General features: G+C 36.7%; 50 protein-coding genes, 2 tRNA genes, 3 pseudogenes and 1 riboswitch (1 of these 56 running past the window's edge). Of the genes and pseudogenes, 10 read left to right on the forward strand and 45 right to left on the reverse strand.

Going from position 1 to position 57,671, the window contains the following annotated elements:
- Window positions 1-109: 109 nt before the first annotated feature.
- From JCM6256_RS02905 to pth, 13 genes are all read right to left on the reverse strand, one after another.
- Window positions 110-184: transfer RNA gene (locus tag JCM6256_RS02905), tRNA-Gly, on the reverse strand.
- Window positions 185-304: 120 nt separating this feature from the next.
- A tRNA-Gly gene (locus JCM6256_RS02910) sits at window positions 305-379 on the reverse strand.
- 63 nt (window positions 380-442) lie between these two features.
- Window positions 443-1,369 carry a hypothetical protein gene (locus JCM6256_RS02915; protein WP_025080324.1) on the reverse strand — a complete coding sequence of 309 codons (927 nt, stop codon included), beginning with the start codon at window positions 1,367-1,369 and terminating at the stop codon, window positions 443-445.
- Between the two features lie 141 nt (window positions 1,370-1,510).
- Entirely contained in the window at window positions 1,511-3,052 is a 1,542-nt protein-coding gene (gene lysS, locus JCM6256_RS02920; RefSeq protein WP_025080325.1) for a lysine--tRNA ligase, read from the reverse strand.
- A 16-nt stretch (window positions 3,053-3,068) separates the two neighbouring features.
- Window positions 3,069-4,094 (reverse strand): tRNA dihydrouridine synthase DusB, encoded by a 1,026-nt coding sequence (gene dusB, locus JCM6256_RS02925; RefSeq protein WP_025080326.1) that lies wholly within the window; start codon window positions 4,092-4,094, stop codon window positions 3,069-3,071.
- Between the two features lie 93 nt (window positions 4,095-4,187).
- Window positions 4,188-5,078 carry an Hsp33 family molecular chaperone HslO gene (gene hslO, locus JCM6256_RS02930; RefSeq protein ID WP_025080327.1) on the reverse strand — a complete coding sequence of 297 codons (891 nt, stop codon included), beginning with the start codon at window positions 5,076-5,078 and terminating at the stop codon, window positions 4,188-4,190.
- A 45-nt stretch (window positions 5,079-5,123) separates the two neighbouring features.
- The gene (gene ftsH, locus JCM6256_RS02935) at window positions 5,124-7,277 is read right to left on the reverse strand and encodes an ATP-dependent zinc metalloprotease FtsH (protein WP_025080328.1); all 2,154 of its coding nucleotides are present in this window, start codon (window positions 7,275-7,277) and stop codon (window positions 5,124-5,126) included.
- Window positions 7,278-7,361: 84 nt separating this feature from the next.
- Window positions 7,362-8,639, reverse strand: coding sequence for a tRNA lysidine(34) synthetase TilS (tilS, locus tag JCM6256_RS02940; protein WP_025080329.1), 1,278 nt, complete (start codon window positions 8,637-8,639; stop codon window positions 7,362-7,364).
- A gap of 37 nt (window positions 8,640-8,676) precedes the next feature.
- Window positions 8,677-9,036, reverse strand: coding sequence for a S1 RNA-binding domain-containing protein (locus JCM6256_RS02945; protein WP_025080330.1), 360 nt, complete (start codon window positions 9,034-9,036; stop codon window positions 8,677-8,679).
- Entirely contained in the window at window positions 9,036-9,410 is a 375-nt protein-coding gene (locus JCM6256_RS02950) for an FtsB family cell division protein (RefSeq protein WP_025080331.1), read from the reverse strand. The genes JCM6256_RS02945 and JCM6256_RS02950 overlap by 1 nt, the downstream gene beginning before the upstream one ends.
- Window positions 9,411-9,478: 68 nt before the next feature.
- The gene (locus JCM6256_RS02955) at window positions 9,479-9,721 is read right to left on the reverse strand and encodes an RNA-binding S4 domain-containing protein (protein ID WP_025080332.1); all 243 of its coding nucleotides are present in this window, start codon (window positions 9,719-9,721) and stop codon (window positions 9,479-9,481) included.
- A 16-nt stretch (window positions 9,722-9,737) separates the two neighbouring features.
- Window positions 9,738-13,235, reverse strand: coding sequence for a transcription-repair coupling factor (mfd, locus tag JCM6256_RS02960; RefSeq protein ID WP_025080333.1), 3,498 nt, complete (start codon window positions 13,233-13,235; stop codon window positions 9,738-9,740).
- Between the two features lies 1 nt (window position 13,236).
- Window positions 13,237-13,794 carry an aminoacyl-tRNA hydrolase gene (gene pth, locus JCM6256_RS02965; protein ID WP_025080334.1) on the reverse strand — a complete coding sequence of 186 codons (558 nt, stop codon included), beginning with the start codon at window positions 13,792-13,794 and terminating at the stop codon, window positions 13,237-13,239.
- Between the two features lie 106 nt (window positions 13,795-13,900).
- Here pth and JCM6256_RS02970 point away from each other — a divergent pair, with 106 nt between their 5' ends.
- Window positions 13,901-14,872 (forward strand): L-lactate dehydrogenase, encoded by a 972-nt coding sequence (locus JCM6256_RS02970; protein WP_025080335.1) that lies wholly within the window; start codon window positions 13,901-13,903, stop codon window positions 14,870-14,872.
- 174 nt (window positions 14,873-15,046) lie between these two features.
- Entirely contained in the window at window positions 15,047-15,751 is a 705-nt protein-coding gene (cbpA, locus tag JCM6256_RS02975; protein ID WP_025080336.1) for a cyclic di-AMP binding protein CbpA, read from the forward strand.
- Between the two features lie 68 nt (window positions 15,752-15,819).
- Here cbpA and alr read toward each other — a convergent pair.
- From alr to glyA, 11 genes and pseudogenes are all read right to left on the reverse strand, one after another.
- A pseudogene (alr, locus tag JCM6256_RS09535) lies at window positions 15,820-16,949 on the reverse strand (alanine racemase).
- Complete coding sequence (gene acpS, locus JCM6256_RS02985) at window positions 16,946-17,305, reverse strand: holo-ACP synthase (protein WP_025080337.1); 360 nt, start codon at window positions 17,303-17,305, stop codon at window positions 16,946-16,948. The pseudogene alr and the gene acpS overlap by 4 nt, the downstream one beginning before the upstream one ends.
- A gap of 79 nt (window positions 17,306-17,384) precedes the next feature.
- The gene (cshA, locus tag JCM6256_RS02990) at window positions 17,385-18,881 is read right to left on the reverse strand and encodes a degradosome RNA helicase CshA (protein ID WP_025080338.1); all 1,497 of its coding nucleotides are present in this window, start codon (window positions 18,879-18,881) and stop codon (window positions 17,385-17,387) included.
- Window positions 18,882-18,893: 12 nt separating this feature from the next.
- Window positions 18,894-20,260, reverse strand: a pseudogene (locus tag JCM6256_RS09540) (UDP-N-acetylmuramoyl-tripeptide--D-alanyl-D-alanine ligase).
- 132 nt (window positions 20,261-20,392) lie between these two features.
- Window positions 20,393-20,638 (reverse strand): type B 50S ribosomal protein L31, encoded by a 246-nt coding sequence (locus JCM6256_RS03000; RefSeq protein ID WP_025080339.1) that lies wholly within the window; start codon window positions 20,636-20,638, stop codon window positions 20,393-20,395.
- 101 nt (window positions 20,639-20,739) lie between these two features.
- A complete protein-coding gene (locus JCM6256_RS03005) occupies window positions 20,740-21,603 on the reverse strand; it encodes a transporter substrate-binding domain-containing protein (protein ID WP_025080340.1) in 864 nt (287 codons plus the stop codon).
- Between the two features lie 12 nt (window positions 21,604-21,615).
- Window positions 21,616-22,356: an amino acid ABC transporter ATP-binding protein gene (locus JCM6256_RS03010; RefSeq protein ID WP_025080341.1), complete on the reverse strand. Its 741-nt coding sequence runs from the start codon at window positions 22,354-22,356 to the stop codon at window positions 21,616-21,618.
- 9 nt (window positions 22,357-22,365) lie between these two features.
- Window positions 22,366-23,040: an amino acid ABC transporter permease gene (locus JCM6256_RS03015; protein ID WP_025080342.1), complete on the reverse strand. Its 675-nt coding sequence runs from the start codon at window positions 23,038-23,040 to the stop codon at window positions 22,366-22,368.
- Complete coding sequence (locus JCM6256_RS03020) at window positions 23,021-23,680, reverse strand: amino acid ABC transporter permease (RefSeq protein WP_025080343.1); 660 nt, start codon at window positions 23,678-23,680, stop codon at window positions 23,021-23,023. The genes JCM6256_RS03015 and JCM6256_RS03020 overlap by 20 nt, the downstream gene beginning before the upstream one ends.
- Window positions 23,681-24,037: 357 nt before the next feature.
- Window positions 24,038-25,642, reverse strand: a complete 1,605-nt coding sequence (locus JCM6256_RS03025; protein WP_025080344.1) for an APC family permease — start codon at window positions 25,640-25,642, stop codon at window positions 24,038-24,040.
- A 44-nt stretch (window positions 25,643-25,686) separates the two neighbouring features.
- On the reverse strand, window positions 25,687-26,922 hold the full coding sequence (glyA, locus tag JCM6256_RS03030; protein WP_025080345.1) for a serine hydroxymethyltransferase: 1,236 nt from the start codon (window positions 26,920-26,922) through the stop codon (window positions 25,687-25,689).
- Between the two features lie 133 nt (window positions 26,923-27,055).
- On the opposite strand from glyA, the gene JCM6256_RS03035 reads away from it, so the two are divergent.
- Both JCM6256_RS03035 and JCM6256_RS03040 read left to right on the forward strand, forming a co-directional pair.
- Complete coding sequence (locus JCM6256_RS03035) at window positions 27,056-27,583, forward strand: TetR/AcrR family transcriptional regulator (RefSeq protein ID WP_025080346.1); 528 nt, start codon at window positions 27,056-27,058, stop codon at window positions 27,581-27,583.
- Window positions 27,584-27,621: 38 nt separating this feature from the next.
- Window positions 27,622-30,276 carry a cation-translocating P-type ATPase gene (locus tag JCM6256_RS03040; RefSeq protein ID WP_025080347.1) on the forward strand — a complete coding sequence of 885 codons (2,655 nt, stop codon included), beginning with the start codon at window positions 27,622-27,624 and terminating at the stop codon, window positions 30,274-30,276.
- Window positions 30,277-30,482: 206 nt separating this feature from the next.
- On the opposite strand, the gene JCM6256_RS09545 is transcribed toward JCM6256_RS03040, so the two are convergent.
- The 4 genes from JCM6256_RS09545 to JCM6256_RS03060 all read right to left on the reverse strand — a co-directional run bounded on the left by JCM6256_RS09545 (window position 30,483) and on the right by JCM6256_RS03060 (window position 33,010).
- Complete coding sequence (locus JCM6256_RS09545) at window positions 30,483-31,658, reverse strand: RNA-guided endonuclease TnpB family protein (protein WP_035438228.1); 1,176 nt, start codon at window positions 31,656-31,658, stop codon at window positions 30,483-30,485.
- A gap of 70 nt (window positions 31,659-31,728) precedes the next feature.
- On the reverse strand, window positions 31,729-31,950 hold the full coding sequence (locus JCM6256_RS03050; RefSeq protein WP_025080348.1) for a type II toxin-antitoxin system RelE/ParE family toxin: 222 nt from the start codon (window positions 31,948-31,950) through the stop codon (window positions 31,729-31,731).
- The gene (locus tag JCM6256_RS03055) at window positions 31,947-32,219 is read right to left on the reverse strand and encodes a type II toxin-antitoxin system RelB/DinJ family antitoxin (RefSeq protein WP_025080349.1); all 273 of its coding nucleotides are present in this window, start codon (window positions 32,217-32,219) and stop codon (window positions 31,947-31,949) included. The genes JCM6256_RS03050 and JCM6256_RS03055 overlap by 4 nt, the downstream gene beginning before the upstream one ends.
- 377 nt (window positions 32,220-32,596) lie before the next feature.
- Window positions 32,597-33,010 (reverse strand): YjdF family protein, encoded by a 414-nt coding sequence (locus JCM6256_RS03060; RefSeq protein ID WP_025080350.1) that lies wholly within the window; start codon window positions 33,008-33,010, stop codon window positions 32,597-32,599.
- Between the two features lie 296 nt (window positions 33,011-33,306).
- On the opposite strand from JCM6256_RS03060, the gene JCM6256_RS03065 reads away from it, so the two are divergent.
- A complete protein-coding gene (locus tag JCM6256_RS03065) occupies window positions 33,307-34,104 on the forward strand; it encodes an Abi family protein (RefSeq protein WP_238318566.1) in 798 nt (265 codons plus the stop codon).
- A 343-nt stretch (window positions 34,105-34,447) separates the two neighbouring features.
- Here the strand turns inward: JCM6256_RS03065 and guaA are convergent, their stop codons facing one another.
- Entirely contained in the window at window positions 34,448-36,001 is a 1,554-nt protein-coding gene (gene guaA / locus JCM6256_RS03070) for a glutamine-hydrolyzing GMP synthase (RefSeq protein WP_025080352.1), read from the reverse strand.
- A 256-nt stretch (window positions 36,002-36,257) separates the two neighbouring features.
- On the opposite strand from guaA, the gene JCM6256_RS09555 reads away from it, so the two are divergent.
- The 4 genes from JCM6256_RS09555 to JCM6256_RS09560 all read left to right on the forward strand — a co-directional run bounded on the left by JCM6256_RS09555 (window position 36,258) and on the right by JCM6256_RS09560 (window position 40,926).
- Window positions 36,258-37,244, forward strand: coding sequence for a helix-turn-helix domain-containing protein (locus JCM6256_RS09555; RefSeq protein WP_025080353.1), 987 nt, complete (start codon window positions 36,258-36,260; stop codon window positions 37,242-37,244).
- Between the two features lie 63 nt (window positions 37,245-37,307).
- Window positions 37,308-37,405: riboswitch (purine riboswitch) on the forward strand.
- A 70-nt stretch (window positions 37,406-37,475) separates the two neighbouring features.
- Entirely contained in the window at window positions 37,476-38,051 is a 576-nt protein-coding gene (locus tag JCM6256_RS03080; RefSeq protein ID WP_025080354.1) for a xanthine phosphoribosyltransferase, read from the forward strand.
- Complete coding sequence (locus JCM6256_RS03085; RefSeq protein ID WP_155833147.1) at window positions 38,048-39,322, forward strand: nucleobase:cation symporter-2 family protein; 1,275 nt, start codon at window positions 38,048-38,050, stop codon at window positions 39,320-39,322. Before JCM6256_RS03080 ends, JCM6256_RS03085 begins: the two co-directional genes overlap by 4 nt.
- 212 nt (window positions 39,323-39,534) lie before the next feature.
- Window positions 39,535-40,926, forward strand: coding sequence for a C69 family dipeptidase (locus tag JCM6256_RS09560; protein ID WP_238318567.1), 1,392 nt, complete (start codon window positions 39,535-39,537; stop codon window positions 40,924-40,926).
- 89 nt (window positions 40,927-41,015) lie between these two features.
- Here JCM6256_RS09560 and murA read toward each other — a convergent pair.
- The 4 genes and pseudogenes from murA to JCM6256_RS03110 all read right to left on the reverse strand — a co-directional run bounded on the left by murA (window position 41,016) and on the right by JCM6256_RS03110 (window position 45,193).
- Window positions 41,016-42,316: pseudogene (gene murA, locus JCM6256_RS09565) on the reverse strand (UDP-N-acetylglucosamine 1-carboxyvinyltransferase).
- Between the two features lie 125 nt (window positions 42,317-42,441).
- Complete coding sequence (gene pyrG, locus JCM6256_RS03100) at window positions 42,442-44,061, reverse strand: CTP synthase (RefSeq protein WP_025080356.1); 1,620 nt, start codon at window positions 44,059-44,061, stop codon at window positions 42,442-42,444.
- 126 nt (window positions 44,062-44,187) lie between these two features.
- Entirely contained in the window at window positions 44,188-44,742 is a 555-nt protein-coding gene (gene rpoE, locus JCM6256_RS03105) for a DNA-directed RNA polymerase subunit delta (protein ID WP_025080357.1), read from the reverse strand.
- Between the two features lie 46 nt (window positions 44,743-44,788).
- On the reverse strand, window positions 44,789-45,193 hold the full coding sequence (locus JCM6256_RS03110; protein WP_025080358.1) for a YwiB family protein: 405 nt from the start codon (window positions 45,191-45,193) through the stop codon (window positions 44,789-44,791).
- 94 nt (window positions 45,194-45,287) lie between these two features.
- On the opposite strand from JCM6256_RS03110, the gene JCM6256_RS03115 reads away from it, so the two are divergent.
- Window positions 45,288-46,652, forward strand: coding sequence for an HD domain-containing protein (locus tag JCM6256_RS03115; protein WP_025080359.1), 1,365 nt, complete (start codon window positions 45,288-45,290; stop codon window positions 46,650-46,652).
- Between the two features lie 70 nt (window positions 46,653-46,722).
- Here JCM6256_RS03115 and JCM6256_RS03120 read toward each other — a convergent pair whose 3' ends face one another.
- The 12 genes from JCM6256_RS03120 to metG all read right to left on the reverse strand — a co-directional run.
- Window positions 46,723-47,697 carry a ribose-phosphate diphosphokinase gene (locus JCM6256_RS03120; RefSeq protein ID WP_025080360.1) on the reverse strand — a complete coding sequence of 325 codons (975 nt, stop codon included), beginning with the start codon at window positions 47,695-47,697 and terminating at the stop codon, window positions 46,723-46,725.
- An 87-nt stretch (window positions 47,698-47,784) separates the two neighbouring features.
- Complete coding sequence (locus tag JCM6256_RS03125) at window positions 47,785-48,828, reverse strand: MupG family TIM beta-alpha barrel fold protein (protein WP_025080361.1); 1,044 nt, start codon at window positions 48,826-48,828, stop codon at window positions 47,785-47,787.
- Window positions 48,829-49,005: 177 nt separating this feature from the next.
- Window positions 49,006-50,670, reverse strand: coding sequence for an SLAP domain-containing protein (locus tag JCM6256_RS03130; RefSeq protein ID WP_025080362.1), 1,665 nt, complete (start codon window positions 50,668-50,670; stop codon window positions 49,006-49,008).
- Window positions 50,671-50,834: 164 nt separating this feature from the next.
- Complete coding sequence (locus JCM6256_RS03135) at window positions 50,835-51,506, reverse strand: hypothetical protein (RefSeq protein ID WP_025080363.1); 672 nt, start codon at window positions 51,504-51,506, stop codon at window positions 50,835-50,837.
- A gap of 101 nt (window positions 51,507-51,607) precedes the next feature.
- A complete protein-coding gene (locus JCM6256_RS03140; protein ID WP_025080364.1) occupies window positions 51,608-52,309 on the reverse strand; it encodes a hypothetical protein in 702 nt (233 codons plus the stop codon).
- A 100-nt stretch (window positions 52,310-52,409) separates the two neighbouring features.
- Window positions 52,410-53,795, reverse strand: a complete 1,386-nt coding sequence (glmU, locus tag JCM6256_RS03145) for a bifunctional UDP-N-acetylglucosamine diphosphorylase/glucosamine-1-phosphate N-acetyltransferase GlmU (protein ID WP_025080365.1) — start codon at window positions 53,793-53,795, stop codon at window positions 52,410-52,412.
- A gap of 43 nt (window positions 53,796-53,838) precedes the next feature.
- A complete protein-coding gene (purR, locus tag JCM6256_RS03150; RefSeq protein ID WP_025080366.1) occupies window positions 53,839-54,669 on the reverse strand; it encodes a pur operon repressor in 831 nt (276 codons plus the stop codon).
- Between the two features lie 103 nt (window positions 54,670-54,772).
- Window positions 54,773-55,033 (reverse strand): Veg family protein, encoded by a 261-nt coding sequence (locus JCM6256_RS03155; RefSeq protein WP_025080367.1) that lies wholly within the window; start codon window positions 55,031-55,033, stop codon window positions 54,773-54,775.
- Between the two features lie 74 nt (window positions 55,034-55,107).
- A complete protein-coding gene (gene rsmA / locus JCM6256_RS03160) occupies window positions 55,108-55,995 on the reverse strand; it encodes a 16S rRNA (adenine(1518)-N(6)/adenine(1519)-N(6))-dimethyltransferase RsmA (RefSeq protein ID WP_025080368.1) in 888 nt (295 codons plus the stop codon).
- Entirely contained in the window at window positions 55,985-56,554 is a 570-nt protein-coding gene (gene rnmV, locus JCM6256_RS03165; RefSeq protein ID WP_025080369.1) for a ribonuclease M5, read from the reverse strand. Before rnmV ends, rsmA begins: the two co-directional genes overlap by 11 nt.
- Window positions 56,541-57,308 carry a TatD family hydrolase gene (locus JCM6256_RS03170; RefSeq protein ID WP_025080370.1) on the reverse strand — a complete coding sequence of 256 codons (768 nt, stop codon included), beginning with the start codon at window positions 57,306-57,308 and terminating at the stop codon, window positions 56,541-56,543. The genes rnmV and JCM6256_RS03170 overlap by 14 nt, the downstream gene beginning before the upstream one ends.
- Window positions 57,308-57,671, reverse strand: the 3' end of a protein-coding gene (gene metG / locus JCM6256_RS03175; protein WP_025080371.1) for a methionine--tRNA ligase. Its footprint extends 1,613 nt past the window's final position; the window shows 364 of its 1,977 coding nt (coding positions 1,614-1,977); the start codon falls outside the window, past its right edge; it ends in the stop codon at window positions 57,308-57,310. Before metG ends, JCM6256_RS03170 begins: the two co-directional genes overlap by 1 nt.

Below are 57,671 nucleotides of genomic sequence, written 5' to 3' on the forward strand. Positions count from 1 at the left end.
ATAGCAGATGGATACAACTTTGCAATACCTTTTTTTGAAAAAAAGTTTAAAAATATATTTTCCAAAAAAGAGTAACAAAAAAGACTCACAAATGTGAGCCTTTATATTCTGGAGCGGAAGACGGGATTCGAACCCGCGACCCCCACCATGGCAAGGTGATGTTCTACCACTGAACTACTTCCGCAGAACAGTTATTATTATAGCAAATGGATACAACTTTGCAATACCTTTTTTAAAAAAATTAAAAATATATTTTCTAAAAAAGAACAACAAAAACGGCTCGCATATGTGAGCCGTTTTATTCTGGAGCGGAAGACGGGATTCGAACCCGCGACCCCCACCATGGCAAGGTGATGTTCTACCACTGAACTACTTCCGCAATACAAAAAGCATTATAACAAAGATCAATTTCTTTGCAAATACTTTTTAAAAAAACATTTAATTACTTAACATCAAAAAAATAATTATCAAAAGTCAAACTTAAGTCTACCTTAATATTGCCATTACCATTTCTGGAATTTTTTGGTACTTTAATTTCACCAACTGTATCTCCGTCTTTGTCTACAAGTTGATAATTTCTGTTTCTCTTACTTGGCTTAAAATTGTTAACCTTCATATGTGCTTTAAAGTCATATTCATTAACTGGTAACTTTCCCTTATGTGAAAGCCATGATCTAATTTTATTCTTTTGTTTTACATCAGACTTAGTTAAAGAAATTCTACTTGAAATAAATCTAGGCTTTCTGCCAATAAAACTTGATTTTGCTACATTTTTTCCTTTAGTCTTTAAAGTTAAATTCTTTAAGAAAATATTTTTAACCTGTTTTACTGAATATGGTGAAGCGGGATCATGGTCATAATCTTTATGTGATAAAATTTTTATTCCATTTTCATCACATTTAACCTTGATAACCCCAAAGCCATATCCGCTATTTTTACCTGCTGGGATATTCACAGTTCCTGTAGTAGCCGCATTAATTTCTGCATTTGTCTTAGGGTTATTAACAGTCGTATAGAAGGTAAGTTTCAAATTTTGATTATTTGGTTTCTTCCAATTGCAGGTATACATTTCATTCCCGATCGTATAAGTCCCATAAGGCATATGATTAAAATCATGATAATGCCTATTGTAAATAACGAAGGTACTTTCGTACCAATCAGCAACTTCTGATTCTTTAAGAATATCGGCTGGAGCATCATTTTTTAACAATCCACGTTGGTTAAACATATCATTTATCAATTTTGAAGATGATTCATGATAATCTTCTTCCTCACCATCAGCCTTAATGTTTTGATTAGTAATAACTCCAACAGCAATTAAACTAAAAAAGAAAACTGAAGCTAAAAAAGCTATCTTTTTAAATTTCATAATTTTACTCCTCCCAATCTCGTTTATTATATCACCATGCTATTTTGCGAAAAATATAGAATTACCTAATTTTCAAAACAAAAAAGACTCTTATCTATTTCACCATAGATAAGAGTCAACTATTATTTAAAAAATATTTTATTACTTATTCTTTTTAGCTAAATCAGCCTTAACTTCTGCATCAACGTCTTCAACCTTTTCAGGACGCATTGTTGGGAACAAAAGCACATCACGGATAGCTGGGGCATCAGTTAAAAGCATTACCAAACGGTCAATACCAATACCCAAACCACCTGTAGGAGGCATACCGAATTCCATTGCACGAAGGTAATCTTCGTCAATCATATCAGCTTCATCGTTACCTGCTTCACGTTCAGCCATTTGTGCTTCAAAACGTGCACGTTGGTCATCTGGATCGTTCAATTCTGAGAAGGCATTACCGTATTCGGTACCCATAATGAAGATTTCGAAACGATCAGTAAATCTTGGGTCATCTGCATTCTTCTTAGCAAGTGGTGAAACTTCTACAGGGTGACCATAAACAAATGTTGGATCAACAATAGTCTTTTCACCAAATTCTTCGAAGAAGGCATTGATAATGTGACCAACTTTCCAGAATGGTTCAACATGAATACCGTGTTCTTCGGCAACCTTCTTAGCTTCATCAAGAGTCATTGGCTTCCAGAAGTCTACGCCAGTCTTTTCCTTGATCAAATCTACCATGTGAACGCGACGGAATGGCTTGCCTAAGTCAATTTCAGTGCCTTGGTAATTTACTTTACCATCATCAGTTACAACCTTAGCTGCAGCCTTAATAATACCTTCTGCTTCATCCATTACATCGTGGAAGTCCCAGTATGCAGCATAAGTTTCAAGTTCAGTAAATTCTGGGTTGTGACGAGTGTCGACACCTTCATTTCTGAAAACACGACCGATTTCGTAAACACGTTCCATACCACCAACAATAAGACGCTTCAATGGAAGTTCCAAAGCAATTCTCATGTAAAGGTTAATATCCAAAGCATTGTGGTGAGTAATAAATGGACGAGCTTCGGCACCACCAGGAATGTTGTGAAGAACTGGAGTTTCAACTTCCAAGAAGTCACGATCATTTAAGTACTTACGAACAGCTTGAATAATTTGTGTACGGTGAACAAAACGCATGTAACTTTCACGGTTAGTGATCAAATCAAGGTAACGTTGACGGTAAATTTGTTCAACATCTTTCAAACCATGATATTTGTCTGGCAATGGACGAAGTGCCTTTGACAAGAATGTTACGTGAAGAGCACGAATGGTTAATTCACCAGTATCGGTCTTCATAACTTCACCATCAATACCTAAAAAGTCACCGATATCGGATTTCTTAAAGATCTTGTAGTTATCTTCACCAACAATATCTTTACGTACGTAAATTTGAATCTTACCAGTACGGTCGTAAAGGTCAGCAAAGCCTACCTTACCCTTACCACGTTTTGCAAGCATACGACCTGCAATCTTGGTCTTAGGCATATCGGCATTTAATTCTTCTTTATCTTCTTTACCATACTTTTCTTCCAAAGTACGAGCTAAATCTTGACGATCAAACTTTCTAGAACCAAATGGTTCAATGCCATTTTCACGTAATTCGTCCATCTTTTGACGACGAACGATCAATTGGTCATTCATTTCATTCTTTGCCAATTTATCTTTCCTCCATTTATTTGTTCACTATAGCACGTCTAGCTTCACGCTGAGCTTGATGTTTTTCATAATCATCTACAAAATTATCAAGCAAATCATATACTTCTTGACGTGTCCATACTTCATTTATTTTAGCACGAGTACGCGCTGAGCGGGGAATACCTTTTAAATAGTAAGCCGCTTGTTGACGAAATTCTGGGACAGCAATCTTTTCGCCCTTTAATTCTACCAAACCATTTAATTGGTGTTTAGCAGTTTCAACTTTTTCACGAACAGTTTGAGGTTTAAGCTTTTCGCCAGTTTCAAGATAATGAACCATGTCTTTTAAAATCCACGGATTCCCTAAAGCTGCACGACCTACCATTACAGCTGTTGAGCCAATTTCATCCAACGCTCTTTTAGCATCTTCAGGAGTTCTAATATCACCATTGGCAACAAAAGGCACATCAAGAACTTGGGCAACATCATGCAAGGTTTCCCAGTCAGCTTCGCCTTGATACATTTGCTTACGAGTTCTACCGTGCATGGCAATCATCGAAGCCCCTGCTTCTTGAGCTGCCAAAGCATTTTCAACAGCAAATATATGCTTACGATCCCAACCAATACGCATTTTAACTGTAACAGGTTTTGAAACATTCTGCACTACTGCATGAACCATTTGATAAATTTTATTAGAATCAAGAAGCCATTTTGAACCAGCATCAGTTTTAGTAACTTTAGGAACTGGACAGCCCATATTGATATCAATAATATCGGCATCAGTATGCTGATCAACGTATTGCGCAGCTTGAAGCAAAGTTTCTTCCGTACCACCAAAAATTTGAATGCTCATTGGGTGTTCACGTGGATCAACTTGCATCATCCGCAAAGTTTTCTTATTACGATAAATAATTCCATGATCAGAGATCATTTCACAAACTACTAATCCTGCACCGAATTCTTTGCAGACCACGCGAAAAGCGGAGTTAGAAACTCCAGCCATTGGTGCTACAACTACTCGATTAGGAATAGTAATGTCACGAATCTTCCAGCTATTCTCCACTCAAATCATCCTTTCAAATACTCCAATATTGTAACAAAAAAGCCTCTAGGGGCAAACCATAGAGACTTATTAAAAGCAAATTTCGGCTTTTTATTAATAATCTTTTTCAGCTTCCTTTTTAGCTAAAATATCTTTTAATTCATCTTCAGTGTAATGATACTTATCACCGCAGAAGCTGCAAGTAAGTTCAGCACCATGATCTTCATTGATCATATCTTCAAGTTGCTGAGTCTTCAATGTTTCCAAGATACCAGCATATTTTTCTTTAGAACAATCACATTTGTAAGCAACATCGTCTTTTTCAAGAATCTTGCAGTCAGTACCTAAAATCTTGCGTGCTAAATCTTCTGGAGTCATTCCTGCTAAAAATGAAGTTGATAATGCTGGTAAAGCCTTAATGCGCTTAATGGTACGATCAATTAATTCATCACTAGCACCAGGAAGAGCTTGAAGCATGAAGCCACCCGCTTCACCAATTGTGTTGTTAGGATTTACAAAAACAGACAAACCAACGGCCGAAGGAATTTGTTCAGACTTGGTTAAATAGTACGCAAAATCTTCCGCAATTTCACCAGAAACGATTGGCACTTCACCAGTGTAAGGTGACTTCAAACCCAAGTCCTTAGTTACTTCAAGCCAGCCTTGACCAACAGCTTTTTTAACATCAATGTGACCATCTTCTTTAGGTGGCAAAGCAATATGGGGATTCTTTACGTAGCCTTTCACTGTCAAATCAGACTTAGCAGTAACAATTGTAGGGCCAACAGGACCGTTGCCAAGAAGACGAACAGTTAATTCTTCTTTATCAGTTAATTCTGCACCTGCCAAAAGCAAGCTTCCAACTAAAGTACGGCCCAAAACTGCTGAAGAAGCTGACCACGTATCATGACGCTTTTGTGCTTCGCCTACTAAATTTTTTGCAGTAACAGTCAATAATCTTAAGTTTTTGGTTTTATCAATAGCTTTTACTAAATAATCATTCATAATTGTTCTCCCTAAAAAAATAGAGCCCGTTACAGGCCCTATTCTTTATTTATCTTCGTTATTATCAGAAGAATTATTTTCTGAAGTTTCAGGTTGATCAGCTTTTTCTTGATCATCTTTGTTATCTTCTTGATCAAGTTTCTTTTCTGATGGAGTATCTAATGCGTTCTTTACTTCTTCAGTTTTTTCCGCATCTTGATCCTTCTTTTCAGCCTTTAAAACTTCTTTCTTTTCGGCTGCGGCCTTAGCTTCTTCGTAAGTTGAAGCCTTAGATTCGCTTGGATATTCTTCATCACTTGCTTCAGGCATCTTACCGGTCTTATATAAAGCCATAATTTGCTTTTCGTTTAAAGTTTCGTACTTAAGCAAGGCTTCCGCAATAAGACGGTGTTTTTCACGATTTTTTTCAACAATTTCAAGAGCCTTAGCGTGTGCTTTATCCAAGATCTTCTTAACAGCTTCGTCAATTTTAGCAGAGGTTGCTTCACTGTAAGGCTTCATGCCATAAGGATTGGTTTCGCCTTCTTTTTCAAGCTCAACCATACCAAGTTCATCAGTCATACCGTAGTTAACAACCATGCTGTGAGCAATTTGAGTTGCTTGTTCAAAGTCATTAGAAGCACCTGTTGACTTATCGCCAATTGTTGCTTCTTCACCAGCACGACCACCCATTAAACCAACAATTTGTTCAAATAATTGATTCTTGGTCAAAATGAATTGATCATCCTTAGGAAGCATGATGTTGTATCCACCGGCACGACCACGAGGAACAATTGTAACCTTACGTACAGTTCTTGAATCGCTTAATACCAATCCACAGATTGAGTGACCAGCTTCGTGGAAAGCAACACGACGTCTTTCTTTTTCAGAAATAAGACGGTCTTTCTTAGCTGGACCAGCAATTACACGGTCTTCAGCTTCATCAATATCTGAAGCAGTAATTTCTGTACCATTGCGACGAGCAGCTACTAAAGCAGCTTCATTCAAAACGTTAGCAAGATCAGCACCAACGAAACCAGGAGTTTGACGAGCAACTTCCTTCAAATCAACATCTGGAGCTAAAGGCTTGTTACGAGCATGAACCTTCAAAATAGCTTCACGACCACGAACGTCAGGACGGCCAACCAAAACCTTACGGTCAAAACGCCCTGGACGAAGCAAGGCTGGATCCAAAACATCAGAACGGTTAGTAGCGGCAATAACGATTACACCTTCATCACCTTCGAAACCATCCATTTCAACCAACAATTGGTTTAATGTTTGTTCACGTTCATCGTTTCCGCCGCCCATGCCATTGCCACGACGACGACCAATAGCATCAATTTCATCGATAAAGATAATACTTGGAGCATTCTTCTTGGCATTGCTAAACAAATCACGTACACGACTTGCACCAACACCGACGAACATTTCCACGAAATCTGAACCAGAAATTGAATAGAATGGTACGTTAGCTTCACCCGCTACAGCACGAGCAAGCAAAGTTTTACCAGTACCAGGAGGGCCTTCGAGAAGAACCCCAGATGGAATTCTTGCACCCAACTTAGTGTATTTTGCAGGATTCTTTAAAAATTCTACAACTTCGACTAATTCTTGTTTTTCTTCTTCTTCACCGGCTACGTCAGAGAAACGGACCTTATTCTTAGAAGGATCTTCTGGTTTAACATGTGAACGGCCGAAGTTCATAATTCCACCTTGTCCACGACCAGCCCCACCTTGATTCATCATCATCCAAAGCATAACGATGAATAAAATGGTTGGCACAAGCATAACAATTGTTGAAATCCAATTGCCTGATTGTGATTCTCCTTGCGTAGTCATTCGAGCATTGCTCTTTTGTGCGAGATTTTGCACATTAGAAACACTAGAATCGTTTTGAAGCATTGTAGTTGAGAAGCGAGTAACTTTACTGCTTGAACTGCCACTAAAGAAGTCAAAACTATTATTTGATTTATTCTGTGTCTTTTGTGCTTGCTTGTAGCTACCTGAAACGCTGTAAACGCCATTTGCAGGTTGAACGCTAAAGTTTTTAACTTTGCCTTGACGCAAGTCCTTCACGAATTGTGAATAGCTAATATTTTCGGTGCTACCAGAATTGTTAGAACCGCCAAGTGCCCAGTTTATACCCCAAAGGAGCAGAAGGAACACTACTATATAGAAAAGGCCATTCGATAACAGCCGATTCCGGTTATTCTTCATATAAAACCTCCGCAAAGTTTCTAAAAGATATACGACTAAAAGTGTAACACAAATACACGTATAGCTCTAATGTTTTAACAGTTCTTACATAAATTTTAATCGATAAAGATAATAATGTATTTTGTTTTTATCCCAAGTTTGGTTTTCATAAGTTTTTTCAATAAAAATCGGCTGTTCTTCTTGTGTAAAGATGCTCAGACAATATTTTCTTAACGGAAGTGGAATACCTGCTTCTGCAAACATTTTCTTTGCCTTAGCATGGTGACCATTTTTCAAAAGAAGTTTACTCCCAGCAGGCAAAGTGCCTGCTTTAAACTCCTTTTCTGAAGACCAAAAATCACCTAATTTTTCATTATTCAAATCAGGATTTTTTGACAAAATTATTTTTTGACCATAAAAATCAAAAGGAATGTCCAATTTAATATCTTTAATTTTTTCTCCTGATAAATTATCAACATCCTTATTACGCCACAAATACCAATAGCTTTGATAATTCATCAAAGTAAATTGCTTAAACTCATTTCCTACACGGCGATGCCATTTTTTCCAAATAAAGCTTTGCCAAAAATATGCTTGTTCACTTTTACTTAAATTATTTAATTTTTCTAATCTGATTCGATAAAATTTACCCAAAATTTGTTCCGGCATCCCTACCTGCTCAATTTTTTGATCGGATAAATCAACCAATATATCTAAATTTTCACTAAAACGAAGCGCATTATGCACCAGATTAGGATTTTCTTCTTTTAAAAGCGGAACCACGTGATGGCGAAGACGATTACGCATTGTTTCATCTTCATTATTCGTTTCATCTTCAATGAAATCCAAGCCATGAATCCGATCATATTCTAAAAGCTCTTGCTTAGAAAAACTTAGTAACGGCCGCAAAAGCGGAATTCCTTCTCTCTCACCAATAGCCTTCAAACTATTCATTTCATTAGGATTTCCCGAACGAATAAATTTGAGCAAAATATTTTCTAACAGATCATCCCCATGATGGGCCGTAAGCAAATAATCAGCCTGAAATTTATGCACAGTTTTCACTAAAAAATCATACCGCGCTTCACGTGCGGCCGCCTCAACACCAGATGTCAAATTCTCTTCCCGCATCCAAATACCATTTTCAAAAGGCAAATCACGTTTCAGGCAATATTTTTTAAGCAAGTTAGTTTCTTCGCCACTATCCTTACGCAATTTATGATCAAAATGTGCAACTATAATTTCAAAATCATACTCATGCTTTAATTTATAAAGCATGTCAACCAAAGCTACAGAATCTGGCCCACCACTTGTTGCTATTACTAATCTTTTGCCAGCTAACGGCAAATGATTTTTATCAAAAAACTCAATAACCTTATTCATTTTTATCCACAAAAAAATGACCCTTTCGGGTCACCCATTAATTATCAACTAATACTTTCTTTAACTTTTCAATTTCATCTTTGGCATCTTTAGAAGTCTTATTCAATACTTCAGTAAAATCCTTTTCCGTCACTTTAGAAAAGCGATTATCCGGATCCACCAAATCAGGATCATTAACTCGGCTCAAAGAAAGTCCTAATTTTCCCTTATAAGTATGAATAACAACTACTCTCATTTCATCGCCAAGCTTATAACGATTCTTCTCACGTAGCCAATTATTGCCAAAATCACTATGATGAATTAATCCAGAACGATGTCCTGGTAAAGTTAAGAAAATACCCAAATCAGTAATATTATTGATCACACCGTTTACACGATTGCCAACTTTATATTTCATTAATTTTTCTTTCCTTCAGGTACACTATAAATTTTTTCATTTGGCTTTGAATAGTAAAATTTATAACGTACTAACTTTGCAATATAATTTGGATCCTTCAAGTCATCACGCTGATTAGTCAACTTATCATTTTCTTTTTTCTTTTCAGTTAAAGTTGACTTAGAAGCTTGGACCTCATCATTAATTCGATGAGTTTGAGAAATCTTACCTGCAATTTGAACTCCTAATATTATGAACAAAACTGCAAAAATACCCATAATAGTCTGCCGACGTTTACGGTGGATTTCTTTCTCCATTCTAGCTTGTTTTTTTATTAGCCGAGCCTCACGTTCTTGTGGACTCTCCGCATTATAAAGTCGTGGTCCGTTATTCATTTTTTATCCCCTATTGCTGAAAAAATACTGTTTTCATTATAACAGCGCCACAATTAAAAGTCATTGGCTTAATCAATTAGTTCATATAAATCGCTAGCTTCTGCTTTTTTAGTAGTTTCACGAATATCTAAAACTTTAGCCTTAACTTGACGCGTGCCGTAACCAACTTCAATAATATCACCAAGTTTTACATCATAACTTGATTTAACAACACGGCCATTTACTTTAATACGACCTTGATCTGCCATTTCTTTGGCTACGGTTCTTCTTTTAACTAAACGGGAAACTTTTAAAAATTTATCAATTCTCATTTTATTACCTCATAAATTATCTCTGCACAATATCACTTGCTGTCTCTAAGAAAGTTGCCAATTCATTAAAAAGCATGCGATTATTCATTTTATCTGGAAGCTGCAACAAAACAACTAGGTGCTTTTCAGGTGTCATATTAATTCGTGCCTTCAAGCTAACATGCTCTAATGCTCTAAAAATATTTGGCCCTTCCAATTCATGAGAAGCATTCGGTGCAAACTCCACTTTAACCTGATCTTTTTTGGTTTTAATTACATTTAACACTTCTGCCAAGTCAGCATCAACTTTAAGGCCTGCAATTGCCAATAAATTTTCTACGGCTACTGGATAATCACCAAAACGATCAATCAATTCATCTTCAATTTTATCAAGTTCGTCTTGACTATTAACGACTTTAATCTTCTTGTAAAATTCAATTTTTTCTTCCTGATCAGCAATATATTCGCTAGGAATATATGCTTCTAAGCCAAGATCAATTTCCGCATTGGATTTCTTGATTTTCTTTTTATTTTTACGAGCTTTAATAGCATCGCTAAGCATTTGTGAATAAAGATCATATCCAACACTATCGATAAAGCCATGTTGCTGTGAGCCAAGCATATTTCCGGCACCACGAATTGATAAATCGCGCATGGCAATCTTAAATCCCGATCCTAATTCAGTAAAGTCGCGAATTGCATCCAAACGTTTTTCACCAACTTCAGTCAAAACTTTATTTGGCTGGTAAAGGAAATATGCATACGCTAAACGCGCACTACGCCCAATCCGACCACGAAGTTGATAAAGCTGGCTTAAGCCATAATGATCAGCATCTTCAATAATCATTGTGTTAACGTTAGGCATATCAATTCCTGTTTCAATGATCGTTGTTGTGACCAAAATATCAAATTCTTTATTTAAGAAACGATATAAAATATCTTCCAATTGATTTTGACTCATTCGACCATGTACACTAGCAATTCGAGCTGTTGGCAAAAGCTTTTGCAACCTTTGAACCACTTCATCGATATCGCCAATCCGATTATGAAGATAAAAGACTTGCCCACCACGTTGCATTTCACGCAAACAAGCATCCTTAACAACGCTAGGAATCTGTTCCATGACATAAGTCTGAATAGGATAACGGTTTTGAGGTGGAGTTTCCATAACAGATAAATCACGCACTCCAACCATGGACATATGAAGCGTCCGCGGAATTGGGGTCGCTGTCAAAGTCAAAACATCAATATTTGCTTTTAGTTGCTTTAATTTTTCTTTATGTTTTACACCAAAACGTTGCTCTTCATCAACTATTAATAAGCCCAAGTTCTTAAAATGAACATCTTTAGACAAAATTCTATGTGTTCCTACTACAATGTCAATCTTGCCTTCTTCAAGTTCTTCCAAAATTTCCTTGGTTTCAGCTGGCGTTTGAAAACGTGATAGCATCGCTGAATTAACAGGGAAATCTTTAAAACGATCCTGAATGGTTTGGAAGTGTTGCTGGGCTAAAATTGTTGTCGGTACAAGAAATGCAACTTGCTTATTGTCTTGAACCGCCTTAAAAGCAGCTCGCATGGCCACTTCAGTTTTACCAAAACCAACATCCCCAACAACCAATCGATCCATTGGCTTCGGTTTTTCCATATCTTCTTTAATTTCCTTAGTTGAACGAAGCTGGTCAGGAGTTTCCACATATGGAAAAGCGTCTTCAAATTTCTTTTGCAATTCATCATCAGGTGAGAAAGCAAAACCTTTTTCTGATTCACGCTTGGCATAAAGTTCAATCAAATCATCGGCAATATCTTCAACCTTAGATTGAACCTTTCGCTTGGTTTTCGCCCATTCACTGCCACCTAACTTGTTAATATGCGGTGTTTTTCCTTCTGATCCTACATATTTTTGCACTAAGCTAAGCTGATCAGCTGGCACAAATAATTGATCGCCCTTTTGATAAGTAATAGTGATATAGTCGCGCTTAACACCATTATTTTCGAGCGTCTTAATTCCCTCAAAGCGTCCGATACCGTGGTTAACGTGAACTACGAAATCCCCCGGTTTAAGTTCAGTGTAATTCCGCAAACGTTGGGCATTTTCTAAAGTTTTGATGCGCTTTTTACGTTGTGGTCGTTTATTGAACAATTCCCGTTCGGTCAAATAAACTAAATCAACTTCTGGCAAGCTAAAGCCACTAACATAGCCATCAACCGTAATTTGCGTTCTACCTTCTAGCAATTCATCATTTTTTACAATTGGCACATTTAAATCAAAATCAAGCATTGTTTGAGCTATTTGGTCGGCCCTTTTTTCATTGTCAGCCTGCAAAATAACGGTTTGCTTTTTCTTTTGATATGATTCAATTTCTGTCTTAATTAACGGTATTTGACTGAAGAATTGTTCTGGTTCACGCGTAGTCCAATTTAAAATTTGACCTAAACGAATTCGGCCCATGCTTCTTTGAAAAAGCGAGAAATAAATTCTATTGTGCTTGTCCCTCGACAAAACTTGGTTAAAAGCAAAACGCAATTTCTGTCCTGGAAGCATTGCCCCTGTTTTTAATTCATCACTTATGAAATCTTCGTTTTGCTTATCAACATTATCTACAGCTTGCTTAATTAATGGCATATCATCTAAAAATACCAAGCCATTTTTTGCCAAATAATCGAGCAAATTGCCAGGTTTTGCAAGCAAATAATCAATCAAAAAAGCATAATTACGTGGCAAGCCGCCATCATTCAAAAGATCTAAAGTTTCAGTAAAATGATCCTTCACATCTTTATCAGCAGCGGGTGCATCAGCCATATCCTTTTTGATTTTTTCTGCAGCTTTTGCAATTTGCTCACTAGAAAAAATTCTATCTAAGGCAGAAGAAATAGTTAATTTATCGATTTCTTTTTGACTGCGCTGACTAGATAAATCGAATTCCTTAATCGTGTCGATTTCATCGCCAAAGAATTCCATTCTTACTGGATTTTCACGATCCAAAGGATAAATGTCCAAAATATCCCCACGAATTGCAAATTCACCCGGACGAGCAACTAAAGCTTCCTTATGATAACCAGAATTTATTAGCCATGAATTTAAATCATTTAATTCATACTCTTTTTCTGGTGCGAAATCCAACTTGGCATTTGCAAATTCACTCACTTGCGAAAGTTTATATTGCAATCCCTGTGGTGTTGTTACAACAATTCCGGCTTTACCTGAAAGCAAAAAATTCAAACTTTGAATTCGGCTGCTCAATTGATCTGGCGACGCTACTGCTGTTTGAGTTGCAATCGTCGCATCCACTGGAAAGCTTTGCACTGTATCATCTGGCATAATACTGCTAAGCTCGCCGTAAAGATTTTGAGCCTTATTTTCATTTTCTTCAACCAAAATAAGTGGCACGTCCGCTTCTTCAACAATTTGTTTTAAAAGCAGACTAAAAGCACCGGCATTGGCGCCAGTGACTAATGAGTTTTTTACTTTTTTGGTTTTTGCTATAAATTTACTTAATTCTTGATCTTTATTTAAAAAATCTGTTAAACGCATTTTAATTGTATTTATTCATCAAATACTGACTATCTTTTCCACTGATAAAGTCATCAATAATATCAGCGCTTGTCGCAAATGCATCATCCATTAACTTTTGTTGTTCATTATTAAATGGTGTTAAAACCCAAGATACAACTGAAGTTTTTTGCGGATGACGAATACCAATCTTTAAACGATTGAATTTTTCTGTACCTAAATCACGAATGATGCTTTTAATTCCATTATGACCACCAGATTTACCATTAGCGCGAATTCTAATTTTTCCAATTGGCATATCCATATCATCTTGGATAATCAAAACATCTGAAGGATCAACTTTAAAGAAATTTGCAACTTGCGCAACGCTTCGACCTGATTCATTCATGAAAGTTTGTGGTTCAAGCAAAATTACATCTTCACCATTAATTTTTTGCTTGGTCCATAAGCCTTCAAATTTATCTTTATCTAAACTTAAATTATTCTTTTCCAAGTAATGATCCATCGCCATAAAACCTGTATTATGCTTAGTGCGATCATACTTTTTACCTGGGTTGCCTAATCCTGCAATTATCTTCATTTTATTACTCCTCATTCATAATCCCATTAATGATAGCACAAGTTACAGCAAATTCATGATATAATGCTATTGTTAAAATTATCACTAATATAAGGAGATATTATTTATGGCAAGAGAAGAAAGACCTCATAAGGTTATTTTAGTTGGTGACGGTGCCGTAGGTTCAACCTTCGCATTCTCATTAGTTCAACAAGGTATCGCTCAAGAAGTTGGTATCGTTGACGTTGTTAAGGAAAAGACTGCTGGTGACGCTATCGACTTGGCAGATGCTACTCCTTGGACAGCACCAAAGCACATTTACTCAACTGATTACTCAGACGCTAAGGATGCTGACGTTGTAGTTATTACTGCTGGTGCTCCACAAAAGCCAGGTGAAACTCGTCTTGACCTTGTTAACAAGAACTTGAAGATTTTATCATCAATCGTTGAACCAATCGTTGAATCAGGCTTCGACGGTATCTTCGTAGTTGTTGCTAACCCTGTAGATATCTTGACTCACGCAACTTGGAGAATGTCAGGTTTCCCTAAGGATCGTGTTATCGGTTCAGGTACTTCACTTGATACTGGCCGTCTTCAAAAAGTTATCGGTGAAATGGAAAATGTTGACCCACGTTCAGTTAACGCATACATGCTTGGTGAACACGGTGATACTGAATTCCCAGTTTGGAGCTACAACAATGTTGGTGGCGTAAAGGTTGCTGACTGGGTAAAGGCTCACGGTATGGGCGAAGAAAAGCTTGAAGAAATCCACAAGGAAGTTGCTAACATGGCTTACGATATCATCAACAAGAAGGGTGCAACTTTCTACGGTATCGGTACTGCTTCTGCATTCATCGTTAAGGCTATTCTTAACAACGAACACAGAGTTCTTCCACTTTCAGTTCCAATGGATGGTCAATACGGTTTGCACGACCTTCACATCGGTACTCCAGCTGTTATCGGCCGTAAGGGTCTTGAACAAATTATTGAAATGCCACTTAGCGACCACGAACAAGAATTGATGACTGCTTCTGCAGATCAATTGAAGAAGGTTATGGACAAGGCCTTCAAGGAAACTGGCGTTAAGGTTCGTCAATAATTAACTAATAATTAATTCATAAAAAAGCATCTTCTTTTAAGAAGGTGCTTTTTTCTTATGTCATCAATGATAGAATAATAATGTCAAAATTAGTGACTATTTAATTATTATTTAATTATAGTTTTATGTATGCTATAATTGTTTAAATATTTTTCATACGATGGAGGCAGCCTAATGCTTATCAAATCTTTGGTTCTTAAAAAAGATTACCTAACTACAGTAAATGAAAAAGCTACTTTGGAAGAAGCTTTAAAGATACTTGAAGAATCAGGTTTCAGATGTGTTCCTATCCTAGACGATACTGGAACAATTTTCCGCGGTAACATTTACAAGATGCACATTTACCGTCATAAGTCACAAGGCGGAGATATGAATCTTCCTGTAACTTACTTGCTTAAAAACGCTACTAAAACTATTAAAGTTAATTCTCCTTTCTTTAAAGTCTTCTTCAACCTTAAAGACTTGCCATATATTTCTGTTCTTGACGAAGATAACAAGTTTTACGGTATTTTAACTCACGCTAGCTTGCTTAGAATGTTGTCAGATGCTTGGAATGTTAAACATGGTTCATACGTTTTAACTGTATTGTCAGACAACAGCCGTGGTAATCTTGTTAAAATGTCCAAAATCATTTCTAAGTACTCAAATATGACAAGTGTCATGACTTTGGATGCCGCTTCTGGTGAACTTGGCGGCAACTTTGTTCGTAGAACTTTATTTACTTTGCCAGCTGGTGTTTCTGACACAACTATGAAGACAATTGTGGATAAACTTCAAAAGAAGGGCTATGTAGTAGCCGAAATTGAAGATTTACAAGCTGGATTAACAATTATGAGTGATGAAAATCCAGGCGTCTTTATCGACAATCCTCAAGAATAATTGAATCAATAAAAAATAGCATTGAGCTAAAAACTCAATGCTATTTTTATGACCAAAATTTTTATTTTTTAGTTTTCGTAATATTCTCTTGGCAAACGATCACTAAGAAGACAAGCAACTTCATAGTGAATTGTATCCACATAATCAGCAGCTGCCTTAATATTGTTTGGATCATTAGGATTATCAGAAATCAAAACAACTTTAGTTCCCATTGGCATCTTTTCAGGCATTTCTACCATAAATTGGTCCATGCAAACACGGCCAACAATTGGACAATATTTATCGCCAACTTTTACCTTAAAACCGCTGAATTTGCGAATCCAACCATCGGCATAGCTACTGGGACAGTCCCAATGATAGTGTCTTTATCAGCAACAAAAGTTGAACCATAGCCAACACCATCACCCTTGTGAATAGTTTTAACATGGGTCAATTCACTAACAAATGACAAAGCTGGTTTCAATTCAATATCAGCCTTTAAATCAGGGCTATTTGGATTAGAAGATGGATTAAGGCCATAAATTCCAATTCCAAAACGAACAATATCACTATGGATATCTTTATCAAAAATACTTGCGGCAGTGTTATCTACATGAATCCACTTAGGATGAACAGTTAACAAACTCTTCATGTGTCTAAACTTTTCCACTTGATGCTTAAAGTAAGTATCATCCGCACTATCGGCAGAAGCAAAGTGCGCAAACATTCCTTCTACAAAGAACGAATCATTATTTTCCAAGAATTTATTAGCAGCAACAAATTCATCATCTTCGTTGAAACCAATTCTGCCCATTCCTGAATCGATACCCAAATGAATCTTTAATTGCAAATCTTCTTTTTGCAAATACTTTTCAGCTTCTTTAAGCCATTCTAAATTAGGAACAGTTAAAGAAACATCATTAGCTGCAGCAAGTGGCGCATATTCTGGAGAAACAACGCCTAAAACCAAAATTGGCTTAACGATATCTGCATTTCTAAGTTCCAATGCTTCATCTAAGATAGCTACACAAAAACCATCTGCTCCTGCTTTTAAAGCAGTTTTAGCTACTTGAACTGCACCATGACCATAACCATTTGCCTTAACTACGGCAAATAATTTTTGTCCTGGATTTAAATGCTTTTTTTCATTTTCAATGTTTTGTTTAATTGCGCCCAAATTTACACGTACAGTTGCTGGACGGTGAATACCTGTGATCATTCTGGATCCTCCAAAACTACAAAAGTAATAATTTCATGGTTATCATGTGTGATGCTTGAAAAAATATTTCCTGAATATTTGGTGGAGGTTGTGACTGGATGACCTAAGTCATCCCACAAAGTTTCCACATCCTGAAAGCCAATATACTTTCCAAGGCCAGTCCCCATTGCCTTAGAGAAAGATTCTTTTAATGAAAACCTTCCTCCTAAATATTCAACTTTGCGTTTCCCCTTCATTTTTTCATACTGGGCAAACTCATTAGGCGTTAAAACCTTTTTTGCAAAACTATCCCCTCGTTGAACAATCTCTTTAACGCGTTCAACTTCTACAGAATCAATTCCTACGCCTTTGATCATTTCTTTTACCTCACACAAGAAAATATTATAGTACAAAAAATGAGTTGCAAAATTACAACTCATTAATTAGTAAAAAATCTTAATCTTTTTTCTTAATTACGAAATCATGATTGCTTCCGCGTTTTTCGCCACGATTGCGACGACCATGATTGCCACCATGACGGTGATTATCATTTCCGCGACGATGATTATTGTAATTGCCACGTCTTCTGCCATGACCGCGGCCACCACGACCATGATGACGACCATTCCCCTTATATGGCAATGGTTTTTCTGGAGTAATTTTAACCTTGACGTCAGTTGAATCTTTAGAAAGATTCTTCAAAAAGGCAGCAACTAAGTCCAAAGCGCTGTAGTTTTCAAGAAGTTCATTAGCTTCATCTTCGTACTTGCTCAAATCTGCCTTAAGCAAATCTTCGATTTGTGATTCGGCTTGTTTAAGCTGTCCACGTAAGGCTTGATCATCTGTTGGCGGACGAAGTGGAGTCATTTTCTTCTTGGTTAATTGTTCAATGGTTCTCATGTAGCCAATTTCGTTTGGTGTAACAAAAGTAACTGAAATACCATTTTTACCAGCACGGCCAGTACGACCAATACGGTGAACATAAGAGTCTGGATCTTGAGGAATATCGTAATTATAAACGTGAGTAACACCAGAAATATCCAAACCACGAGCTGCTACATCAGTTGCAACCAAGATATCAAGTTTACCAGCACGGAAACGTTTCAAAACGCTCATTCTACGTGCTTGTGACAAATCACCATGAATTCCGGCAGCATTATATCCACGTGCTTGAAGACCACGTGTAAGTTCATCTACACGGCGTTTAGTACGACCAAAAACAAGAGCCAAATCTGGGCCTTGAACATCGATCAAACGGCACATGATATCAAATTTTTCTGATTCTTTTGCACGAACGAAATATTGCTCAATTAAGTCGGCAGTTAATTCTTTAGCCTTAATCTTAACGATTTCTGGATTGTGCATGAACTTTTCACCAATATGCAAAATTGGCTTAGGCATTGTAGCACTAAAGAGAAGAACTTGATTACGGTTTTTAGCGTAGCTAAGAATGCTTTCAATATCTTGAATAAAGCCCATATCAAGCATTTCATCGGCTTCATCCAAAACTACTGTATTAACATTTTCTAAATCGATAGTTTTACGCTTCAAGTGATCAAGAAGTCGACCTGGCGTACCAACTAAAATAGCTGGAACATGGTGCTTTAATGATTTAATTTGACGGCCAATGTCTGCACCACCATAAACTACTTGTACGCGAGCCTTTTCATCCCTACCTAAACGGAAAAGTTCTTCTTGAGTTTGAATAGCTAATTCACGCGTTGGTTCGATAATTACAGCTTGAATAGCTTTTTCTTTTTTATCTAAATTTTGCAAAATTGGCAAACCAAAAGCAGCAGTCTTACCTGTCCCTGTTTGAGCTTGGCCAATTACATCTTTGCCTTCCAAAGCAAGTGGAATTGTTTCTGCTTGAATAGGCGTTGCTTCTTCAAATCCTGATCTCTTAATTGCCTTAAGCAGTGCGTCATTTAATCCTAATTCCGAAAATTTCACTAAATTTTACTCCTATCTGAGTCGGTCTACGACCTTTTCAAGATGCATGCCGTGTGATCCCTTAAATACGACAATATCATCTGGCTTAATATCATTCTTCAAATCGTTAATCATATGATCCATTTGATCTTGTGGGTAGTAATGAAGGCTATTTTCATTATACTTATCTTGCAAAGCATCATATAAATGCTTCATTTCGCCACCAAATAAGTAAACTTCGTTAATCACTTGAGGATCAAGGCAATCATGTAAGCTTCATGGAGAGCAGCAGATTTTTCACCCAATTCAAGCATATCGCCAAGAACAGCAATTCTGCGTCCGCCTTGTACCATTTCAATTTGACCAAAACTAGTAATAACCGCACGAACAGCAGTTGGATTAGAGTTATAAACATCGCTCATAATATCTTCACCAACATCGCCTTTTTCCCATTCCATACGATTTGCAGTAGGGGTGAAGTTAGAAAGTGAGGCTGCAATTTCTTCATCGCTTTCGCCAAAGTGACGACCAACACTAAGTGCTGCCATAGCGTTAGACACGTTATGCTTACCGATCATTGGAATTGAGAATTTTTGTTCTGAATTATTTACTGTAAAAGTAGCATGATGCTTGTAACTTCTAAAGCTTGTAGCGTAAACAGTATCATTATCCTTGAAACCAAAAGTTGCTTTAGCTTGAGAAATATTCTTAGCTCTTTCAGCTAAAAGAGGTTCATCACCGTTGTAAATAAATTCACCGTCTTCACGCAAGAAGTCAGTGATTTCCATCTTAGCATCAGCAATCTTATCACGAGTACCAAAGAATTCAATGTGAGCTTCACCAATCATCGTGATTACTGTTACATCAGGGTGAGTCAATTCACTCAAATGATGCAATTGACCTGGACGGTCCATTCCCATTTCCAAAACCAAAATTTCAGTATTTGGCTTCATTTCCAAAATAGTCATTGGCACGCCAATTTCATTGTTAAAGTTGGCTTGTGTCTTATGAACATTAAAACGCTTTGACAAAACTGCAGCTACCATATCTTTAGTAGTTGTCTTGCCGTTTGAACCCGTAATTCCCACAACAGTTGGGTTAACTTTACGTAAATAATAGCGTGCTAAATCTTGCATAGCAGCGAGGGGATCATCAACTTCTAAAACCGCAAGTTTACTTGGCTTATTTGGATGACCCTTCTTCCATAAAGTGGCTGAAGCACCATTATCAATCGCACTTTCGATGAAATCGTGCCCGTCTCTTTCGCCAGCTATTGGCACAAAAAGTCCACCATCTGTGATCTTTCTAGAATCGAAGGCAACAGATGTAATTTCAGTCTTATCATTACCTTCACATGTCGTACCTAAAGCTTTGGCAATTTCAGCCAGTTGCATCTTCATTTATTCTTGCTCCCATAAAAAATATAATTTAATACAGCAACCATTATACGTTCTTTCAGCTAATCTGCCAAATGAACATTTATACAAAAAGAAGCAGCCCCAATGGGACTGCTTCCACTAGATCGTAAGTAATTACTTCTTCAAGCCATACTTCTTGTTGAACTTTTCGATTCGACCATCTGCTTGAGCAAACTTTTGCTTGCCAGTGTAGAATGGGTGAGAATCTGATGAAACTTCAACACGAATTAATGGGTAAGTATTACCTTCGTAATCTACAGTTTCCTTTGATTCCATAGTTGAACCTGCCAAGAACTTAGCACCAGTAGCTGAGTCCATGAATACAACTTTATGATAATCTGGATGGATACCTTGTTTCATAATTCATTTCTCCTTTTGCCATGATCATCTTTCAGATCATAGATTAATCGATTAACAGCACATAGGATACCATTTTCAATGCTTTATTTCAAGATCTTTTCCTATTTTCCTTGCTTTAAAATGTCGCTTGGCCTAATTTCTTTACCAAAGTAAGGCTTTAATTCCTTATTGTAATCATAGGTGAAGAAACTTTCGCGGTTTAATTTATCAATTTCATGATTCATCCAATTTTGAAGAGACTTGTTTCCTCTTTTTACAGCTGGGGAAATATATTGATTTGGTCCAATATTTTTAATACCTACCGTAAATTTAGGATTGCGTTTTACCCATGCATAAAGATATGAATTATCATCAGCAAGTGCCGCACCACGATCATTTTTAATTGCATTAAATTGTTGGGTCTTAGAATCAAATTTAAGCAAACCTACGCCTTTTTGGCTAGTAAAGTAATTTTCGGCCGTTGTCCCTTTAGTTACGATAACATTCTTGCCTTGCAATTGTTTTGCGCTAGTAATTGGTGCTCTTTTAGGCGAGATAACACCTACGGAGACCTTCATGTACGGCTTGGCCCAAGAAACAACTTTTTTACGTTCTGGCGTAACGGTAAAATTAGCCAAAATCATATCAGCTTTATTTGAATTCAAAGTATCCACACGATTGTTAGCATTAACTTGAACAAAGCGAACTTTAACGCCTAGATCTTTTGCAACTCTACGTGCCAAACGCACATCATACCCAACGCGTTTTCCTTGTGAGTTAACCCAACCGTACGGTGGCAAATCGCCAAAAACGGCAATGCGAATATAACCGCGACGCTTAATTGAAGAAACATTATTTTCATTATTCCATCTGCTTCCAGATGCCGATCCATTAAGTCCCGGCTGCGTAATTCCAAAGAAAGCCGCTGTCGCAATCACTAATACAGCCAGGATGCCCATTATCCAATTAAAAATCTTTTTCGTCATTTTATTTTTCCTCTAGAAATCCATACTGTCTAAAAATTCTTGCGCACGTTTAGTTTGAGGATGAGCAAAGAATTCTTTACCTGGCGTGTCTTCCACAATCTTGCCATCTTCTAGGAACAAAACTTCATCGGCAATCTTAGCGGCGAAATTCATTTCGTGAGTAACAATAATCATTGTCATATGCTCGTTATCGGACAATCTTTGAATAATTTCTAAAACGCCACGCACCATTTCTGGATCAAGAGAGGCTGTCACTTCGTCAAAAAGCATAATTTCGGGATGCATTGCTAAAGCCCGTACAATAGCAATTCGTTGTTTTTGACCACCAGAAAGTTCCCGAGGATATGCATCTGCATAATCGGCTAACTCTACTTGTCCTAGAAGCTTTTGCGCTTCCTTGCGAACTTCATCTTCATTTCTTTTTTGCACCTTAACTGGAGCCAAAAGAATATTTTCCATAACAGTTAAATTAGGAAACAAATCATAGCTTTGGAAAACCATGCCAATCTTTTGGCGAAGAGCTTGCCACTGCTTAGGACTAGGATTTATTTCTTTACCATGAAAATAAATTTTTCCATCTTCATAATCTTCAAGTCCATTCAAAGTTCTCAAAAGCGTACTCTTACCTGAGCCGGATGGACCAAGCAAAGTTAAGACTTCGCCTTTTTTCAAACTAAAATTAATATCATGAAGTGCTTGCCAGTTACCATAAAACTTATTTAAATGTTCAACTTTTAAAATTTCTTCTGTCATATTTCTCACCTATTTTTGCTTAGCTGTTAAACGTTTAGCCCATGCGGACAATGGATAATCCAAAATGAAATACAAAATAAAGATAAAACCGTAAACCCAGAAAACTCCGGTTGGGTATTGTTGGTTATTTGCTTCGATTATTTGCTGACCAACGTTGATAACTTCCATAATATTGATAATCATTAAAAGCGAAGTTGTTTTAATTACTCTTGTTGCTAAATTAATCGTTGCCGGAAGCTCTAATTTAAATGCCTGTGGAATCAGCACATAACGGAAAAGCTGCAAACGACTAAGTCCTAAAGCCATCCCCGATTCACGCTGATTTTTTGGCACAGATTCAATTGCCCCACGGACAATATCACTAAATTCTGCACCCACCCAAAGAGCAAATGCCAAAACCGACATCCAGGTTGCTGGCCAATTAACGTGAAGGCTTCTTGGCAAAATATAGTAAACCAGGTAAAGCAAAACTACAGTTGGCACTATTCTAAAAAATTCCAAATAGATGCGTAAAATAAAGCGAACAGGTCGATTCTTCAATGTTCTTAAAACACCAAAAATTGTTCCAATTGCCAAACCGATAATAAGTGCTAAAACTGCGATCCAAGTTGAAGTCCAAAGTCCTGCCATTAACCGAGCAAAGTTGCGTCCTTCGAATAAAACATTAATCCCCGAATGAAGCATAACGTACTCTCCTTTCAAGCCAATTTAAAACTAAAATTACCGGAATTAAGATGATTGCATAAGCAACCACAAGCATAAATAAATATTCGTTAGAACGGTAATACATTCCGATCAAATCCAAAGCAGTATTAGTCAACTCTGGAATCGCAATAACTGAAAAAATTGATGTTTCTTTTATTAAGAAAACAATATTGGCAGTCAAAGCCGGCATGCTTAAACTAAAGCCTTGTGGAAAAACGACGTATCTTGCCAGTTGCAAATTGTTCATTCCTAAGGCCTTGCCACTGCTGATTTGACTTGAGCTAACACCATTAAATCCGCCTGTAAATCCTTCGGCCATATAAGCTCCGCCTAAAAAAATCAGGCCCACAATACCGCAGACTTCTGCCGACATTTTTAATCCAAATACTGGAAAAGCGTAATACAAAAAGAATAATTGAATTAACAATGGAGTATTTCGCGCTACTTCTACGTAGGCCGTGAAAATTTGACTAAGTACCGGCACTTTAAAATATTGAATTAAACTTGTAATTATCCCCACAATTATCGAGCCAATGATTCCAATTAACGATAGCCATAAAGTCAGTTCAAAGCCTTTGGCAAAAACTGGCAAAGCTTGCTGGATGACTGTCCAACTCATGTTATGTCTCCTCTCAACAACAAACAAAAAAGGGACCTAATCATAGGTCCCTTTTATCAAAAGCATTAAAAAAGATCTACGAGATTTCAGCTCTCGCAGATCTTTTTGCTTTTTAGATCAATCTTAAATTAAACAGAAATACGAAAACTGAATTTTTGAGCATGTGAAATAAACTTGCAACAAGCACAAGTACAACAGTTAGTATTTACGTTCATCATGTTAACTAAATTCATTTTCCGTACTCCTTTCTAAAAATATAACTTATTTGAAGTAAGTTACTTATTAACTGTAACCAATATATAATTTTGCTTACTTATTGTCAATAATTTTTCAATAAACTATTTATATTGACCTTGATTACTTTTGCTTATCATTGATCCGACCATTTACTTTTTCCGCATATGCATCAATCTTCTTAAGACTGCTGTTAACGCCCCAGAAGTAGAAAATCAATGAAACGATAATGATTAAAACAAAATCAAATGGATATTTAATCCAGTTTTGCCCGCCGAAGCCATCGCTACCCATATAAGACATGAGTGAAATAAAAATCATATAAATAATTAGCCACCATGCATGTCTTAGTTGTTCTTTCAGATTAGAATGCTGATATTTTACTTCGTAATAAATATAAATCGGCAGCCCCAAAGCGATAACAAAGATAACTTGCACGGTTGTTGGCCACATTGACCAATAAATTGCTAAACTCGTTAAAACAAAAGCTGCAGGTGCAAGCCACTTCATATATCTTGGACCAAATGGTCTTTTTAAGTTTGGACTAATCTTGCGAAGTGCGATAACTGTTACGGGGCCAGTCAGATAGGCAATCAAAGTTGAAGCTGCAATAACTGTTGCCAGCAAATTCCAATTTCTAAACACACTAACCAAAATTACCGCTAAAACGAAATCAGTAATCATCGCAAAACGCGGAATCATATATTTACGGTTAAGTCTTCCCAGCCAGCTTGGCAAATGCTTAGTGTGCGTCATTGCTGCCAAAGCTCGTGAAGCTGTCGCAACAAAGGCCACACCTGTTCCAAATGGTGAAACAAAGGCATCAAGATAGAGTAAAATCACCAGCCAATTAATGCCTAAAATAATCGCAATATCCGCAAATGGTGATGTAAAGTTGATGCCATGCCAGCCTACTTTGGCTAAAGTTGCCGGCTCAATTGCTCCAATAAAAGTTACCTGCAACAAAATATAAATAATTGCAGTAATAATCATGGAAATCAAAACCCCACGCACAATATTTTTGCGTGGATTTTTTAATTCTCCACCCATATTGATAACTGTTTGAAAGGCATCGTACGACATGATAATCCCTGAAACCGAAGTTGCTTCAAAAATTGATCTTGATCCATATGGCATAAATTCATGCAAATTAGTTCCAAAGTTTTGAACATGGAAACCACTATAAACTAAAGTGATAATTGTTAAAGTTGGAAGCAAAATTTTGAAAACCGAGATCAAATTTGTGAAATGCGTCATCAATTTAACTGACCAATAATTAATCAGTGTAAAAACGAGCATGAAGACAAAAACAACAAACAAACCTTGGGTTGTTATATTGCCTTTTTCCATAAAATGTCTTGTCCAATTTGCCCAGGACCATGGCCATGACGACATATATTGAACAGCAGCCACAGCCTCCATTGGTACTAAAGTAATCAATGAAATCCAATTTGCCCAAGCCGCAATAAAACCTAAAAGCGGTCCATGACTGTATTGCGCATAGCGACTCATTCCGCCACTTTCCGGAAACATTGATCCTAATTCAATGTAGGTCATCGCAATCGCAATAATAATGACGGCACCTAAAATCCAAGAAAGAATCGCAGCTGGACCAGCAATCCGGGCAGCTGAGCCTGATCCAAACAGCCAGCCCGATCCAATTAATGAATTGAGGGCCAACATTACAGCAGAAAATAATCCTATTTTATGTACTTTTAATTTATCCAATATTCCTTATCCCATTCTAATATTCTCAATTTCAATCAAAAATATTAGTTAATGGGATATTCGGCCGTTAATTCATGAACAGAATTTTTAACATCATCAATAACGCTTTGATCGTCAGAATTGTTTAAAATTTTAGCAATTAAACGTGCAACTTCACGAGCGTCATCTTCTTTAAAACCGCGACTAGTAATTGCTGGCGTACCAATTCGCAAACCGCTAGTCACAAATGGACTGCGTTGATCGTTTGGAATTGATTCCTTATTGGTTGTGATATTGACAGAATCAAGCAAGCTTTGAGCATCTTTACCTGTTAAACCGGTCTTAGTAATATCAATAATCATTAAATGATTGTCTGTACCGCCAGAAACAACGCGAATATTTTCACTCTTATTAAATTCATCAGCCATTGCAGATGCATTCTTTACAACTTGTTTAATGTAATCTGTAAATTCTGGTTGTAAATCTTCATAAAAGGCTTGTGCCTTTCCTGCAATAACGTGTTCAAGCGGACCACCTTGCGTGCCTGGGAAAAGTGCAGAATTAATCTTCTTGCCAATTTCCAAATTGTTAGAAAGAATCATTCCGCCACGAGGACCACGTAAAGTCTTGTGTGTTGTAGTCGTTACAACATCGGCAACAGGAATTGGACTTGGATGAGCACCCGTTGCAACAAGACCGGCAATATGGGCCATATCAACCATTAAATAAGCACCAACATCATCGGCAATAGCACGAAATGCTTCCCAATCGATAATACGGCTGTAGGCAGATGCGCCAGCAACAATCAATTGTGGACGAACTTCTTCAGCGATCTTTTTAATTTCGTCAAAATCAAGTTCTTCAGTTTCAGGATTCAAATCATAACTGTATGACTTGTAAAATTTGCCTGAGAAATTAACTTTTGAACCGTGAGTAAGGTGGCCACCGGCATCCATACCCATTCCTAAAATCTTGTCGCCTGGCTTTAATAATGCGCCATATACAGCCATGTTAGCTTGTGAACCTGAGTGAGGCTGAACGTTAGCAAATTTACAATTAAACAATTTTTTAGCGTAATCAATTGCTAGTTGTTCAACTTCATCAATATATTGACACCCACCGTAATAACGCTTGCTAGGATAACCTTCGGCATATTTATTGGTTAAAACAGAACCTTGTGCTTCACGCACGGCATCAGAAACAATGTTTTCAGATGCGATAAGTTCAATAGTATCTTCTTGACGTTTTTCTTCTTTTTTTATTGCTTCCCAGAGTGCTGGGGATTTTTCTGCATATTTCAAGTAAAGAAGCCTCCTTTTAAAAAGCTAAAATATTAAGTTTTATTATACTACATTAAATTATATTGACACCGTGTCACTTTTACTAATAAAATTATTTCATAATAAAAATTCAATTTAGAAGGTGACTTGAATAATGACCGCTCAACAAAAAAAGATTATTAAAACAGCCTCCAAAATTATTGAAAAGGATGGCATTGAAAAATTAACAATGCGCAAGTTGGCCAAACAGGCTAAGCTTCATCCCAATTGCTTATATCAAAATTTTGAAAACAAAAATGAAATTCTCAAACATGTGGCTAAAAGCATGACTGATGATGTATTAAGCGAAACACGTTTTGAGAATAAAAATGCTAAGGAGCAATTAATCTTTGCTGTATCCGCATTTTTAAAAAGATTAAGCGAACAACCTCACGTAATTGATTTTGTTTTTTTCAATAAAGACATTGATCAAATTTTACCTGAAGACAGCATCAGCATCCCTAATCACTTCATTGGCAAAATTAATGCGGCAATTAATGAACGCCCAAGCAATAAACAAGTTGACACCCAAAACTTATTCATCAGAATTTTGTCAACAATTCATGGCTTGGCAATGATGATCAAACAAGGGATGCTCGCTTATCATCCACAGCTTGCCGAAGTTCGGCTTGCTTATATCTAATCATATTTTTTATTTAAGAAAGGAGTGATTTGTCCTTTATGGATAATCACAGGCAAAAGCCTTGGCATTCAGAAAGTATTTCTGAAACTTATAAAAATTTAAATACACAAGAAGATGGTTTAAGCTCTAATGAAGCACAAATTCGTCTTGAGAAAAATGGCCCTAATGAACTAGAGGGACAAGCACCTAAGACAATTTTGCAAATGCTTAAAGAGCAACTTTGGGATCCAATGATTTTTATTCTTTTGGGCGCTAGCGGCTTTTCCGCAATCTTAAAAGAATGGCCCGAAGCAATCGTCATTTTATTAATCGTTGTTTTAAACGCAATCATTGGTATCGTACAAGAAAAAAGAGCTCAAACTTCTTTAGCTGCTTTACGCAAAATGAGCGCGCCAAAAGCTAACGTGATTCGTGATGGTCAAATGAAAATTATTCCTGCCAAAGAGTTGGTAGTCGGCGACATCGTGAGCTTGCACGATGGTGACATGGTTCCTGCCGATTTGCGTTTAATTGAAACAGCTAACCTTAAAATTCAGGAATCCTCTTTAACAGGTGAATCCGTTCCTGTAGAAAAAAATGCAGATGAAATTCTTGTAAATGACTGTCCTATCGGTGATCGGACAAATATGGCCTTTTCTTCTTCAATCGTAACTTACGGCCGCGGAACGGGAATTGTCACAGCTACTGGCATGGCTACAGAAATGGGCGCAATCGCCGGCATGATCGAAAATGAAGATAACATAGAAACTCCTTTGAAGAGAAAACTTAATTCTGCCGGTAAAGTTTTAACTGTAGTTGGTTTGATTATCTGCGTAGTTATTTTTGCTATCGGAATTATGTATGGACGTCCGCTTGTTCCGCAATTTTTGGTAGCTATCTCACTTGCGATTTCCATTATTCCTGAAGGTTTGCCAGCAACAGCAAGTATCGTGATGGCTTTGGGCGTTAAGCGCATGGCTAAGAAAAATGCTTTAATCAAAAAATTGCCAGCTGTTGAAACTTTAGGCAATGCTACCGTAATTTGTTCTGATAAAACTGGTACTTTAACCTTAAATAAAATGACAGTCACTGAGGCTGCCTTCGCTGATAACTTAAAAAGCGGCAAGACTACTGAAGTTAAAGACATTAAATCAAATCAACTTTCAAATGAATTAGCTTTGGCTGGACTTCTCTGCAATGATGCGAGTTTTGATCCTGAAGACAAAGAAAAAATTATCGGTGACCCAACTGAAGGAGCTTTAATTCCGTTTGCGGAGCAATTTAAACTTCAATTAAATACTAGAAATAAATACCCACGCATTGGTGAACAGCCTTTTGATTCAGATAGAAAAATGATGACATCTGTTCATGAAATCAACAATGAAAAAGTTGCTTACACTAAAGGTGCTATCGATGAACTTTTAAATCGTTGCACAAATATCTCAACAAGAACAGGAATAAGAAAATTAACAGAAACCGACCGCGAACAGATTTTATCTTTGAACAAAAAAATGTCTGAAGATGCATTGCGCGTGTTAGGTTTTGCTAAGCGAAATGTTGACGCCGTTAACTTAAACAGCGATTTAGAAAATAATCTTACTTTTATCGGAATGGTGGGCATGATCGATCCGCCCCGTGAAGAAGTTGCGGAATCTGTTAAAACTTGCCGCGACGCAGGTATTCGCACAATTATGATTACGGGCGACCATAAAATTACTGCTTTAGCGATTGCTAAAAAACTTAATATCTTCAAGCCGGGTGATTTGGCAATTTCTGGTCAAGAATTAGATCAAATGAGCGATGCGGAACTAGACGTCGCAGTAAGAAAAGCCACTGTTTTTGCCCGCGTTTCCCCTGCTGACAAATTGCGGATTATTAAAAGCTTAAAACGTAATGGTGAAGTAACCGCCATGACAGGTGACGGTGTAAACGATTCGCCGGCTTTAAAGGCTGCAGATATCGGCGTGGCAATGGGAATTACCGGTACGGACGTTGCTAAAAATGTTTCAGATATGATCTTGCTTGATGATAGCTTCACTACAATTGCGACAGCGATTAAGGAAGGCCGCCGTGTTTACCGTAATATTCAAAAAATTATTCAATTCTTGCTTGTTGGTAATATCGCGGAAATTTCGACGCTTACGATTGCTACAATTTTCAATTGGGATGCCCCACTTTTGGCAATCCACATCTTATGGGTAAACTTGGCAACTGCTACTTTACCTGCCTTGGCATTAGGCGTTGATCCGGCAAGTCCAAACATTATGAAGCATAAGCCAGTTAAATCTGGAACTTTGTTTGAAAAAGACCTAGTATGGCGAGTTATTACTCAAGGACTTTTTGTAGCTGTTCTTACTTTGACAGCTTACTGGGTAGGTGCTCAAACTGATAATGCAATTACTGGTCAAACAATGGCCTTCGCAGTTTTAGCACTTTCTCAAATGATTCGTTCATTCAATCAACATTCCAATACTGATCCAATTTGGAAGCGCGGTTCCGGCTTCAATTTCTGGTTAGTTATCTCATTTGCGGTTTCCGCATTCTTCATGGGACTTATCTTGCTTGTTCCAAGTTTGCAAGAAGTGTTCTACGTAACTAACTTGAGTGCTGGCCAATGGATTGTGGTGATTGCCCTTGCTCTTCTTTCAATCGCACATGTTGAAATTAGCAAAGGCTTCAAAAAGATTCGTAAAGCTAAACCTATTTTTGGTTAATGAAAAACTCTCAGTTTTTATGCTGAGAGTTTTTTTACTTTTTCACAGGAATCCTAATCACTGTCTTCATATTTTCCGGTTTTGATCGTCTTGGATCAGACAAATGAACTACACCGGCACTAAAGTGCCGGGTTTCTGGGAACGCCGAGTAGTGTTTAGGATCTTATATTGATTGCTCAAATACCCAACTCACAGAACTCAGCTATTTACCATGCCAGTCCCTGACCATTTGGCTTTGCTTTATGCAAGATATTAACTGCCGCATTAATATCCCGATCATGCCTAGTTTGACACTTAGGACAAATCCATTCACGAATCTCTAATGGCTTAGCGCCACTATTATAGCCGCATTCTGAACAAATTCTGGAAGTGTTTTTGGGATCTACCGCAATTAGTCTTTTACCATACCACCTGCACTTATATTCCAGCATTTGTCTGAACGTCCGCCATGAAGCATTAGAGATAGCTTTAGCCAAATGATGATTTTGAAGAAGATTTTTGGTTTTCAAATCTTCGATAACAATCACATCATATTGCTTAACCAAATGCGTCGTTAGCTTATGAAGATAATCCTTACGCTGATTAGCTGCTTTAGCTTGATAGACAGCTTTCATCCGTTGGGCTTTTTGCCAATTGGCAAAGCTTTCCAAGCTTCTAGGACAAAGCACTTTTCTATTTTTATCCTGCAAAACTAATAGCTTGGCCAAGTGTCTGCGGCGGGAATATTTTCTTTGCCATGCTTTGGCTTTCTTTTCAAAATAAGAGCCATCAAAACTAGGGTACTTCAAGCCATTGGACAGAATTGCCAAATCAGCCACGCCGACATCAATGCCGATTTCTTTGCCAGTCAAGCAGGGCTTCTGGGGTTCAGGTGCTTCCGCCTGCAGAAACAGATAATATTTCCCCGTTGTTTCAAGCACAACCGTATAACGCTTGATTTTAATATTTTTCAAAACTCCGGTCTTGCTTGTCTTAATATATCCTAATTTAGGGATCTTTAAATACCGCTTGCCAGCAATTTTGATAATTGACTTGCCTGTATAAGACTTCTTCAAATACTTGCGCGAATGAAAACGAGGCTTGCCAATTCGGCCGCTTTTATCTTGGAAGAAGTTTTTCCAAGACTGAGTTAAAAATTCATTAACTAGCTGCAGACTTGAAGAATCGCTGTTTTTCAAAAAAGGATATTCTTTCTTAAGCGGCTTAAGCAGGTAATTCAGCTTAAACTTACCTAAAAAAGGCAAATCCTTATTATTCTGATAGCGCTCGTTCATCATAGCCAGCATCTGATTCCAGACAAAGCGATCATTGCCAAACATCTGCTCAAGCTGGTCTTGCTGGTTTTTATTAGGATAGAGCCTTAATTTAATTCCTTTCAGCACATTTGTTCCTCCCTTCTAGTAACATTGTATCAAACATACGTTCAAGAAAGAATGGGAACAAGCAAAAAAACTAAAGAAAAAGCCAATCATCATTATATGATCTATCAATATGTACATGATACAACAGTGGTTTAGTACCTTTAATTATTCCAAGTTTGTGTTTTTGTCGTAATTCATCTATTTTTCCATTTGCGATCAAATCAATTACATCATTTACCTTAGATAAATCATAATGTTTTTTCTTATATTTTTTTGCTGTCCTTAAAAAATATTTTTTAGGAATTACTTTCATTCATCTAAATCCTTAATCCAATTTTCTTTGAAATCAGAAACAGATGAATAAGTTTTTCCATTACTATTTTTATCTTGCATTTCTTTAACAACTTCCATCGCTGATTTATCAGCTCTTGGCGTAAAAGGTAATTTCTGTTGTTGAATTACGGCAGTGTAAAAAAGACGCGTTGCTGTTGCCATATCCATCCCCATAGCTTTAAAAGTAGCCTGTGCTTCTTCTTTCATACTTTTTGGTAATTTCATATTAAAACTAGTAGTTTCGTTCATTAGTATCACCTCTTAATCACTTATTATACATAATAGCAATTAAATAGATATATTTTAGCCTATGTCTTCATTAATCATTCCTCCTCTCTATTTATAAATGCGAAAAAAAGATACATATTTTCTTTAATTACACACATCTTTTAAATTTCTTAACAAAAAACTCCCAGTTCAAATTGAACTGAGAGTTTTATTTTTCTATTATTCCAATAGCAACAAAGAAGTGGCAACTCTTCTGAATGATATTTACTATTACAATCACAAGAGAATTAAGAGCACAATAAAAACCATACTTCGATAAAATATCGAAATATGGTTTTTAACAAAATTAATTAATAATATGTCCCTATTTTTGGGTTTATATCACTTAATTTTTTGCATTAATGACCGCGATGTTTTTTTCGGCGTTTAGCTTGTCTTTGTAAAAAACGTCTTTCTTGTTCTTTACGCTTCCTATTCTTTTTTGCCTTTTTCTTGGCTACCTTTGACTGCTCAAACTGCTTTTTTAAAGCTTGTTGAGCTTTGGTACCAATTGCTTTGTTTTGCGTAGCTTTATGAGCCAACCTTTGAGCTCTCTTAGGGTTAACATGGTGAAACTTTTCCTCTTTTACAGTTGATTGATAGAAATGCAACTGCGAGTAATGATCATTCACCAATCTAAGTATCTCTGGCATACTTGGCAGGGATGCTCCTAAATTTACTTGTGCTACTTCATAATTAATACCATCTATCCGTTCAAAAATTGCTTTATAAAACGGATCATCAAAGACAATAGTCAACTCACCTTTAATCATAATGCGTTCCTCCTAATAAAAATTATCAGGAAAGATGGACATCCTAGGAGGAAGGTTACTGATATAAAGTTAAGATTATATATCCGGACTACCAACCGAATCGTGTTTTTACTTTCCTTAGAGGAAATTATAGCATATTATACAAACTTATGTTTTGATATAATAATATTCATTAAATAAAGATGGGAGATATACTATGCCACGTAAAAAAAATGTGTACCACTACAGAACTTATACAGCATCTTAAGGCTAAAGGTATAACATTCAACCACATGAGTACGGCTGAAGCACAACGTATGTTAGATACAACAAATTACTATTTTAAGTTAACTTCTTATAGAAAAAATTTTGCTAAAGATAATGAAGACAAATATATCAATTTAGATTTTGCTTATTTAACAGATTTAGCTGCCATTGATGCACAGTTAAGAGAATATCTTTTAGAACTTACATTAGACATAGAGCATGGTATTAAAACATTTATCATTACCAATATTTCGAATAATCCCGAAGAAGATGGCTATTCAATAGTCCAAGAATTTAAAGACAAATATCCTGCACAATATGAACACACTTTAACTCAATTAAATAAAAATAGATATTTACATGATTTATACCAAAAATACCATTCAGATATGCCAATCTGGGTATTTATGGAAATTTCTTCATTTGGTGTTCTATCATTATTTACAGACTTTTATTACAAAAAATATAAAACTAAAAATCTTAGACAGATTCACTCTCATTTAAAGTTTTGTAAAAACATTAGAAATGCTTGTGCACACAGCGATCCCTTTTTAATAAATCTTTTTTCCGATAAAGAATTTCTACGACATCCTTCTGCCCCTGTAATGTCTGTTGGAGAAAATATGAATATTTCCAAAGAATATATTACAGATTTAAAAATAAATGATTTAATCTCTACATTTTATCTTCATCAAAAAATTCAAAGTGATAAATTAGCAGAACACAGGGTTAGAGAGGGAAAGAGACTTTTAGCTAGATTTAATCGGCACAATAAATGGTATTCAGAGAACCAAAAAATTAATACTTTTATATCAATACTTACTAAACTAATTGACTATCTAAAGTAAAAAGTCTAATATAGTGATCGAGGAAATAACGGTTAGACCGTTAGCTAATTAAGACAATAGTTAAGATTGGTTATAGAAAAAAGCTCCAACATTTGTTGGGGCTTTTTTGTTGTATTTAACTTGTAATAACTAGTGAGATTAAATTCCTTTGCAATACTATGTGTTGGTAGCCTATGGAATACCTTTTCTACTTGACAGGGAATGTATCATTTTACACTAAGAGCTTTTTCTATTTGGCATACATTTTGGCATACAACCTTATTATTTTTTATTCTTTTTGAGTTGGTATCATTCCTTAAAACGCTTTTAAATCAAGGTTTACCATTCAAATCACATTGTCCGCCTATTCCCACTCAATAGTGGAAGGTGGCTTACTCGTCACATCGTAAACTACACGGTTAATATGATCACATTCATCCACAATTCTTGTAGATATCTTGCCAAGCACATCCCACGGAATCTGTGCAAAGTCCGCAGTCATCCCATCAATTGAAGTTACAGCACGAATACCAATAGTGTAGTCATAAGTACGTCCATCACCCATAACGCCAACTGAACGGATTCCCGGTAAAACAGTAAAGTATTGCCAAATCTTTTCTTGAAGACCAGCCTTCTTAATTTCATCTCGTAAAATCGCATCAGATTCACGGACAATTTCAAGCTTGTCTTCAGTAACTTCTCCTAAAACACGGATACCCAAACCCGGACCTGGGAACGGTTGACGCCATACCAAATCATGAGGAATACCTAATTTTTCACCAAGAACACGTACTTCATCCTTAAAAAGCTTGCGAAGTGGTTCAATCAGCTTGAAGTGCATGTCCTTAGGGAGTCCACCAACATTATGGTGTGACTTAATAGTTTGCGCGGTGTTAGTTCCTGATTCAATCACATCTGTGTAAAGAGTACCTTGAGCCAAGAAATCAACATCCTTCAACTTCTTAGCTTCTTCATTGAAGACTTCGATAAATTCTTTACCGATAATCTTACGTTTCTTTTCAGGGTCAGTTACGCCTTTGAGCTTGTCCAAGAAGCGTTTTTGCGCATTAACGCGAATAATATTTACGCCCAAGTCTTTGTTCAAAGCTTTCATAACTTGGTCGCCTTCGTCTTTACGGAGCATGCCGTGATCAACAAAAATAGCCGTTAATTGATCGCCAATTGCCTTATGCAAAAGAGTGGCAGTAACGCTTGAATCTACCCCACCAGAAAGACCTAAGATAACCTTCTTATCGCCGACTTCTTCACGAATTTCATCGATTTTCATATCAATAAAATCGTCCATCGTCCAATTTGCTTTAGCACCGCAAACTTTAAATGCAAAATTCTTCAAAATATCCAAACCATATTCTGAGTTGCGCACTTCAGCGTGGAATTGAATACCATAGAATTTCTTTTCGTCGTTGGCAATCGCAGAAATTGGACAATTCTTGCTTTTAGCAGTTACTTTAAAGCCCTCTGGAGCCTTAGTTACCAAGTCGCCATGACTCATCCAAACAAATTGTTTTTCTGGCAAATCACTAAACATCACAGCATTTGGATCGGTTACTTCAATATCAGCACGGCCATATTCTGAATTATCAGCCTTCTCTACCTTGCCGCCCAAATCATAAGACATCAATTGCATCCCGTAACAAATTCCTAAAATTGGAATACCCAATTTAAAGATTTCAGGATCAACTTTAAGTGCGCCATCGTCATAAACACTATTTGGACCACCAGAGAAAATAATTCCTTTTGGAGCTATTTTCTTGATTTTTTCGATATCCAAATCATGTGGTAAAAGTTCGGAATATATACCGAAGTCACGGATTCGGCGAGTAATTAATTGATTGTATTGACTACCGAAGTCCAACACGATAATTTTGTCAAAGTCGCTAAGATTCTTCTTTGCCACTGTTTTTGCTCCCTCTTTTCGTATATGTTTTTATCTAACTCTACTAGGAAAAATTAAAAAGGTCAATCACAAAAAATATAAAAACGAATTTTTTACAGTTGCAAAGCTCATTAAATTCGACTTTTACAGCAATCCAAAAAGCAACTATTAGTTGCTCTTATTGCCTAGGCAAATAGATAGACCGCAACCATATCCTCACGTAAAATCATTTATATAAAATATACAAATCAGGATATAGATACGAAAGGAGCTTATCATGACTCTAGGAGAAAAAATTTTTAACCTCAGAACCAACCAAGAATGGTCGCAAGAACAACTTGCAGAAAAAATCAACGTCAGTAGACAAGCCGTCTCTAAATGGGAGAGCGATCAGTCACTTCCCGATGTTGATAAAATTGTCAGTCTAGCACAGCTTTTTAACGTTTCGACTGATTATTTATTAAAAAAGCAAACTGATGAAAGTGAAAATCACACTCTAAACTATTTAGGCGAAAATGTTGCTCAGCAATTTCTAACTGCTAGAAGAAAAGCAGCTCCTAAAATTGCTACTGGCGTAATGTTATGTATCTTATCGCCAATTTTGCTTTTAGGAACTATCGGCTTTAATAAATTAGGAATTTTCCATCTATCCGAAGATTCTGCCGCCGGTATTGGTGTTATCTGCTTACTAGCAATGATCGCTTTTGCTGTTTCATGGTTCATAATGGCTAAACAGCAGATCGAATATCATGAAGAGTTTGAAAAAGAAGAATGTCATCTCAATCTGCAATTACGGAAAAAAATTCAAAATGATCAACAAAAATTCCGTAAAACTTATACTAAAATGATGACAGCAGGCGTTGTTTTATGTATCCTTTCCGCAATTCCTGTTATATGCGGTGCGCTTTTTACGGGAGTGATGACGGGCAAGCAAATTGACAGTTTAATGCTTCTGCTTGTTTGCGGAACCCTAGCTTTAATTGCTACTGGCGTTTATTGCATCGTTCACGCTAATATCATCAAAGACAGCTACGATATTCTGTTACAAAATGGTGATTACACTCCTGCTAAAAAAGCCGGCAAACAAAAAATGGACCGTTTTTCCACAATTTACTGGCTTAGTGCCACTTTAATTTATTTTGTATACAGCTTTTTAACTCATTCTTTGGAAAATAGTTGGCTTATCTGGGTTGTAGCGGGAATCAGCTACGGTATCCTTGAAGCAATTTTTTCCACACGGAACGGCAAGATTGAGCCTCAATAACAAAATCGAACAATTTTAATTAAATTTATTCTTGTGTTCGGTAAATTTCTCTGTTAGAATCAAAGGCAACAAAATTAACAAATCTATATATCGTCGTAATAAGGTCGACAGTTTCTACCTAGAACCGTAAATTCTAGACTATAGTCAAAAAAGTTGCTGAAAATAACAGGACCTTTTTACTTAGTTTCTAGGTAGAAAGGTCCTTATTTGTTTTCAAAAAAGAGGGATAACGTGAAATTATTAGAAGATCGTATTAAAAAAGATGGTGAAGTTTTACCAGGCGATGTGCTCAAAATCAATTCATTCTTGAATCACCAAGTGGATCCGCAACTGATGATGGCCATCGGTGAAGAATTCAAGCGTTTATTCAAAGACTGTCACGTCACTAAAGTCCTTACCTGCGAAGCATCAGGGATTGCTCCTGCAGTAATGGCTGCGTATCAAATGAACGTGCCAATGGTCTTTGCAAGAAAGAAAAAGCCATCCACTTTGAATGATGCTGTCTATTGGGCAGAGGTATTTTCTTACACCAAGAAAGTTAATAACAAAATCTGTGTGGAAGAAAAATTCTTGTCCCAAGACGATACTCTTTTAATCATTGATGACTTCGTTGCTCATGGTGAAGCTGTTAAAGGCATGGTCAACATTGCTAATCAAGCAGGCTGTAAAATCGCCGGAATTGGTGCTGTTGTTGCTAAAACTTTCCAAGGTGGTAGCGAATGGATTCAAGATCACGGTTATCGCTTTGAAGCTCTAGCAAACATTGACAGTTTCCAAGACGGTCTTCACTTTTTAGGAGAAGAATAATGGCAAAAGAAGTTAGTCATAAAAAAGCCGCAATCTTAGGTCTACAGCATTTACTTGCCATGTATTCCGGTGCTATCGCTGTTCCGCTTTTGATCGGAAGCGCGTTAAAATTCAATAGCACTCACATGACTTACTTAGTTTCCATCGACATTTTCATGTGTGGCCTCGCCACATTGCTGCAACTATTTCGAAATCGTTACTTCGGCATCGGCCTTCCCGTTGTTCTAGGTTGTGCGATTCAAGCTGTCGCACCTCTTGAAATGATTGGTCAAAAGTTCACGATCAATACCATGTATGGTGCAATCATCGTCGCCGGAATTTTCGTATTCTATGTTGCAGGTTGGTTTTCTAAAATCAAAAAACTTTTTCCGCCAGTCGTTACAGGGACATTAATTACCGTTATTGGTTTAACTTTAATTCCTGTCGCCTTTCAAAATATGGGTGGCGGAACTGCTTCAGCTAAAGACTTCGGAGATCCTAAAAATTTAATCACCGCGTTTTTCACAATCTTAGTAATCATTTTAATCGAAGTTTTAGCTAAAGGATTTTTAAAATCAATCGCCGTTTTAATCGGTTTAGTTTTAGGAACACTGTTAGCCAGCGGTATGGGCATGGTTTCACTTACACCAGTTTCTCAAGCTTCATGGTTTCACTTGCCACAGTTATTCTACTTTGGCGTTCCTGAATTTGAATGGTCATCGTGCTTAACCATGATTATCATTGCCTTAGTTTCAATGGTCGAATCTACAGGCGTGTTCTTTGCCATTGGTGATTTGCTTAAAAAAGACGTTACTGAAGAAGATTTAAAGAAAGGTTATCGTGCGGAAGGAATTGCCCAAATCTTCGGCGGACTTTTCAACACTTTTCCTTATACAACCTTTTCACAAAATGTTGGTTTATTGCAATTATCAGGTATTAAAACTAAACGTCCAATTTTCTGGGCGGCTGGTTTATTAATGGGAATGGGACTTTTACCTAAAATCGGCGCAATTGTGACGATTATCCCCACTCCTGTTTTAGGCGGAGCAATGCTTGTCATGTTCACCATGATTGCCGTTCAAGGTATTAAAATGCTTGTCAAAGTAGACTTTAACGACAATCGCAATATCTTGATTGTCGCCCTTTCAATCGGCTTAGGCCTAGGAGTTACCGTTTATCCACAAATTTTTCAAAACTTGCCACAAACCGTTCAACTATTCTTAGGCAACGGAATTGTAGTGGCCAGTTTAAGTGCCACTTTACTCAACCTTATTTTAAAAGTAAGGAAGTGAGTGCTATTCAAAAAAGACCTCTTACACAAATTTACTCCAAAGTTTAATGTTACAATTCTATTTTTACCCTAACAAAAAAAGTTTGAACAAAATGTTCAAGCTTTTTCTTTTTGAGGAAAATTCTTAAAAAAGACAATTATTTGGCCTAATTTTTTCCTTTCTTACCTTTTTTCCCATACAATATACATAATGAATAAGAAAGGAATCAATCTATGAAACAAACAGAATGTACAACTATTTTAGTTGGTAAAAACGCAACTATTGATGGTTCAACCATGATCGCACGTAGTGAAGACGGCGGTCGAACTATTATCCCTGAAGGCTTTAAGGCTGTTAATCCCGAAGATCAACCTAAACACTACGAAAGTGTTATTAGTCACCAAGTAATTGACGATGAAGATTTAGCTGAAACTCCACTTCGCTACACTAGCGCTCCTGATGTTTCAGGCGAAAATGGTATTTGGGGTGCTGCCGGCATTAACTCTGAAAACGTAGCAATGACCGCTACTGAAACCATCACAACTAATTCACGCATCCAAGGTGTTGATCCACTTCTTGATCCTTCAGAAGGCGGACTTGGTGAAGAAGATTTCGTTACTTTGACTCTTCCTTACCTTCACTCAGCTAAAGACGGCGTTAAGCGCGTAGGTTACCTTCTTGAAAAATACGGAACTTACGAAATGAACGGTATGGCTTTTTCAGATAAAGACGAAATTTGGTATCTTGAAACTATCGGTGGTCATCACTGGGCAGCTCGTCGTATTCCTGACGATGCTTACGTAATTGCACCTAACCGTTTGAACATTGATGAATTCAAATTTGATGATCCTGACTTTGCTTGCTCAGAAGACTTGAAGGATTTAATTGAAGAATACCACTTGAACCCAGACCGTGAAGGTTACAACATGCGTCACATTTTTGGTTCTTCTACCATTAAAGATGCTCACTACAATAACCCTCGTGCGTGGTACATTCACAATTACTTCGATCCTGACTTTGGCGGCAAGCCAAGCGACCAAGACCAACCATTCATTTGCCACGCAAACCGTAAGATCAGCATTGAAGATATTAAATGGGCTGAAAGCTCACACTACCAAGACACTCCATACGATGCATATGGTGATCAAGGTACTGCTGAACAAAAGAAGACTTTCCGTCCAATTGGTATTAACAGAAACTTTGAAACTCACATTTTGCAAATTAGAAACGATGTTCCTGAAGAAATTGCTGGTGTTCAATGGTTAGCATTTGGTCCAAACACTTTCAATAGTATGGTCCCATTCTACACAAACGTAACTGATACTCCAGAATGTTTCCAAACAACTCCTAAGTTCAACTTGAACAAGATTTTCTGGCTTAACAAGTTAACTGCTCAACTCGGTGACACTAATTACCGTGTTTACGGCGAACTTGAAGATGCCTTTGAACAAAAGAGTTTAGCTCAATGCCACAATATCCAGCATGATACTGATAAAGCCGTTGAAGGCTCAGCGACAAGGACTTACAAGCTAAGCTTGAAGAAGCAAACAAGAAGATGGCTGACACTGTTTACAACAACACTGTTGAACTTCTTGGTCAAATGGTTGACGAAGGTCATGGTTTGATGACTTTGAAGTATGATTTATTAGATTAATCTATAAATAAATTTAACTAATACAAAAAGAGATTGGAAATTCCAATCTCTTTTTTATTATTAATTTTCAACTGAATCCATCACGCCAGGTACATCTGGATCATCAACGATTTTAACATCTGCACCAAGTTGACGTAATTTTTCTTGCACCCGATCGTAACCACGCAAGATATTACCTGCCTTATCAATGACGGTTGTACCATCTGCCATCAAACCTGCAATCATCAAACATGCGCCTGCACGAATTTCACCTGCAGTTACTTCTGCACCATGAAGTTCTTCAGTTGGGTGGGCCAAAATAATATTATCTTCAGCTTGATATTAGCACCCATCTTTTGAAGTTGGGCAATATGACCAATTCGCTTTGGATAGATATTGTCAATCACAACTCCTTCGCCCGTCTTAGCAGTTAAAAGAAGTGGCGTAATTGGTTGTTGCAAATCTGTCGCAAATCCTGGATAAACATCGGTCTTAACTTGAACCATCTTAAGTTCACCAGCAGGATAAACAAATAATGAATCTTCATCTGCATCAATAACAACACCCATTTCTTCAACCTTTGCAAGGTAGGAATCAAGGTGTTCTTCAATAATATTATGAATACGAATACCATTACCAATGCAGGCTGCTAAAGATACATAAGTTCCGGCTTCAATTCGATCAGGAATAATTGTATGAGGAATTTGAGCCTTAAGCTGCTCAACACCTTCAATTCTGATTGAATCAGTACCAGCACCACGAATAGTTGCCCCCATATTGTTTAAAAATGTAGCTAAATCAATAATTTCAGGTTCCTTAGCGGCATTTTCAATAATGGTTTGTCCCTTAGCGGTAACACTAGCCATGATAATATTCATTGTTGCTCCAACAGATGGCATTTTAAGATGAATCTTTGCACCCTTAAGTCCATCTTCAGGAGCAGTAATTATAATTTGGTCATTTTCATTCTTTACACTAGCGCCCAAGGCTTCAAAGCCTTTAATATGTTGGTCGATGGGACGCGGGCCGATATCGTCACCACCTGGAAAACCTACAATTGCTTTGCCAAACCGACCAAGAAGTGCTCCCATGAAATAATAAGAAGCACGCAAACTCTTAATTTTACCAGCTGGCAATGGGCTCATTTTAATATCTTCCGGATTGATTTTTAAAGTGGTTTCGTGAAAATCACAATGTACATCCATTTCAGCCAGCAAATCCATCAAGTTATCAACATCGGCAATCCTTGGAACACCTTCCAAAGTAACCGGGGTTCTAGACAAAATAGAAGCTGGAATTAGCGCAACAGTGGAATTCTTTGCGCCACCAATCCAAACATCACCCTGCAGGGGTTTTCCACCATGAATAATCATCTGCTTCATTGGCGAAAACAAATCCTTTTCTACTTTCAATAATCATTATAATGTTAAAGGATATTTGCAAAAAAAACAAGAGGTGAGCCTTGCTCATCTCCTGTAATTTTAAGCTTTTGTATGATCAAAGTCGATTAAATTTCTTTTGCTGGTAAATCACTAGCAGCACCAATGAATGACTTGAATAAACCTTCTGGACGTTGTGGACGACTCAAGAATTCTGGGTGATATTGAGCAGCGATAAAGAATTTCTTCTTTGGAAGTTCAATAATTTCAACTAAGTGATTATCTGGAGAAACACCACTGAAGACCATGCCAGCTTTTTCAAATGATTCACGGTATTTGTTGTTAAATTCGAAACGGTGACGGTGACGTTCTTGAATAACATCTTGGTCATCGTAAGCTGCACGAGTCTTGGTACCCTTCTTAAGAGTGGCTGGGTAAAGACCTAAACGTAAAGTACCACCGATATTTTCTTCATCACGCTTATCAGCCATAATATCGATAATGTTGTTCTTACAGTCTGGTTCAGCTTCAGCACTGTTAGCATCTTCAAGATTTAAAACATTACGAGCAAATTCAACGCTGGCCATTTGCATACCCAAACAAATTCCTAAGAATGGGATATCATTTTCACGAGCATATTTAATAGCAGTAATCATGCCCTCAAGACCACGCGTACCAAAACCACCAGGAACGATCAAACCATCTGAGCCTTCCATGATTTCAGCAATATTATCTTCAGTAATGTCTTCAGCTTGAACCTTATCTACATCAATCTTGGTATTGTAAAGGTAACCTGCGTGTTGCAAAGCATCAGTAACAGAAATGTATGCATCTTCAAGTTCTACATACTTACCTACTAAAGTAATCTTAGTATGGTGCTTCAAGTTCTTAGCACGTTCATCAAGTCTAGTCCAGGCCTTCATGTCAGCTTCTAGAAGTGGACTCTTAAGACCTAAAAAGTCACAAACTTTTTGATCCATGCCTTGCTTTTGGAATGACAAAGGAACATCAAATAATGATGGTTCGTCAATTGATTCAATAATTCTTTCAACTGGAACATCAGTAAATGTAGAAATCTTATCCTTATGTTCTTGATCAATTGGCTTTTCAGCACGAAGAACAAGCATGTTTGGTTGAATACCAATACTACGAAGTTCTGCAACTGAGTGTTGCGTTGGCTTAGTCTTCATTTCCTTAGCAGCATGAAGATATGGAACTAAAGTACAGTGAATGTACATTACGTTTTCTGCACCAACTTCACGACGCATTTGACGAATTGCTTCCATAAATGGAGTTGATTCAATATCACCAACAGTACCACCAATTTCAGAAATAATTACGTCTGAGTCAGTAGTAAGTGCAGCACGCATGATCTTCTTCTTAATCATATCAGTAATATGAGGAATTACTTGCACAGTTGCGCCATGGTAGTCTCCGCGACGTTCTTTTTCCAAAACTTCTTGGTAGATCTTACCGGTAGTTACGTTAGAATACTTGCTAGTTCTTACGTCAACGATTCTTTCATAGTGACCTAAGTCAAGGTCAGCTTCTGTACCATCATCGGTAACATAAACTTCACCGTGTTGGTATGGGTTCATTGTACCTGGATCAATGTTGATGTATGGATCGAACTTTTGCATAGTAACCTTTAAACCACGGTTCTTAAGCAAACGTCCTAAACTTGATGCTGTAATCCCCTTACCAAGTGAAGATACGACACCGCCAGTAACGAAGATATATTTTGTCATTTGATGCTTTCTCCTTTATCAACGATTCACTATTAAAACAAAAAAGCTCCCTTCATTCAGGGAGCTAAACGCACATAGGGTGCCCAAGAAAAATATTATCTGCTTTTTTGAATTAAGTCAAGCAAATTAATTTTCTTCGTCATCATCGTCGTCATTCAATTGTGACAATTGACCTTCGATACCATCTGGCAAGCTGTCATCAGTATCGTCATTGTCTTCATCGTATTCTGAATCATCATTGTAATCATCAGAATCTTCATCTTCAGCAGTTGCATCCAAATCATCATCTTCTGGATCGTCATTATCGTAGTCGATAATATCATCGCTACCAGTAGCTGAAGCTAAGAAGGCATTAACCTTCTTGTGGTGCTTTCTAACTGATTCTTCGTCTTCATCTTCTGGGTGGTTAACTTCTTCATCAACTGATTCGTATGGGAACCATGAACGAAGTGCCCAAACGTTTTCACCCATAGAAATGAATTCACCATCAGTGTTCATATCAGTATAAAATTGTGGCAAGCGTTCACGAATTTCTTCGTCACTCTTGTTCAAATATTTTTGTACTGCGTTAACAATATCAGCAAAAGCCATTCTCTTGCCGCTGTCTTCCAAAATTGCGCGAGCAACTTCGATCATTGACAATTCATCGCGATTTTTGTCTTTAAACTTGTCTAATCCCACAGTTGTACGTCCTCTCTTTTACAATCTTTACTATTTTACTAAGCGTTTAAGTAAAAATCAACGTGACTGTATAGTTACCTACTAAGTATAGACCACTAAACAGGTCATATTCAACATGAAGTTTTTGTGATCCGTCTTTTTGGTCTTCATATTCTAGTAAATTAGTAACACTAGTTAAATCCATTTGCCGACCTACTGCCACATAGCGGCAAGCCTGTTTTTCACCTGGGACAAAGCGCATTAGAGAATAATTATTGCTATCTACCCCACGCCTAATAATCAATTCATTGTCCTTCAGCAGCATTTTAACAGGGATTTCGCCATTTTCCAAGTAAGATATACGAGTAATTTCATCATCAAATTTTATCTCGCCTACTGCTTTTCTGTTAAAAGTTTCAGTTTCGTCTTCTTGTGTGATTTTGCTTGTTAAATCAATATTTATCTTAGTCATATCAATGCCTTGTTTGCTATAATTTAAATAGTTATACTATATTTTAATCTATATTTACTAAAAAATTAACAATTCAGCTTGAGGAAATTTTTCTATGGTAAGATTTCAAAGTGAAAAATTAGATCACGAAGTCGTATTGCGCGACCCCGTCCATGAATACATTCATATTGAAGATAAAGTTATTTTAGATATTTTAAAATCAAAAGAATTTCAACGAATGCGCCGAATTAAACAATTAGGTCCTATCAGCTATGTTTTTCCTGGTGCTACACATACGCGCTTTGAACACAATTTAGGCGTCTACGAATTAACAAGAAGAATTTGTGATATTTTCGCTAAAAAATATCCTTCTACACGCCCTGGAGATGGTCTCTGGGATGATAATAATCGTCTTTTAGTAGAATGTGCCGGCCTGTTGCATGATATTGGTCATGGTCCCTATTCTCATACCTTTGAGCACTTATTTGGCACTAATCATGAAAAAATTGGTCAACGGATTATCACCGACCCTAATACTGAAATCAACCAGGCACTAAAGCAAGTTGCTCCCAACTTTCCTGAACTAGTGGCAAGTGTGATTGCAAAAACTTATCCTAATGCTCAAGTGGTAAAAATGATTTCTAGCCAGGCTGACGCAGATCGAATGGATTACTTGCAGCGTGATGCTTATTTCACAGGCGTAAGCTATGGTCAATTTGATTTATCACGGATATTACGCGTGATCCGTCCATATAGCGATGGAATTTGTTTCACTAATAACGGGATGCATGCTGTCGAAGATTATATTGTGTCCCGTTATCAAATGTATCAACAAGTTTATTTCCATCGTGTTGGTCGTTCAATGGAAGTTATTTTGCATCATTTGCTTCAAAGAGCCAAAGACGTTTACGCGGACGGCAACTTACAGGTCACACCAAGTTTAGCTAAATTTCTTAAAGGCAACTGGAATTTAGAGGACTACTTAAAGCTCGATGATGGTGTCATGGAAACCAACTTCTCAATGTGGGCTGATTCTAATGATCCAATTCTTTCTGACTTGTGCAAACGCTACTTATTCAGAAAGCCTCTTGCAAGTGTAAAAATCAACGAAGAAACCAAGAATCTTTTGCCTAAGCTCAAAGATTTAATCAAGCAGGTTGGCTTTGATCCTCAATACTACACAGACACCAATTCAGCATTTGATGAACCTTATGATGCCTACAAACCAACTGGCAAAAATGCCAATAGCCAAATTGAAATCATGCAAGACGATGGTACGCTAATTGAATTATCCGAATTAAGCCCATTGGTTCGCGCCTTAAATGGAACTTTCCAAGGGGATGAAAGATTTTTCTTTCCTAAAGTCATGCTTTCTAATAGTGATGAACCACAAATTTTTGATCCTTTCTATCAAGATTTTCAAAAATATGTCCGCAATGGTGAACTTCGCTACTTACGCAAACCTAGAAAAAAGAATTAATTATTCAAGCTAACAAAAAAGCTTAGGAGAAGATCCTAAGCTTTTATTTTTTATCAAACAAAATTCAAAATTAAATTTCGTTCTTTTCTTCATATCTAGTGTTGAAGAGTGGTGATAATGGTTGATGTTGTTGAATAAGCTTAATAGCATCACCCATAAGTGGGCCAACAGAAACCAAAAGCATCTTATCAAGCTTCTTTTCAGCTGGTTGATTAATTGAATCAGTCAATACCAAGTTCTTGATTGGTGAATCATTCAATCTCTTAATAGCTGGACCTGATAAAACAGCATGAGTAGCAGAAGCGTAAACTTCAGTTGCGCCAGCATCAATTAAAGCTTGGGCAGCTAAAGTAATGGTTCCGGCAGTATCAATCATATCGTCGATAATGATTGCACGCTTGCCTTTAACATCACCGATAATGTTCATAACTTCGGCAACATTTGCTTTAGGACGACGCTTATCAACAATCGCAATACCTGTGCCTAAGAATTCAGCAAGCTTTCTTGCACGAGTAACACCACCGTGGTCTGGAGAAACAACAACTGCATCTTTTTCCAAATTATTACGCAAGAAGTAGTCAGCCAAAAGTGGTGCACCCATCAAGTTATCTACAGGGATATCGAAGAATCCTTGAATTTGTGGTGCATGCAAATCAAGTGAAAGAACACGATCGGCACCTGCAGTTTGAAGCATATCAGCAACAAGCTTAGCAGTAATTGGTTCACGTGCGCGAGTCTTACGGTCTTGACGAGCATAACCATAGTATGGCAACACAATGTTAATAGTACGTGCACTTGCACGACGAACAGCATCGATCATGATAAGAAGTTCCATCAAGTTGTCATTAACTGGTGCACTAGTTGATTGAACTAAGTAAACATCTTTACCACGAACAGATTCATCAATATTAATTTGGATTTCGCCATCACTAAAACGTTCTACACTTGATTTTGAAAGTGGAACGCCAACACGATCAGCAATCTTTTGTGCCAAAGGTACATTTGAATTAAGGGCAAAAATCATTAAATCGTCTTTATAAGACATAATTTCCTCCGTAAAAATATGCTAACAACTTCTATTTTAGCAAATGTTAAACAAAAATGAATCTATATAGCTTAAATTTTCGTCAATTTATGCTTTTAAAAAAAGAAGCTGCGTATTTGAGCCTACTTCATCAAGAAGTGCTAAATCATCTTTTACAACGTGTCCAATTACATTTACTTTATCATTAAGAGGTAAATCACGCTTAGTAATTTGGATCTCACCCTTATAGCGCAAATACTTGTCGTTATCGCAAGTAATGCTGCCTTTAGGGCGGTTTTCAGGCTCTTCAGGAGCTGTTTTTAAGAGTTGCAACTGTCTAGACTCTTTTAAGCGAATCACGTCACGAGCGGCGTCTGGACGATTATGCCATTCATTTTCAAAAAGCTCAAGTAAATCGTGGTCTACATGTAAGGTGATAACCCTCTTTTTTAAATAATTTTCAAAACTATCAATAGTTGAACGCTTTAACCCCGCATCCCCGATAAAAACATAATCACAAGATAATTTCTTCAGTTCAAGCATTGCTGCCAAAGGATTTTCATGACGTTGCTTTTCAAGCGTTGGCAGACTTTCACCTATTGGCCCTTCAAGCTTATCATTACCCGGTGCAAATGCCATTGTTTTGAACCCCCTGCTGTGCAGCCAATCGTTTTTTTCTTTAAGCCAATTGGCATCTAAGCCGGTTTCTGGATGGGGATAAAAGTTATGCCATGCCTGCAAATGATCAAAAGCTGCATTATATTCTTTTAAGGAAACAAGATCTTCTTCAGAAATCGTACTGGCATTAAGAGCTATCGGCATGGATTTAGATAATTTTGCAATTGTTTCCATCCTTACGCCATCATCAATTCTCAAGCCGGTTAAGTTTAGGCTTTGTACTTGACCAACATCATTAATATCTATTCCTAATTTTTTAAGTTCCTCGGCAGTAACATCTGCAATAATCTCAAGATCAAGATTTTTGCACCACTTAACTAATTCATTCAAACGATTTTTTATGCTTTCAGCATCTTTTTCATCAACATAAATCGATGTAAAAACAGTATTGAAGCCAGCATTGCGCATCGCAATTAAATAATTATAATCGTCCGCAGTAAGCATGCGGCTTAAATACATAGAAAAACCTAACATTCTATTCTTTATCCTCTAAATAAATCTACCCATTCTATAAAACGCTTTCTATTACTTTTATATTTTAATCTAAAAAGTTAATTCAAATCGTTATTAGGTATTTTTGTATAAAAAATGTAATCAAAACAAAAAAGCATTATCCGAATGGATAATGTTTTTTAAATATATTTTTTATACTTATTCTACCGAAGCATAATCAGATACGGGAACAGTCTTAGTATAATTATTTGCTCCTACAATAACTAATTGAGTATTGCCATTGGTAAACTGGATAGAACTTTGACTAACCCCTGTTACTGAAGCTACTAAATTAATGATTGCTGAAGCTTCATTTGAACTAATATTACTTAAACTAGACACCTTAATTTTGGCACCATTTAATGCATTTTGTGCTTTATTTAAGTCACTAAGTGCAGTGTTAACAGATAAAATAGTTGAAGTATTTGAATTTACGACACTCTTGGCATTTACTAAAGCCGTATCATATGCATCTCTTAAAGTAGTTGATGAAAGCTTGTACTTATCGCTATTTACAACAGCTGAAGAACCATTAATTGCAGTATTTAAAGCTGATTTATCATTATTATTTGCTACAACTCCTGCCTCTTGAGCTTCTTGATCAGTATTAGTTGTAATTAATTGCTTTCCGACAACAGTGTCAACATCCTCCATCTTAATATAACCAGAAGGATCACTAGTTAATCTATAAAATTCATAAGCTTGTTTTTGAGCAGGAACCCAAATCCAAGTTAATTCTGTTACACGTAATTTATGTCCTGCAGCAAATTTATTGCTTGTGCTTTGAATTCCTTTATTGTTGTAAGTATAAGTATCACGCTTCAAAGTAATTATAGTTGCATCTTCATTTACATCAGTACTTGGAGTATTAACACTTGGTTCAACGTAGTCTGGATCTTTAATTAAAGCTGGACCTTGAGATACCACAGCATTGACTGCCTTAATCCATTCTCCATCACCATCGTCATTACCAATTTGGTAATACCATTTTCCTGCTATTTGTTTAGCATTTAATGCAATATATTGACCGCCACGTGAATATTTCTGTTCTGGTGTATATGGATTGCCTTCACCATCGTAAACAATAGAGTTTTTAACCAAGGTAATTATTGTATCTTCTACCTTAGGTTCATCATCTTTTTCAACTTTCTTTGCATTAGCAGTTTTTACATATTGACCCTTGCCCAAGTAGAAGTAGCTCTTACCTTTAATCTTTTTAGTACTGTAGAATCTAATAGTTGAGTTTTTAGCTAATGTACCTGCTGACTTGATACGCTTGCCATTTTTATTATAAACATATGCGTTATGAGTTAATTTGATCTTTTTAGTATTAGAACTTGTTGAAGAAGTAGTAGTGTTAACTTTCTTGCCATTGAAAGTAGCAACATTAACAGCCTTAATGTAATTGTTGCCACCAATTGAGTAATAAAGTTTGCCATCAATAGTCTTGGTACCGTTAACTTTAAGAGAAGCACCTTTACCAATTACAGGCCAACTTTCACCATTAAATTTATAGTTCTTGTTACGCTTACTATTTTGATCGTAAACATAAGAATTACGAGCCAAAACAATTACGTCTGCCTTTGGAGCTGTTGAAGTCTTCTTTGATGAAGTTGTCTTCTTGCTACTCTTCTTAGTTGTTTTTGCGGAAGTTGTCTTTGTTGTCTTTTTAGTAGTCTTTTCAACTTTCTTTGTTGACTTATCTGCAGCCTTCTTTTTTGTTGTTGCAGCCATTACAGTTGTATTTTGTACTGCACCAATAACGGGACTAACACCCATCAATGCAGCTGCTGAAACCATAACTAATTTATGACTTAATTTCATATATACCTCAACCTCATATAAATTAAACTTGTTTATTAATAATTGTAAGACTTAACATAATTAAAGCAAGAATTGTTTATCTATTAGTTATTTTAACTTAAAGCAAAAGTCACTTCCAAATGAAGTGACTTTATAACTAATAATTAATATCTATGTAATATAGATTATCTTTCCTTTACATCGCTTGCCTTAACGTAAAAGCGGTTAGGTTCTAATGCTACATACTTAACACCCTTAATAGTCTTAGTACCTAAGCCATCAAATTTCACATTTTTACCAAGAATAGTGTACTTCTTACTACCCTTGTAGGTCTTAGCCAATTTACCATTTTGGTCATAAACTCTTGTAGCACGAATAGCAACCATTTTTACTGGCTTTAAACTTGTTACCTTCTTAGTTGAAGAAGTAGTTTTCTTAGATGTCTTTTTAGTTGTTGACTTCTTTGATGAAGTTGTCTTTTTGGTTGCTTTCTTTGAAGCAGAATCAGCCTTCTTGGTTGTCTTCTTAGTAGAATAGCTTACCTTACCCTTAGTAGCTGAAGCTGGAATCCAGTACTTGCCATCAGTTTGAATACCGTAGTAAGTCTTGCCATTAATCTTCTTTACAAGCCAGATAATGTACTTGCCACCTTCATATGCCTTCTTGCTAGTCTTCTTACCATTAGCATCAACAAAGTACATAGTCTTAGTAGCAGTAATCTTACTGTTTTTACCATAAGTCTTGTAAACAGTTGCTGCTTGAACAGCATTTGCATTATTAACAGCTACACCAACAACTGGGCTCATACCCATTAATGCAGCAACAGAAACCATAGCTAATTTATGACTTAACTTCATATTTTATCTTCCTCATATATAAAAAATTAAACCTATTAGTTCGACTAATATTGTAAGCCAAAATGAAAACTAAAGGAATTAAGAATTGGTAAAATTAATAATTATTTTTTAGATTTTTTTGAAGTATATTTCTCAACGTTATTAAACTTAATCCACCCATGATTAGTAATATAAAATTTTTTACCATTGATACTGCGAACTGAATATCCTTTTAGCTTTTTTCCTTTTTTCAAAAAAATAATGCTATTGTCTTTATTCCGTTCAAGCATCCCTTGATCATCGTAAACATATGAATTACGTTTTAAAATTAAATCAATGACATTTACAGCTTCATAAAGTTGATAAGATAGCTGCCCCTTCTTATTTGTCGACAAAATCATGGTATTATTATTGTCCTCTTTGTACCAAACCGTACCGTGAGTCACGGAAGCTGGCAACCACTTATTTTTGCTAACACCATAAAAAATCTTGCTTCCACTATAGCGAACATAATAAATTCGATAACCTTTTCCCTTTTTAGCGACAGATTTCGTCTTTTTATTTTGACTATTTATAAAATTAGTATTTTTATTTACAACCACATAGCTGAGTTTAGAATACGTTGTTAACGACTCTATACTTTTTTTATCATTTTTTGCCTGCTCTTGTGTTTTTTTCTTACTAGCAGTTTTCGCTCCTGTTTTCTTTTTATCTACTAGACTTGTTTTAGCTTTTTTAACATTAGTTGCTAAAACAGGAGATGAAGCAAAGGAAATCATTCCTAAAGAAACCATCATCCCCAATACTATATTTTTTCGTTTCATAATTAATCCTTACCCATATAACTTACTAACTTTAAACCTTATTATAGAGCAAAAAAGAGATAGTCCTAAGACTATCCCTTTTCATTTTAATTAAAATACTTTATTCCCATTCCTTATCCTTAGAAAGAGGAAGCTTGTGCCAGTAATCTGGCTTATTGACTTGACGGCCACGACCAATTGCCATTTCGTACTTGCCAACATCCTTAGTAGTTGTTGTATCCGCAGCAATAAAGGCATGGTCAGCCACATTAATAGGTGCAATCAATGTAGAACCAGCACCGATAAATGAATGATCGCCAACATTAGTATGGAACTTCTTAACACCATCATAGTTAGAAAAGATGGTACCACAACCGATATTAATGTCCTTACCCAAAGTTGCATCTCCAACATAAGTTAAATGACCAACCTTAGTATCTTCACCAATTTCAGCCTTCTTAATTTCAACAAAATTACCAATGTGGGCACCCTTACGGATAATTGCCTTTGGACGAAGGTGGGAGTTAGGACCGATATCAGTATTATCATCCATTTCAGATTCTTCAATAGTTGAAGAAGTAATGGTTACGCCATTACCAATCTTAGAGTCAATAATTCTTGAACCGTTAGTAATTACACAATCGCTACCGATTTCAGTGTTGCCTTTAATAACAACATTGCCTTCAATAACAGTATCATTGCCAATCTTAACATCACTATCAATGTAGGCAGTATCAGGATCAATAAATGAAACACCGTCACGCATATGAGCTTCATTAATTCTCTTTTGCATGATCTTAGTAGCTTGAGCTAACGCAATACGATCATTTACGCCTAAACTTTCGCTAAAGTCTGGCATCTTGTAGGCACCAACGCGTTCACCTTGATTACGCAAAATCTCAAGAACATCAGTTAAGTAATATTCGCCTTGAGCATTGTCATTACCAACATGCTTCAAAGCTTCAAAAAGCTTCTTATTATCAAAACAGAAGACACCAGTATTGATTTCCTTAACCTTTAATTCTTCTGCATTACCATCTTTTTGTTCAACAATACGCAAAACATTGCCTTGATCATCACGAATAATTCGACCATAGCCAAATGGATTTGGAGCTTCTGCAGTAAGAACTGTTGCAGCATTGCCTTTTTCTTGGTGATATGCAAACAAACTCTTAAAAGTATCAGCAGTAAACAGTGGAGTATCGCCAGTTACAACTAAAGTTGCGCCGTCTTTGCCAGCCAATTCATCCTTAGCTGTCATAACAGCATCACCAGTACCTAATTGCTTTTCTTGAAAGGCAAATTCAGACTTATCTGCTAAAACTTTTTCAACATCTTCAGCGCCTGTACCAACAATAGTTACGATCTTATCAGGTTCCACGCCTTGAGCCGCATCAACAACGTGTTCAACCATGGTTTTACCACAAACCTTGTGCAACACTTTGTAAAGCTTGGACTTCATGCGTGTACCCTTGCCTGCAGCAAGAACAACTACAAATTTTTTCATTATTTAACCCTCTTAATACTTAAACTTGCTACTAGTATACCATTTAAAAACGACTAAAATCAGTTTCAGTCAAGAAGTTGCCCGGTTCTGCCATAATAAGCTTCTTTTGGGTATCGATATTACTGATTTTAACTAATGATAAGTAGTCATCAACCAACTTATTCTTATCAAAATCTGCTTCACAAAGGACACAAATACCAGCAACAGTTGAATCAAATTCTTTAACTAATTCTTCCATACCAGTTAAGGTGCCTCCGCCTTTCATAAAGTCGTCGACTACTAAAACATTTGAGCCTTTCTTGAGAGCTCGAGTTGGAAGTTCCATTTTAGAAACTCTATCAAGTGAAGATGAAATATAATTTACTGAAACCGTTGCGCCTTCTGTTACTTTTGAACGCTTACGAGCTGTTACAAATGGAACGTCCAAGTAACGAGCTGTTGCTTGAGCTAAAGCAATACCCTTAGTTTCAACAGTCATTACTGCATCGATATTTGCATATGCATATTTTGTTGCAATTAATTCGCCAATTCTACGTAAATCTTGCGTATTACCCAAAATATCAGATAAATATACAAAGCCACCTGGCAAAATTCGACTTGAATCTTCAATTCTGGATGCTAAATCTGTCAAATATTCTTCTGCATGCTTTTTACCTAAGTATGGGATGTAACGTACGCCACCTGCAGCACCAGCAACTGTTTCCAAAATTCCATCTTGATTGCCAGCAAGTGTATGTTTCAAAATTGATAAATCTTCTGAAATAGATGATTTCGCTGCGTCATATCTCTTTGCAAAGAAAGGGAGTGAAATCAAAGTATGGGGGCGTTCCATGAGGTATTTGGTCATGTCTACCAATCTTTCTGAACGTTTCATGTTTTTTCCTTTCTAATGTTTGCTTTTATCTTTTACAAATATACTCTAAAAGGCAAAAAAAAGCACTAACATTTTAAACGTTAGTGCTAAAAATTATCATTTTTTAAGCTTCTGCTTCTTCAGCTTCTTCGTCATCAAATTCTAATTCGATGTTCTTAGTTAAAAGATCAGTGTAACTATAAGAAACATGTTCAAAATTATTTTTGTCTTGATCTAAATCTACTACAAATACTGCAGGGAATGTTTCTTTTAAAACGCCGTGTCTCTTTGTAATCTTCTTACGACCCGCTTGAGCTACTACTGTTAAGGTATCGCCTAAGTGAGAATCCAACTTGTGTTTAATCGTATTAATCGATGTTGGCACTAAAAAACAACTCCTTTGTAGCCATTTTAACATAATTTTAAAATTATATCAAGTTTTTCACAAAGTCGTTATTCCTAGTGTTTAGCGGGAATAGCACGTGCAATATCAATAAATTGTGAAATTGTTAAGTCTTCTGGTCGAACGCGGACATCTACGCCTAAAGATTTAATTAAATTTTCACGATCATTTTTATCAGGTACCAACGTCTTCAAATTATTATTCAAAGTTTTACGTCTTTGAGAAAAGCACATCTTTATTACATGATTGAAGTGCTTATAGTCATCAATATCATACTTATCAACTAAAGGCGTTAAAACGATAACGCTTGAATCAACTTTAGGCCGTGGCATAAAGCTTTCATGATTTACCTGCAAAGCAAGTTCAACATTCATTCTTGTTTGAACAGCAATTGTAAGTGGACCATAAGCCTTAGAACCTGGCTTAGCTTCCAAGCGCTCTGCTACTTCTTTTTGCATCATTAAAGTCAAACTAGCAAATTTCAAATCTGAATCAGCCAATGCAAAAATAATTGGAGTTGTAATGTAGTACGGCAAGTTAGCTACCACTTTAATAGGTTTAGAAAAATCAAAGAAATCGCCAATATCTTTTTGAAAATCAGCTTTCAAAACATCTTTTAAGAGAAGCTTGAAGCGATCATCTAAATCAGCGTCACCAATTTTAGCTGGCAACTCATTTTTTAGAATTTCTGGCAAACTTGAGTCAACTTCATAGGCAAAAACTTTCGCACCTGCTAAAAGAAGCTGTTCAGTCAAAGAACCAATTCCTGGTCCAATTTCAATTACTTGATCGTCAGCATGAATATCCGCTGCACTAACAATACCTAAAATTGCATTTTGATCAATTAAAAAGTTTTGTCCTAAATTCTTTTTAGCTTTCACAAAATAACGATTAACAATTGCCTGCGTTCTAACTGCTGAACCAATTGGAATTCTATTTGCCATTTTTAGCCTCCTCTAACGCGTCTTTCAATTCTGAAAGTGAAATACCGAAAGTTAACAAACGCTTATAAAAAGTTTTAGAATTGCCATATCCTACGCTAAGAATAGCTCCAACCTTTTCGCGCATTTTTTTAGCATCACTGCCACCAGCTAAACCTAATGAGCGATATGCTTCTTCAGTCAAATCACTTTGTTTTCTTTCAACTTCGTGCAAATCGCTTAAAGCCCGTTCTAAAGCTTCCTTAGATGCATGTTCAACACCAAGGCTATTACCGCGTTTTTCAGGTTCGCCTTCTTTACGAGTAATAAAAGCCTGCTTAGCAGTCGGAATTGCTTCTGTAACAATTCGACGAATTCTTTCACCATTAAAATCAGGGTCAGTAAAAACAATAATCTCACGACTTTGACTAAGTTTTTTCAATTCCTCTAAAACTTGCTTAGAAACAGCTGAGCCATTTGTTTCAACAGTTTCAATTCCAGGGAAAAATTGTTTCAAACGAATTGTGTCGTCTTTTCCCTCAACAACGACAACCGCATTAAAGTTCTTTTTATTTAAGACCATAAACTCTCACAGTATTTGCATAAGTTGCATCCGCAACCTTTTCTAAAGAAATTTCTTTTAAATCCGCAATAGCCTGAGCAACGTAACGAACATATCCAGTTTCATTCTGTCTGCCTCGATATGGTTTCGGCGTTAAATACGGAGCATCTGTCTCTACCATAAAGCGATCCATGGGTACAGCCTTAGCAGATTCATGAACTTCTGTAGCCTTAGTAAAGGACACAACACCTGAATATGAAAAGTAGACATTCAAATCTAAAAACTTGTTAAGCCAATCAATTCCGCCATTGAAGCTATGCAAAATTGCACCATACTCAAGATTGCTATCTTTTAAAATTTTGTAGCAATCATCAAAAGCATCCCTAGTATGAATATCAACCGGCATCTTCAAATCATGGGCAACTTCAATTTGACGAGCAAAAACTTCCCGTTGTTTATCTCTTGGTGATTCATCCCAATAATAATCAAGACCGATTTCACCCATAGCAACCACTTTAGGCATTTGCAATTGCTCGATCAATTTATCTTCAGCCTTTTGATCATAATCCTTAGCAACATCGGGACAATAGCCGACCATCGCATAGACATTATCAAAACGTTGCGCTAAATCAACTGCCCGATCATTAAATTCAGGATCTTGGCCTGCACAAATCACCTTGGTTACGTTTAATGCTTTGGCACGCTCAAGATAATATTGTTCTTTACCACGAAAAGGCTCATCATTCAAGTGCGTATGATTATCAATAATTTGCATTAACCTAATTGTGCTCCATTTGCATGTTCATCACTGACAATTGCCAACTTAACTTCGCCATTCTTTTCACTAGATAAAAGCATACCTTGACTTTCGTGACCAAGCATCTTACGTGGCTTCAAGTTAGTAACAGCCAAAACTTTCTTATCCAAAAGTTCGCTTGCATCTGGATAGAACTTGCGAATGCCACTCAAAATTTGTCTTTCTTGACCATCGCCAAAGTCTAACTTAAACATGAGAAGTTTGTTAGAACCCTTAACTGGTTCAACTGACAAAATTTGACCAACTTGAATCTTAACCTTGTCAAAGTCATCAATAGTGATGTGCTTTTCTTGCTTTTGTTCACTTCTAGTTTGCTTCTTT

This window comes from Lactobacillus hamsteri DSM 5661 = JCM 6256, from assembly GCF_000615445.1.
In the GTDB taxonomy this organism is placed as follows: Bacteria; Bacillota; Bacilli; order Lactobacillales; family Lactobacillaceae; genus Lactobacillus; species Lactobacillus hamsteri.

Bases quoted from the DNA above. Each gene is read 5' to 3' on its own strand.
- JCM6256_RS02915 (WP_025080324.1), bottom strand. From the start codon at position 1,369: ATGAAATTTAAAAAGATAGCTTTTTTAGCTTCAGTTTTCTTTTTTAGT.
- hslO (WP_025080327.1), bottom strand. From the start codon at position 5,078: ATGAATGATTATTTAGTAAAAGCTATTGATAAAACCAAAAACTTAAGA.
- ftsH (WP_025080328.1), bottom strand. From the start codon at position 7,277: ATGAAGAATAACCGGAATCGGCTGTTATCGAATGGCCTTTTCTATATA.
- tilS (WP_025080329.1), bottom strand. From the start codon at position 8,639: ATGAATAAGGTTATTGAGTTTTTTGATAAAAATCATTTGCCGTTAGCT.
- JCM6256_RS02945 (WP_025080330.1), bottom strand. From the start codon at position 9,036: ATGAAATATAAAGTTGGCAATCGTGTAAACGGTGTGATCAATAATATT.
- JCM6256_RS02950 (WP_025080331.1), bottom strand. From the start codon at position 9,410: ATGAATAACGGACCACGACTTTATAATGCGGAGAGTCCACAAGAACGT.
- JCM6256_RS02955 (WP_025080332.1), bottom strand. From the start codon at position 9,721: ATGAGAATTGATAAATTTTTAAAAGTTTCCCGTTTAGTTAAAAGAAGA.
- mfd (WP_025080333.1), bottom strand. From the start codon at position 13,235: ATGCGTTTAACAGATTTTTTAAATAAAGATCAAGAATTAAGTAAATTT.
- pth (WP_025080334.1), bottom strand. From the start codon at position 13,794: ATGAAGATAATTGCAGGATTAGGCAACCCAGGTAAAAAGTATGATCGC.
- JCM6256_RS02970 (WP_025080335.1), top strand. From the start codon at position 13,901: ATGGCAAGAGAAGAAAGACCTCATAAGGTTATTTTAGTTGGTGACGGT.
- cbpA (WP_025080336.1), top strand. From the start codon at position 15,047: ATGCTTATCAAATCTTTGGTTCTTAAAAAAGATTACCTAACTACAGTA.
- acpS (WP_025080337.1), bottom strand. From the start codon at position 17,305: ATGATCAAAGGCGTAGGAATTGATTCTGTAGAAGTTGAACGCGTTAAA.
- JCM6256_RS03000 (WP_025080339.1), bottom strand. From the start codon at position 20,638: ATGAAACAAGGTATCCATCCAGATTATCATAAAGTTGTATTCATGGAC.
- JCM6256_RS03005 (WP_025080340.1), bottom strand. From the start codon at position 21,603: ATGACGAAAAAGATTTTTAATTGGATAATGGGCATCCTGGCTGTATTA.
- JCM6256_RS03010 (WP_025080341.1), bottom strand. From the start codon at position 22,356: ATGACAGAAGAAATTTTAAAAGTTGAACATTTAAATAAGTTTTATGGT.
- JCM6256_RS03015 (WP_025080342.1), bottom strand. From the start codon at position 23,040: ATGCTTCATTCGGGGATTAATGTTTTATTCGAAGGACGCAACTTTGCT.
- JCM6256_RS03020 (WP_025080343.1), bottom strand. From the start codon at position 23,680: ATGAGTTGGACAGTCATCCAGCAAGCTTTGCCAGTTTTTGCCAAAGGC.
- JCM6256_RS03035 (WP_025080346.1), top strand. From the start codon at position 27,056: ATGACCGCTCAACAAAAAAAGATTATTAAAACAGCCTCCAAAATTATT.
- JCM6256_RS03040 (WP_025080347.1), top strand. From the start codon at position 27,622: ATGGATAATCACAGGCAAAAGCCTTGGCATTCAGAAAGTATTTCTGAA.
- JCM6256_RS03050 (WP_025080348.1), bottom strand. From the start codon at position 31,950: ATGAAAGTAATTCCTAAAAAATATTTTTTAAGGACAGCAAAAAAATAT.
- JCM6256_RS03055 (WP_025080349.1), bottom strand. From the start codon at position 32,219: ATGAACGAAACTACTAGTTTTAATATGAAATTACCAAAAAGTATGAAA.
- JCM6256_RS03060 (WP_025080350.1), bottom strand. From the start codon at position 33,010: ATGATTAAAGGTGAGTTGACTATTGTCTTTGATGATCCGTTTTATAAA.
- JCM6256_RS03065 (WP_238318566.1), top strand. From the start codon at position 33,307: ATGTTAGATACAACAAATTACTATTTTAAGTTAACTTCTTATAGAAAA.
- JCM6256_RS09555 (WP_025080353.1), top strand. From the start codon at position 36,258: ATGACTCTAGGAGAAAAAATTTTTAACCTCAGAACCAACCAAGAATGG.
- JCM6256_RS09560 (WP_238318567.1), top strand. From the start codon at position 39,535: ATGAAACAAACAGAATGTACAACTATTTTAGTTGGTAAAAACGCAACT.
- pyrG (WP_025080356.1), bottom strand. From the start codon at position 44,061: ATGACAAAATATATCTTCGTTACTGGCGGTGTCGTATCTTCACTTGGT.
- JCM6256_RS03110 (WP_025080358.1), bottom strand. From the start codon at position 45,193: ATGACTAAGATAAATATTGATTTAACAAGCAAAATCACACAAGAAGAC.
- JCM6256_RS03115 (WP_025080359.1), top strand. From the start codon at position 45,288: ATGGTAAGATTTCAAAGTGAAAAATTAGATCACGAAGTCGTATTGCGC.
- JCM6256_RS03120 (WP_025080360.1), bottom strand. From the start codon at position 47,697: ATGTCTTATAAAGACGATTTAATGATTTTTGCCCTTAATTCAAATGTA.
- JCM6256_RS03125 (WP_025080361.1), bottom strand. From the start codon at position 48,828: ATGTTAGGTTTTTCTATGTATTTAAGCCGCATGCTTACTGCGGACGAT.
- JCM6256_RS03130 (WP_025080362.1), bottom strand. From the start codon at position 50,670: ATGAAATTAAGTCATAAATTAGTTATGGTTTCAGCAGCTGCATTGATG.
- JCM6256_RS03135 (WP_025080363.1), bottom strand. From the start codon at position 51,506: ATGAAGTTAAGTCATAAATTAGCTATGGTTTCTGTTGCTGCATTAATG.
- JCM6256_RS03140 (WP_025080364.1), bottom strand. From the start codon at position 52,309: ATGAAACGAAAAAATATAGTATTGGGGATGATGGTTTCTTTAGGAATG.
- glmU (WP_025080365.1), bottom strand. From the start codon at position 53,795: ATGAAAAAATTTGTAGTTGTTCTTGCTGCAGGCAAGGGTACACGCATG.
- purR (WP_025080366.1), bottom strand. From the start codon at position 54,669: ATGAAACGTTCAGAAAGATTGGTAGACATGACCAAATACCTCATGGAA.
- rsmA (WP_025080368.1), bottom strand. From the start codon at position 55,995: ATGGCAAATAGAATTCCAATTGGTTCAGCAGTTAGAACGCAGGCAATT.
- rnmV (WP_025080369.1), bottom strand. From the start codon at position 56,554: ATGGTCTTAAATAAAAAGAACTTTAATGCGGTTGTCGTTGTTGAGGGA.
- JCM6256_RS03170 (WP_025080370.1), bottom strand. From the start codon at position 57,308: ATGCAAATTATTGATAATCATACGCACTTGAATGATGAGCCTTTTCGT.